53 protein-coding genes, 2 tRNA genes and 1 riboswitch (2 of these 56 only partly in view) are annotated in these 55881 nt (G+C 68.4%); of the genes, 32 read left to right on the top strand and 23 right to left on the bottom strand.

Translation table 11 applies throughout. The features are described 5' to 3' along the window. Both DIZ26_RS02320 and DIZ26_RS02315 read right to left on the bottom strand, forming a co-directional pair. A protein-coding gene (locus DIZ26_RS02320) for a sugar phosphate isomerase/epimerase family protein (RefSeq protein ID WP_198675840.1) crosses the window boundary here: on the bottom strand, positions 1-451 show its 5' portion. 344 nt of this gene lie to the left of the window's left edge; 451 of the gene's 795 nt are visible here — the first part of the coding sequence; its start codon is at positions 449-451; the stop codon falls past the left edge of the window. Next, a complete protein-coding gene (locus tag DIZ26_RS02315; protein WP_112237124.1) occupies positions 451-1470 on the bottom strand; it encodes a zinc-binding dehydrogenase in 1020 nt (339 codons plus the stop codon). Before DIZ26_RS02315 ends, DIZ26_RS02320 begins: the two co-directional genes overlap by 1 nt. A gap of 108 nt (positions 1471-1578) precedes the next feature. Here DIZ26_RS02315 and DIZ26_RS02310 point away from each other — a divergent pair, with 108 nt between their 5' ends. From DIZ26_RS02310 to DIZ26_RS02295, 4 genes are read left to right on the top strand one after another with little or no spacing between them, the layout of a single operon-like run. Further along, positions 1579-2970, top strand: coding sequence for an ABC transporter substrate-binding protein (locus DIZ26_RS02310; protein ID WP_112237122.1), 1392 nt, complete (start codon positions 1579-1581; stop codon positions 2968-2970). 16 nt (positions 2971-2986) lie between these two features. Continuing rightward, complete coding sequence (locus tag DIZ26_RS02305; protein ID WP_232828093.1) at positions 2987-3970, top strand: carbohydrate ABC transporter permease; 984 nt, start codon at positions 2987-2989, stop codon at positions 3968-3970. Further along, a complete protein-coding gene (locus DIZ26_RS02300; protein ID WP_198675839.1) occupies positions 3967-4833 on the top strand; it encodes a carbohydrate ABC transporter permease in 867 nt (288 codons plus the stop codon). Before DIZ26_RS02305 ends, DIZ26_RS02300 begins: the two co-directional genes overlap by 4 nt. Next, a complete protein-coding gene (locus tag DIZ26_RS02295; protein WP_112237118.1) occupies positions 4814-5980 on the top strand; it encodes an ROK family transcriptional regulator in 1167 nt (388 codons plus the stop codon). The genes DIZ26_RS02300 and DIZ26_RS02295 overlap by 20 nt, the downstream gene beginning before the upstream one ends. A 9-nt stretch (positions 5981-5989) precedes the next feature. Here DIZ26_RS02295 and DIZ26_RS02290 read toward each other — a convergent pair whose 3' ends face one another. The 3 genes from DIZ26_RS02290 to DIZ26_RS02280 form a co-directional block, all read right to left on the bottom strand. After that, the gene (locus tag DIZ26_RS02290) at positions 5990-7450 is read right to left on the bottom strand and encodes an outer membrane protein assembly factor BamB family protein (RefSeq protein ID WP_112237116.1); all 1461 of its coding nucleotides are present in this window, start codon (positions 7448-7450) and stop codon (positions 5990-5992) included. Between the two features lie 71 nt (positions 7451-7521). Continuing rightward, positions 7522-8577 carry a ribonucleotide-diphosphate reductase subunit beta gene (locus tag DIZ26_RS02285; RefSeq protein WP_198675838.1) on the bottom strand — a complete coding sequence of 352 codons (1056 nt, stop codon included), beginning with the start codon at positions 8575-8577 and terminating at the stop codon, positions 7522-7524. Further along, entirely contained in the window at positions 8574-11396 is a 2823-nt protein-coding gene (locus tag DIZ26_RS02280; RefSeq protein WP_112237112.1) for a ribonucleoside-diphosphate reductase subunit alpha, read from the bottom strand. The genes DIZ26_RS02285 and DIZ26_RS02280 overlap by 4 nt, the downstream gene beginning before the upstream one ends. A 134-nt stretch (positions 11397-11530) precedes the next feature. After that, positions 11531-11666, bottom strand: a riboswitch (cobalamin riboswitch). 139 nt (positions 11667-11805) lie between these two features. On the opposite strand from DIZ26_RS02280, the gene DIZ26_RS02275 reads away from it, so the two are divergent. Beyond that, positions 11806-12912, top strand: a complete 1107-nt coding sequence (locus DIZ26_RS02275; protein WP_112237110.1) for a serine hydrolase domain-containing protein — start codon at positions 11806-11808, stop codon at positions 12910-12912. A gap of 565 nt (positions 12913-13477) precedes the next feature. Here DIZ26_RS02275 and DIZ26_RS02270 read toward each other — a convergent pair. After that, positions 13478-14059, bottom strand: coding sequence for a DinB family protein (locus DIZ26_RS02270; protein WP_112237108.1), 582 nt, complete (start codon positions 14057-14059; stop codon positions 13478-13480). A 77-nt stretch (positions 14060-14136) separates the two neighbouring features. Further along, positions 14137-15417 (bottom strand): Fic family protein, encoded by a 1281-nt coding sequence (locus DIZ26_RS02265; RefSeq protein WP_232828092.1) that lies wholly within the window; start codon positions 15415-15417, stop codon positions 14137-14139. A gap of 112 nt (positions 15418-15529) precedes the next feature. Between DIZ26_RS02265 and DIZ26_RS02260 the strand changes: the two genes are divergently transcribed. Together DIZ26_RS02260 and DIZ26_RS02255 are read left to right on the top strand one after the other, a co-directional pair. Further along, a complete protein-coding gene (locus DIZ26_RS02260) occupies positions 15530-16732 on the top strand; it encodes a VOC family protein (RefSeq protein WP_112237222.1) in 1203 nt (400 codons plus the stop codon). A 92-nt stretch (positions 16733-16824) separates the two neighbouring features. After that, a complete protein-coding gene (locus DIZ26_RS02255) occupies positions 16825-17409 on the top strand; it encodes a DEAD/DEAH box helicase family protein (RefSeq protein ID WP_112237106.1) in 585 nt (194 codons plus the stop codon). Positions 17410-17519: 110 nt separating this feature from the next. Here the strand turns inward: DIZ26_RS02255 and DIZ26_RS02250 are convergent, their stop codons facing one another. Genes DIZ26_RS02250 through DIZ26_RS02240 form a run of 3 tightly spaced genes read right to left on the bottom strand, consistent with a single transcriptional unit; the run spans position 17520 to position 22131 of the window. Further along, a complete protein-coding gene (locus DIZ26_RS02250; RefSeq protein WP_112237104.1) occupies positions 17520-20744 on the bottom strand; it encodes a P-loop NTPase fold protein in 3225 nt (1074 codons plus the stop codon). A 2-nt stretch (positions 20745-20746) separates the two neighbouring features. Continuing rightward, positions 20747-21634, bottom strand: a complete 888-nt coding sequence (locus tag DIZ26_RS02245) for a 3-methyladenine DNA glycosylase (protein WP_232828091.1) — start codon at positions 21632-21634, stop codon at positions 20747-20749. Then, the gene (locus tag DIZ26_RS02240; protein WP_112237102.1) at positions 21631-22131 is read right to left on the bottom strand and encodes a GNAT family N-acetyltransferase; all 501 of its coding nucleotides are present in this window, start codon (positions 22129-22131) and stop codon (positions 21631-21633) included. Before DIZ26_RS02240 ends, DIZ26_RS02245 begins: the two co-directional genes overlap by 4 nt. A gap of 76 nt (positions 22132-22207) precedes the next feature. Here DIZ26_RS02240 and DIZ26_RS02235 point away from each other — a divergent pair, with 76 nt between their 5' ends. The 5 genes from DIZ26_RS02235 (at position 22208) to DIZ26_RS02215 (ending at position 25829) form a co-directional block, all read left to right on the top strand. Continuing rightward, positions 22208-22996, top strand: coding sequence for a fumarylacetoacetate hydrolase family protein (locus DIZ26_RS02235; RefSeq protein ID WP_112237100.1), 789 nt, complete (start codon positions 22208-22210; stop codon positions 22994-22996). Next, positions 22989-24527: a glutamate--tRNA ligase gene (gltX, locus tag DIZ26_RS02230; protein WP_112237098.1), complete on the top strand. Its 1539-nt coding sequence runs from the start codon at positions 22989-22991 to the stop codon at positions 24525-24527. Before DIZ26_RS02235 ends, gltX begins: the two co-directional genes overlap by 8 nt. Before the next feature lie 4 nt (positions 24528-24531). After that, complete coding sequence (locus DIZ26_RS02225) at positions 24532-25485, top strand: CPBP family intramembrane glutamic endopeptidase (RefSeq protein WP_112237096.1); 954 nt, start codon at positions 24532-24534, stop codon at positions 25483-25485. Between the two features lie 115 nt (positions 25486-25600). Next, a tRNA-Gln gene (locus tag DIZ26_RS02220) sits at positions 25601-25672 on the top strand. A gap of 81 nt (positions 25673-25753) precedes the next feature. After that, positions 25754-25829: transfer RNA gene (locus DIZ26_RS02215), tRNA-Glu, on the top strand. 148 nt (positions 25830-25977) lie between these two features. Here the strand turns inward: DIZ26_RS02215 and DIZ26_RS02210 are convergent. Next, complete coding sequence (locus DIZ26_RS02210) at positions 25978-26697, bottom strand: IclR family transcriptional regulator (RefSeq protein WP_012922430.1); 720 nt, start codon at positions 26695-26697, stop codon at positions 25978-25980. A gap of 110 nt (positions 26698-26807) precedes the next feature. On the opposite strand from DIZ26_RS02210, the gene leuC reads away from it, so the two are divergent. The 5 genes from leuC (at position 26808) to DIZ26_RS02185 (ending at position 31414) form a co-directional block, all read left to right on the top strand. Then, entirely contained in the window at positions 26808-28232 is a 1425-nt protein-coding gene (leuC, locus tag DIZ26_RS02205) for a 3-isopropylmalate dehydratase large subunit (protein WP_112237094.1), read from the top strand. Between the two features lie 13 nt (positions 28233-28245). Then, the gene (gene leuD, locus DIZ26_RS02200) at positions 28246-28845 is read left to right on the top strand and encodes a 3-isopropylmalate dehydratase small subunit (RefSeq protein WP_112237092.1); all 600 of its coding nucleotides are present in this window, start codon (positions 28246-28248) and stop codon (positions 28843-28845) included. Between the two features lie 367 nt (positions 28846-29212). Next, positions 29213-30373, top strand: a complete 1161-nt coding sequence (corA, locus tag DIZ26_RS02195) for a magnesium/cobalt transporter CorA (RefSeq protein ID WP_112237090.1) — start codon at positions 29213-29215, stop codon at positions 30371-30373. A 58-nt stretch (positions 30374-30431) separates the two neighbouring features. Next, a complete protein-coding gene (locus tag DIZ26_RS02190) occupies positions 30432-30617 on the top strand; it encodes a hypothetical protein (RefSeq protein WP_112237088.1) in 186 nt (61 codons plus the stop codon). Between the two features lie 224 nt (positions 30618-30841). Beyond that, entirely contained in the window at positions 30842-31414 is a 573-nt protein-coding gene (locus DIZ26_RS02185; RefSeq protein ID WP_112237086.1) for an HU family DNA-binding protein, read from the top strand. Between the two features lie 81 nt (positions 31415-31495). Here the strand turns inward: DIZ26_RS02185 and DIZ26_RS02180 are convergent, their stop codons facing one another. Continuing rightward, a complete protein-coding gene (locus DIZ26_RS02180) occupies positions 31496-31702 on the bottom strand; it encodes a hypothetical protein (RefSeq protein ID WP_112237084.1) in 207 nt (68 codons plus the stop codon). Positions 31703-31722: 20 nt separating this feature from the next. Continuing rightward, entirely contained in the window at positions 31723-32394 is a 672-nt protein-coding gene (cofC, locus tag DIZ26_RS02175; protein ID WP_112237082.1) for a 2-phospho-L-lactate guanylyltransferase, read from the bottom strand. A 16-nt stretch (positions 32395-32410) separates the two neighbouring features. Here cofC and DIZ26_RS02170 point away from each other — a divergent pair, with 16 nt between their 5' ends. Beyond that, a complete protein-coding gene (locus DIZ26_RS02170; RefSeq protein WP_112237080.1) occupies positions 32411-33196 on the top strand; it encodes a lysophospholipid acyltransferase family protein in 786 nt (261 codons plus the stop codon). Continuing rightward, the gene (locus DIZ26_RS02165) at positions 33193-34197 is read left to right on the top strand and encodes an NAD(P)H-dependent glycerol-3-phosphate dehydrogenase (RefSeq protein WP_112237078.1); all 1005 of its coding nucleotides are present in this window, start codon (positions 33193-33195) and stop codon (positions 34195-34197) included. The genes DIZ26_RS02170 and DIZ26_RS02165 overlap by 4 nt, the downstream gene beginning before the upstream one ends. Here DIZ26_RS02165 and DIZ26_RS02160 read toward each other — a convergent pair. Further along, positions 34194-35345, bottom strand: coding sequence for an ROK family transcriptional regulator (locus tag DIZ26_RS02160; RefSeq protein WP_232828090.1), 1152 nt, complete (start codon positions 35343-35345; stop codon positions 34194-34196). The two genes, DIZ26_RS02165 and DIZ26_RS02160, sit on opposite strands and share 4 nt — an antisense overlap. A 56-nt stretch (positions 35346-35401) precedes the next feature. Between DIZ26_RS02160 and DIZ26_RS02155 the strand changes: the two genes are divergently transcribed. The 4 genes from DIZ26_RS02155 (at position 35402) to DIZ26_RS02140 (ending at position 39420) form a co-directional block, all read left to right on the top strand. Continuing rightward, the gene (locus tag DIZ26_RS02155) at positions 35402-36499 is read left to right on the top strand and encodes a Gfo/Idh/MocA family protein (RefSeq protein ID WP_112237075.1); all 1098 of its coding nucleotides are present in this window, start codon (positions 35402-35404) and stop codon (positions 36497-36499) included. 9 nt (positions 36500-36508) lie between these two features. Continuing rightward, the gene (locus tag DIZ26_RS02150; RefSeq protein ID WP_112237073.1) at positions 36509-37516 is read left to right on the top strand and encodes a sugar phosphate isomerase/epimerase family protein; all 1008 of its coding nucleotides are present in this window, start codon (positions 36509-36511) and stop codon (positions 37514-37516) included. A 179-nt stretch (positions 37517-37695) separates the two neighbouring features. Next, complete coding sequence (locus DIZ26_RS02145; RefSeq protein WP_112237218.1) at positions 37696-38511, top strand: class I SAM-dependent methyltransferase; 816 nt, start codon at positions 37696-37698, stop codon at positions 38509-38511. Positions 38512-38592: 81 nt separating this feature from the next. Further along, a complete protein-coding gene (locus DIZ26_RS02140; protein ID WP_112237071.1) occupies positions 38593-39420 on the top strand; it encodes an SMP-30/gluconolactonase/LRE family protein in 828 nt (275 codons plus the stop codon). A 51-nt stretch (positions 39421-39471) separates the two neighbouring features. On the opposite strand, the gene DIZ26_RS02135 is transcribed toward DIZ26_RS02140, so the two are convergent. Next, positions 39472-40650, bottom strand: coding sequence for an MFS transporter (locus DIZ26_RS02135; protein WP_232828089.1), 1179 nt, complete (start codon positions 40648-40650; stop codon positions 39472-39474). A 108-nt stretch (positions 40651-40758) separates the two neighbouring features. Between DIZ26_RS02135 and DIZ26_RS02130 the strand changes: the two genes are divergently transcribed. After that, the gene (locus DIZ26_RS02130; RefSeq protein WP_112237069.1) at positions 40759-41583 is read left to right on the top strand and encodes a DeoR/GlpR family DNA-binding transcription regulator; all 825 of its coding nucleotides are present in this window, start codon (positions 40759-40761) and stop codon (positions 41581-41583) included. Continuing rightward, positions 41580-42803 (top strand): MFS transporter, encoded by a 1224-nt coding sequence (locus DIZ26_RS02125; protein ID WP_112237067.1) that lies wholly within the window; start codon positions 41580-41582, stop codon positions 42801-42803. The genes DIZ26_RS02130 and DIZ26_RS02125 overlap by 4 nt, the downstream gene beginning before the upstream one ends. On the opposite strand, the gene DIZ26_RS02120 is transcribed toward DIZ26_RS02125, so the two are convergent. From DIZ26_RS02120 to DIZ26_RS02110, 3 genes are read right to left on the bottom strand one after another with little or no spacing between them, the layout of a single operon-like run. Continuing rightward, a complete protein-coding gene (locus DIZ26_RS02120; RefSeq protein ID WP_112237065.1) occupies positions 42770-43369 on the bottom strand; it encodes a nucleoside deaminase in 600 nt (199 codons plus the stop codon). The two genes, DIZ26_RS02125 and DIZ26_RS02120, sit on opposite strands and share 34 nt — an antisense overlap. After that, the gene (locus DIZ26_RS02115; RefSeq protein ID WP_112237063.1) at positions 43366-44472 is read right to left on the bottom strand and encodes a trans-sulfuration enzyme family protein; all 1107 of its coding nucleotides are present in this window, start codon (positions 44470-44472) and stop codon (positions 43366-43368) included. Before DIZ26_RS02115 ends, DIZ26_RS02120 begins: the two co-directional genes overlap by 4 nt. A gap of 31 nt (positions 44473-44503) precedes the next feature. Further along, the gene (locus DIZ26_RS02110; protein ID WP_112237062.1) at positions 44504-45136 is read right to left on the bottom strand and encodes a TetR/AcrR family transcriptional regulator; all 633 of its coding nucleotides are present in this window, start codon (positions 45134-45136) and stop codon (positions 44504-44506) included. Between the two features lie 145 nt (positions 45137-45281). On the opposite strand from DIZ26_RS02110, the gene DIZ26_RS02105 reads away from it, so the two are divergent. Then, the gene (locus DIZ26_RS02105) at positions 45282-46487 is read left to right on the top strand and encodes a cytochrome P450 (protein ID WP_112237060.1); all 1206 of its coding nucleotides are present in this window, start codon (positions 45282-45284) and stop codon (positions 46485-46487) included. A gap of 45 nt (positions 46488-46532) precedes the next feature. Further along, positions 46533-47654, top strand: a complete 1122-nt coding sequence (locus tag DIZ26_RS02100; RefSeq protein WP_198675837.1) for a D-alanine--D-alanine ligase family protein — start codon at positions 46533-46535, stop codon at positions 47652-47654. Between the two features lies 1 nt (position 47655). Here the strand turns inward: DIZ26_RS02100 and DIZ26_RS02095 are convergent, their stop codons facing one another. The 4 genes from DIZ26_RS02095 to DIZ26_RS02080 all read right to left on the bottom strand — a co-directional run bounded on the left by DIZ26_RS02095 (position 47656) and on the right by DIZ26_RS02080 (position 50229). Further along, positions 47656-48996 (bottom strand): RNA polymerase sigma factor, encoded by a 1341-nt coding sequence (locus DIZ26_RS02095; protein ID WP_112237056.1) that lies wholly within the window; start codon positions 48994-48996, stop codon positions 47656-47658. After that, the gene (locus DIZ26_RS02090; RefSeq protein WP_112237054.1) at positions 48996-49412 is read right to left on the bottom strand and encodes a YciI family protein; all 417 of its coding nucleotides are present in this window, start codon (positions 49410-49412) and stop codon (positions 48996-48998) included. Before DIZ26_RS02090 ends, DIZ26_RS02095 begins: the two co-directional genes overlap by 1 nt. Positions 49413-49531: 119 nt before the next feature. After that, a complete protein-coding gene (locus DIZ26_RS02085) occupies positions 49532-50014 on the bottom strand; it encodes a DUF3515 domain-containing protein (RefSeq protein ID WP_112237052.1) in 483 nt (160 codons plus the stop codon). Then, complete coding sequence (locus DIZ26_RS02080) at positions 49993-50229, bottom strand: Lrp/AsnC family transcriptional regulator (RefSeq protein WP_026163142.1); 237 nt, start codon at positions 50227-50229, stop codon at positions 49993-49995. Before DIZ26_RS02080 ends, DIZ26_RS02085 begins: the two co-directional genes overlap by 22 nt. Before the next feature lie 274 nt (positions 50230-50503). On the opposite strand from DIZ26_RS02080, the gene DIZ26_RS02075 reads away from it, so the two are divergent. The 3 genes from DIZ26_RS02075 (at position 50504) to DIZ26_RS02065 (ending at position 53031) form a co-directional block, all read left to right on the top strand. Next, positions 50504-51484 (top strand): thiamine-phosphate kinase, encoded by a 981-nt coding sequence (locus tag DIZ26_RS02075; protein WP_408610200.1) that lies wholly within the window; start codon positions 50504-50506, stop codon positions 51482-51484. A 99-nt stretch (positions 51485-51583) separates the two neighbouring features. Next, entirely contained in the window at positions 51584-52390 is an 807-nt protein-coding gene (gene thiD, locus DIZ26_RS02070) for a bifunctional hydroxymethylpyrimidine kinase/phosphomethylpyrimidine kinase (RefSeq protein WP_112237050.1), read from the top strand. Continuing rightward, positions 52387-53031: a DinB family protein gene (locus DIZ26_RS02065; protein ID WP_112237048.1), complete on the top strand. Its 645-nt coding sequence runs from the start codon at positions 52387-52389 to the stop codon at positions 53029-53031. Before thiD ends, DIZ26_RS02065 begins: the two co-directional genes overlap by 4 nt. Positions 53032-53209: 178 nt before the next feature. On the opposite strand, the gene DIZ26_RS02060 is transcribed toward DIZ26_RS02065, so the two are convergent. After that, on the bottom strand, positions 53210-54385 hold the full coding sequence (locus tag DIZ26_RS02060; protein WP_112237046.1) for an ROK family transcriptional regulator: 1176 nt from the start codon (positions 54383-54385) through the stop codon (positions 53210-53212). A 48-nt stretch (positions 54386-54433) separates the two neighbouring features. On the opposite strand from DIZ26_RS02060, the gene DIZ26_RS02055 reads away from it, so the two are divergent. Then, a complete protein-coding gene (locus tag DIZ26_RS02055) occupies positions 54434-55054 on the top strand; it encodes an HAD-IA family hydrolase (protein WP_112237212.1) in 621 nt (206 codons plus the stop codon). Continuing rightward, positions 55047-55881: the 5' portion of an MFS transporter gene (locus tag DIZ26_RS02050; protein ID WP_112237044.1), read on the top strand. It continues 320 nt past the right edge of the window; the window shows 835 of its 1155 coding nt (coding positions 1-835); its start codon is at positions 55047-55049; its stop codon lies off the right edge, out of view. Before DIZ26_RS02055 ends, DIZ26_RS02050 begins: the two co-directional genes overlap by 8 nt.

The following is a 55881-nucleotide window of genomic DNA, read 5'->3' as shown; positions in this document are numbered from 1 at the left end:
TCAGCGGTTCCAGGAACAGCTCGACCCCCTCGGCCGCCGCGTGCTCGCCCAACTGCCGCAGGCCGTCCAGCAGCACTTCGCGATCGCCGGCCTCGTCCCGCGGCGGCTCGAACGGAGGCAGCCGCCGGGAGAACATCCCGTACGACGCCGGCGTCTGCGCGCCGAGTCCGCCGAGCTCGGCGATCACCGAGAGCTGGGACTTCATCTGCACCAGTGCGTCCGCGCGCTGCTCCGGATCGAAGGCCCCGAAGAAGTGCAGCATGTCGACGCAGACGGTCGGCATCACCACGCCGTCGGCCTGCGCCTTGCGCAGCTCGGGCAAGCGGTCGCGGAACGACAGGTCGCCCTTGCCGCGAAGCTCGATCGCCTCGTATCCGTTGGCGGTGGCGAAGGCCCACTTCTCCTGCAAGGTGGCGCCGGGCAACAGTTGCTCTTGGCATGCGATCTTCATCAGAACTCCAGCAGAACTTGCAGGGCGTCACCGGGACGCGTGTCGAGCAGGGTGTAGGCGTCGGCCGCGTCCTCGATCGGTACGCGGTGACTGATCAGCGGTTCGACCTCGACGGCGCCACTGCCGACCAGGTTCAGGAAGGTGGTCTGGAGCCGGTCGACGGACCAGCGGCCGGCCAGTTCGAGCGGTACGCCGCCGATCTGCGAGCTGACCAGTTCGACCCGGTTGTGGTGGAACTCCTCGCCGAGCCGAAGGCCGTTGCCGTCGCCCTGATAGAAGCCCGAGGCAACCACTCGCCCGGCCACGCCGACAGACCGGATCGCCTCGTGCAGGGCGGCGTACACCCCGCTGAGCTCGATCGCGGTATCGGCACCACCGGCAGCCCGGATCTTCTCGGCCGCAGTACCGGGGGCGAAGGAGTCGACGGCGCCGAAGCGAAGCGACTCGGTACGCCGGGAGTCGACGGCGTCGACGGTGAGCACGTGGGCTCCGCTCAGCGTCGCCAGCCGTGTCGCCAACAGGCCGATGACGCCTTGGCCGAAGACGGCGACGAGTTCGCCGAGGTTGATCCGGGCGGCGAGGATCGCGTTGAAGGCGATCGCGCCGACCCGGGCGAAGGCAGCGGCCGAGAGTGAGACGCCGGCTGGAAGTTGATGGCCGAGCAGCTTGGCGGCCGGGAGGACCGCCTCGCTCCGGTGGCCCCAGATGCCCCACACCTCGTCGCCGACCGCGAGCCCCTCGACACCTTCGCCGAGTTCGGTCACCACGCCGGTCTCGGAGTAGCCCCAGCCGACAACCGGGAAGGCGACCCCGGCCTCGGCGTCACGGAAGATCCGGGCGTCCGGGTCCCAGGTGCGGGTCAGGTACGGGTTGGTACCCCGGTAGGCGGTCAGCTCGGTGCCGGCGGAGATGCCGGAGAAGGCGGTCCGGACCCGGACATGGCCGGGCGGCAGCGCCTCGGGCTCGAATTCCACCACCTCGGCCTGACGCGGAGCGGTGAACTGGACGACGCGGGCCACGGAAACCTCCTGAACGGGGACTGGGTACCAGGAAAGATCAGAACTTAGGTCTTGTCAAAATACAATAGTCCTGATGTTATGCGTGATGTCAGTCCCTGAGGAGGATGCATGTCACGTTTGGTCAGGGCGCTCTCCGCGACGAGCGCGCTCCTGCTGACCGCCGGGCTGCTGGTGTCCTGCGGCAACGAATCCGAGGGCGGTAACCAGCGCAGCATCACCGTCTGGTCCCTCGAGAACGTCTCCGGCAGGCTGGAGACCACCCGCGCGATCCTGAAGAAGTTCACCGCCGACACCGGGATCCAGGCCAAGCTGGTCGGCGTCGACGAGCCGCAGCTTCCGCAATTGGTGATGGCGGCCGCGGCTGCCGGGAAGCTGCCCGACGTGATCGGCGGCGTACCGCTCGCGGCTGTCCAACAGATGTCCAGCAACGGCCTGCTCAATCCCGAGGCCGCCAAGAAGGTCGTCGACGAGCTGGGCGAGAAGACCTTCAACCCGCGGGCGCTCGAGCTGACCCGCAACGGCGATCAGCAGCTCGCCGTACCGTCCGACGGCTGGACCCAGTTGCTCTTCTACCGCAAGGACCTCTTCGCCGCGGCCGGCCTACCCGCGCCGACGACGTACGAGGCGATCGAGAAGGCAGCCCAGACTCTGAACAAAGGTGGCGTCGAGGGGATCTCGCTGGCGACGGATCCGTCCGACCCGTTCACCCAGCAGAGCTTCGAGCACCTCGCGCTGGCCAACGGGTGCGAGCTGGTCGATGCCCAGGGCAAGGTTGCGCTCGACAGTCCGGCCTGCAAGGACAGCTTCAAGTTCTACGGCGACCTGGCCACGAAGTACTCCGCGGCCGGGACCCAGACCGTCGACTCGACCCGTGCGACGTACTTCGCGGGCAAGTCCGCGATGGTGGTCTGGTCCTCGTTCCTGCTGGACGAGCTCGCCGGGTTGCGGGACGACGCGCTGCCGAGTTGCGAACAGTGCGCGAAGGACAAGGGCTGGCTGGCCCGCAATACAGGCGTTGTCACCGCCGTCCAGGGTCCGGACGGCAAGGCGCCCGCGCAGTTCGGTGAGGTGGGTAGCTGGACGGTGATGAAGACCGCGAAGGCCGACCCGACCGAGCGATTCGTCGAATACCTGATGGACCAGGGCTACGAGCAGTGGTTCGGGATGGCTGCCGAGGGCAAGTTCCCGGTCCGGCCCGGCACCGCGTCGGACCCGGACAAGTTCGAGCTGGCCTGGGACAAGGACGACATCGGGGTGGACACCCGCAAGCCGCTCGCGGCCATCTACCCCGCGCCGGTGATCGCCGAGTTGCGCGACGGGCTCGGCAAGATGCAGCGCTGGGGTATCACGCAGGGGCAGGGCGCGCTGGTGGGCGCCACCCTCGGTGAGCTGCCGGTGCCGAAGGCCATCAGTGCGCTGGCCAGTGGCCAGGTCGACGCCGACAAGGCCGCCGAACAGGCGACCGCCGACGTCGCCTCGATTCAGGATTCCCTCGGGTGAGGCGGAAATGACAACAATGACGCAACGACCCCCGGACACCGAGCCGGAGCCCACGCAGCGAGCAGCCAGGGCGAAGAGCACCCTGCGCGGACAGGAGAACCGGGCCGGACTGGTGCTGGTCTCGCCGACCTTCGTGATCGTGCTGGTAGTCGTCGTGCTGCCGATCCTCTGGACGATCGTGCTCGCCTTCCAGAACGTCCGGCTGGTCGACATCCAGAGCCAGGGCCTGTTCGGCCACTGGACACTGCACAACCTCCAGCGGGTCTTCAGCTCGCCCGGGTTCTGGTCCTCGCTGTGGACGACCGTCGTCTACACCGTCGGCTCCACGCTCGGCTCGATCGTGGTCGGGCTCATCGCCGCGCTGGCACTGCGCAAGCCGTTCCGCGGCCGCGCCCTGGTACGTGGCGCAATGCTGCTCCCGTACGTCGCGCCGGTGGTGGCCGTCGCCTTCGTCTGGCAGGTGCTGCTCAGCCCCGACCTCGGCGTGGTGAACCACTGGGGGATGAACGTGTTCGGCTGGGACCGCCCGATCGCGTTCCTGACCCAGCGCTCGTACGACGTGGCCGGCGTCCCGGTCCCGATGGCGCTGTTCACCGTGATCGCGTTCGAGACCTGGCGGTACTTCCCGTTCGCCTTCTTGTTCCTGCTGGCCCGGCTGCAAGCGGTACCCGCCGTACTGGAGGAAGCCGCAGTGGTCGACGGTACGACGCCGTGGCAGCGCTTCCGCTTCATCCTGCTGCCGCAGTTGCTGCCGGTGATCGCCTTGCTCACGGTGCTGCGCTTCATCATGACCTTCAACAAGTTCGACGACGTCTACCTGTTGACCGGGGGAGGGGCGGGGACGGACGTGGTCGCAGTACGGGTCTACCGGTTCCTGACCGCCCGCTTCGATGTCGGGCTCGCCTCGGCGCAGGCCGTCGTACTGGCCGTGGTGCTGATCGTGCTGCTCGGCCTCTACTTCAAGTTCTTCGGCCGTCGGGTGCAGGAGGAGCAGTCGTGACCAGGGCCGCGTTCCAGGACAAGTTCTTCGGCATCATGCGCTGGGTGGTGATCGCCGGCCTGGTGGTGGCGACGCTCTTCCCCTTCTATTACATGCTGCTGCTGTCGGTGAAGCCGATCGACGATCTGCTCCTCGACCCGGGCCGGATCTGGGTGTCGGCCAGCGAGTTCACCGTCGACTCCTACCGGTCGGTGCTGACCTCGGTCGAGAACGGCGGCCAAGGTTTCCTGCTGATGCTGCGCAACTCCGCGCTGGTCTCGATCGGTGCCGTGATCCTCACCTTGCTGGTGGCGATTCCGGGCGCGTACGCCGTCAGCCGGTTGCGGTTCACCGGGCAGCGGAAGGTCAGCGCGCTCTTCCTCGGGGTCTACCTGTTCCCGCCGACGCTGCTCGCGGTACCGCTGTTCGTGATGTTTGCGAAGGCAGGCCTGCAAGGGAGTCTGGTCGGGCTGATCATCGTCTATATCGCCCAGACGGTGCCGGTCGCGATCTACATGTTGCGCAGCTACTTCACCACGGTGCCGATCAGTATCGAGGAGGCTGCCGCGCTGGACGGCTGTTCGCGGTACCAGATCGTCCGGCGGGTGGTGCTGCCGCTGGCGGCGCCGTCGGTGATGGCGACCGGGCTGTACGTTTTCATGATCGCGTGGAACGAGTTCCTGTTCGCACTGCTCTTCCTGGCCGCGGAGCCGTCGCACTGGACGGTGTCGCTGGGACTGCAGCAACTGTCGAACGGGGTCGAGGTGCCGAAGACCGTGCTGATGGCAGGATCCGTGGTTCTGACGCTGCCAGTGGTACTCATGTTCTACGGCGCGGAGCGCATGCTGACGGAAGGATTGACGAGTGGGGCAGACAAGAGCTGACGGGGCGACCTCGGCCGGACAGTTGCTGCACCTCGTCCGGACCGGCGCCGCCGGCACCCGGGGCGAACTGCAGCAGCTGACCGGGCTGTCCCGTTCGACTCTGGGCCTGCGCCTGGAAGCGTTGTTGCGGAACGGCTGGCTGATCGAGGCGGGATCCACCGCCTCGACCGGCGGCCGACCCCCGACCGTACTGCGGTTCGCCGCCGACCACGCACTCGTTCTCGCGGCCGATCTGGACACCCGGCACGCGCGCGCGGCGGTGCTCGACCTGGCCGGCGAGGTACTCGCGGAGAAGTCCGGCGAACTCGTCGTGGCCGACGGGCCTGAGATCGTGCTGGACACGATCGCGGACTGGTTCACCGCGTTGCTCGATGAGGTGGGCCGTACGGCGGACGAGGTGGCCGGGATCGGTCTGTCGGTGCCCGGGCCGGTGGAGTTCGACACCGGGTTGGTGATCCGGCCGCCGATCATGCCCGGCTGGGACGAGTACCCGATCCGGGAGCGGCTCGGCCGGCGGTTCGACGTACCGGTGTTCGTCGACAACGATGCGAACGCGATGGCGCTCGGCGAGCAGGCGGCCGGGTATCCGGACTGCCCGGCCTTCGTGCTGGTCAAGGTCTCCACCGGGATCGGCGCCGGGGTGGTGATCGACGGCTCGGTGTTCCGCGGGATCGACGGGGGAGCAGGCGACATCGGGCACATCCGCGTCCGGGACGCGGGTGATGCGAAGTGTCAGTGTGGCTCGCTCGGTTGCCTGGCCGCGGTGGCGAGCGGTGGTGCGCTCGCCGGCGCCTTGTCGGATCTAGGGGTGACTGCCCGTTCCGGCACCGACGTTCGTGAACTGATCGCCGCTGGGCAGCCTGATGCCTTGCGACTGGCCCGCGAAGCCGGCCGGCGAGTCGGCGAGGTGCTGGCGACAGTGGTCAGCGTGCTGAACCCCGGCGTCCTGATGATCGCGGGCGACCTGGCCGACCACCACTTCGTCGCCGGGGTGCACGAGGTGCTCTACCAGACCACCCTGCCACGAGCGACCCGCCACCTCGACGTGGTGACGGGCCGGCTCGCGGATCGCGCCGCCTTGCAAGGCATCGGCCGCCTGGTAGTCGACGAGGTCTACTCCCCGGCCGGCGTCGACGCCCGGCTCTGAGGCTGTCCTTCAGTCGGTCGGAAGCGGGATGATGCGCTGGTTGACCTGGATCAGGTCGCCGGTGGTGTTGAAGTGTTCGTCGGCGGAGCCCGGGATGTCGTCGGGGAGTGTGGCGACGACTTCGGCTGTGCCGTCCTCGACCACTGTGTAGCGGTCGGCGTCGCCGCCCACCGCGTCGACGACGCTGGTGTGCAGGAAGGCCTTGTCTGCCTCGACCGCCGGCATCTCGAGGTCGGCTGGTCGGCCGTGTCCTGGGAGTTTCACGATGTCGCCGGTGGTCGTGTCGGTCACGCCCTGCGCGGTGACCTGGTGATCGGTATCGCGTTGTTCGACCACGGCGTACCGTCCGCCGATCCGGCCGGCGAACCAGGCGATCGACCAGTCGTCCTTGATCTGTACCTCCTGCACAGCGCCGGTTTCGGGCGTGATCAGGACGGTTCGGTCGCTGTACAAAGCGCGCGCCTTGCCGTCGACGACATCGAGTGTTTCCTGGACGGTCGCGCGACGGAACTTCACCGACCAGGGCTTCCCACCCGCCAGTGGGATTCCTTGTGCGGTGCGATTCTCCCGCTGGTCGTAGCCGAACTCGACGAACATCGAGCCGACGATGACGAAGTCGTTGCCAGCGGCATGTACTGCGGCCGCCGGCCGCCCGGTGCGAACGTCGAGCACGGCAGTGGGCACCCCTTTCGACTTCGGAGAGGTCACGGCGATCCAGTGCGACTGCGGCATCCAGCGCCGCGGTTCGTACGAACTCCGGCCGCCCGAGCCACCGGTCGCTCCACCCGGATACGACCAGAGCTTCGTGCCGGTTCGAAGATCGAGCCCGGTCGTCGTCGTGTCGCTCGCGAAGACGGCCACGTCGTCGGTGGCGGTGAACGGAGTCTGTTCCCCGACCTCCTGCTTCCAGATGGTCTTGCCATCAGCGATCGACACGACGGCCGCTCGGCCAGGCTGCCCGTCGTACTCGGAGTACACGAGCAGGGACGCTCCGAGCGGCTGCGTCGTCACGTTGCTGAGCCCGAACGATTCGCTCTTCCACACTTCGTCGCCGTTCGAGCGCTTGTGACCCTCCAGCCTGCCGGTGCTCGGATCGAGCGTGACCGCGACGTCGCCGGCCGCCGCGACCAGACGGATGCGCTCGCCGACCGTCCAGCCCGGCTGTGCGATCGGCGGGATCCGGACGAGCAGAACGCCGGCGGCAACCAGCGCCACGGCGGTAACCACGGCCGCGACGCGTTGGAGCCGCCCGAGGCGCAAGGACGCCACGACGAGCGCGATGGCAGCGAGCCCCAGGCTCAGCCTCCAGACGACCCACCCCAAGTCGAGCGCAACGGTCAGTACGCCGAGAACGACGGCAACCGCGAGGACGACGAGCGCCACGACGGTTCTGCGGCGTACTCGTTGGCGTCGTCCCTTGGCGATCTCCTCGTCCAGTTCGGTGTCGCGACCGGGGGCGGTGTCGGGCATCAGGGTTCCTCGGGTCGGCAGCCTGCTTGCGCAGAGCCCTGGACGGGGCCCTGCGCAAGCACTTTAAGGGATCAGTCCCAGCTGAGGGTGCCGCCGGACTGGTATTCGATCACGCGGGTCTCGAAGAAGTTCTTCTCCTTCTTGAGGTCCATCACCTCCGACATCCAGCCGAACGGGTTGCGTGTCTCGCCGAAGATCGGCGCCAGGCCGATCTGCTCGGCGCGGCGGTCGGTGACGAAGTGCATGTACTGCTCGCACAGTTCGGCGGTCAGGCCGAGCATGCCGTTCGGCATCGTCGCCTTGCCGTAGGCAACTTCCAGTTCGCACGCCTCGGTGAGCATCTGCCGCACCTCGGCCTGGAACTTCGCGGTCCACAGGTGCGGGTTCTCCAGTTTGATCTGGTTGATGCAGTCGATCCCGAAGTTCAGGTGGATCGACTCGTCACGCAGGATGTACTGGTACTGCTCGGCGATCCCGACCATCTTGTTCCGCCGGCCGAGCGACAGGATCTGCGCGAACCCGGTGTAGAACCACATCCCCTCGAAGACCACGTAGAACGCGATCAGGTCGCGGAGGAAGTCGGTGTCGGCTTCCGGCGTACCGGTCCTGAACTCGGGATCCTCCAGATGCTGGGTGTACTTCAGCGCCCAGGCGTCCTTGTCGGAGATCGACGGCACCTCGCGGTACATGTTGAACAGCTCGCCCTCGTCGAGACCGAGCGACGTGCAGATGTACTGGAAGGTGTGCGTGTGCACCGCCTCCTCGAACGCCTGGCGCAGCAGGTACTGGCGGCATTCGGGGTTGGTGAGCTGGCGGTAGACGGCAAGGACGATGTTGTTCGCGACCAGCGACTCGGCGGTCGCGAAGAAGCCGAGGTTGCGCTTCAGCATGAGGCGCTCGTCGTCGGTCAGGCCGTCGCGCGACTTCCACAACGCGATGTCGGCCTGCATCGAGACCTCGGTCGGCATCCAGTGGTTGTTGCACCCGGCAAGGTATTTGTCCCAGGCCCATTGGTACTTCAACGGCAGCAACTGGTTCACGTCCGCGCGGGCGTTGATCATCGCCTTGTCGGCGACCTCGACCCGAGCCGCGCCGAGGGTGATCTCACCCAGTCCGGTGGTGGTCACTGGCAGGCCTCGCAATCGGGGTCCTCGATGGAGCAGGCGGCACCGGTCGGCACGGGGAGCTGAAGGCCGGTGACCGGTACGGCGTTGAGCCGGCCGTCCGTGCCTTGCAGGGTGGACTTCTCAACGTGCGTGGCCGACTGTGATCGCAGGTAGTACGTCGTCTTCAGCCCGTAGCGCCAGGCGGAGCGGTAAAGCTCGTCGAGTGCCTTGCCGGACGGAGCCGACATGTAGAGGTTGAGCGACTGGGCCTGATCTAGCCACTTCTGCCGACGCGAGGCGGCCTTGATCAGCCACAGCGGGTCCAGCTCGAAGGCCGTCGCGTACAGCTCCCGCAGGTCGGCGGGGATCCGGTCGATCTGGGCGAGGATGCCGTCGTGGTACTTCAGGTCCGACACCATCACCTGGTCCCACAGCCCGCGCGCCTTGAGGTCGGCGACCAGGTACGGGTTGGCGACGGTGAATTCGCCCGACATGTTCGACTTGACGAACAGGTTGCGGTAGATCGGCTCGATCGACTGGCTCACGCCGCAGATGTTGGAGATCGTCGCGGTCGGTGCGATCGCCAGCACGTTGGAGTTGCGCATGCCGTCGCGGAGCACCTTCGCCCGGAGTACGTCCCAGTCGAGTTGCTTGCCGGTGTCAACGGTCAGGTCGCCGTTGCGTGCCTCGCGGAGCAGTTCGATCGAGTCGATCGGGAGGATGCCCTGGCTCCACAGCGATCCGTCGTACGTCTGGTACCGGCCGCGCTCCGCGGCGAGGTCGGTGGACGCCTCGATCGCGTGGTAGCTGATCTGCTCCATCGAACGGTCGGCGAACTCGACCGCGGCGTCCGAGCTGTAGGGGATGCGGAGCGCGAAGAGCGCGTCGGCGAACCCCATCAGGCCGAGGCCGACCGGGCGGTGCCGCTGGTTCGCGCGCTCGGATTCCGGCGTGGTGTAGAAGTTCACGTCGATCACGTTGTCGAGCATCCGGACGGCCGTCTTCACGGTGTCGCGGAGCAGGTCGGCGTCCAGCCCGGTGTCGGTCAGGTGCGCGACCAGGTTGACCGAGCCGAGGTTGCAGACCGCGGTCTCGTCGACGGTGGTGTTCAGCGTGATCTCGGTGCACAGGTTCGACGAATGGACCACGCCGTCGTGTTGCTGCGGTGACCGCAGGTTGCAGGCGTCCTTGAAGGTGATCCACGGGTGACCGGTCTCGAACAGAACGGTCAGCATCCGGCGCCAGAGATCGACCGCCTTGACGCGACGGAACACCCGGATCTCACCACGATCGGCCGCCTGCTCGTAGTTCTCGTACGCCGTGGCGAAGGCTGCGCCGTACAGATCATGCAGGTCCGGCACCTCGTCAGGGGAGAAGAGGGTCCAGTCGCCGCCGGCCTCGACCCGCTGCAGGAACAGGTCGGGCACCCAGTTCGCCGTATTCATGTCGTGCGTACGGCGGCGCTCGTCGCCGGTGTTCTTGCGGAGATCGAGGAACTCCTCGATGTCCATGTGCCACGTCTCGAGGTACGCGCAGACGGCGCCCTTGCGCTTACCGCCCTGGTTGACCGCGACCGCCGTGTCGTTGGCGATCTTCAGGAACGGTACGACGCCCTGCGACTCACCGTTGGTGCCGCGGATCTTGGCGCCGATCCCGCGCACCGGAGTCCAGTCGTTGCCGAGCCCGCCGGAGTACTTCGCGAGCAGCGCGTTGTTGCGGATGCCGGAAAAGATGCCGGCCAGGTCGTCCTCGACGGTGGTCAGGAAGCACGAGGACAGTTGCGGCCGCGTCGTACCGGAGTTGAACAGGGTGGGCGTGGACGACATGAACCGGAACGAGCTGAGCAGCTCGTAGAACTCGATCGCGCGGTCCTCGCGGTTGTCTTCCTTCAGCGCGATCCCCATCGCGACGCGGAGGAAGAACGCCTGGGGAAGTTCGAACCTCGTCTTGTCGATGTGCAGCAGGTAGCGGTCGTAGAGGGTCTGCAGGCCGAGGAACGCGAAGTCGAGGTCGCGCTCCGGCTTGATCGCCGCGGCCAGCCTGGTCAGGTCGAAGGTGGCCAGCTCCGGGTCGAGCAGGCCGGCGTCGATGCCCGTCCGGATGTAGAGCGGGAAGTAGTCGACGTACGCCGTGGCCATGTCGGCCTGACTCGCCTGCCGCGACTCACCGTGCACGCGGCCGAGCGTCTCCCGGCGGATCTGGTCGAGCAGCAGCCGAGCCGCGGCGAAGCTGTACTCCGGTTCGGTCTCCACGTAGCCACGGGCCGCCATCACGAGGGCGAGCTCGACCTCGTGCTGGGCAATGCCGTCGTAGCAGGACCCGAGCGTCTCGTTCAGGATCAGCTCGGCGTCGACCGACTCGAGCCCTGCCGCCGCCTCCGCGACGATCACGCGCAGGCGGTCGACATCGAGGGGCGTGGTGCTGCCGTCGGCGGCGCGCACGTTGATGACGGGCTGGGTGTTGATTTCTGCGGCAGTGTCCGGTGTGCGGGCCTTGGTGCGCTCCTCGCGGTAGAGCACGTAGGCGCGGGCGACCTGGTGCTCGCCGGCCCGCATCAGGGCCAGCTCGACCTGGTCCTGGATGTCCTCGACCTGCACGCTGCGCCGCGCGTCACCGCGGCTGGTCAAGGCGGCGACGACGCGGTCGGTCAGGTCGGCGACCAGGTCACGAACCCGATGGCTGCTGCCGGCCTCAGGGCCCTCGACGGCGAGGAAGGCCTTGCTCAGGGCGAACGAGATCTTGGTCGGGTCGAACGCGGCGCTGCTCCCGTCCCGCCGTACGACGGTGAGGTGGTGCGGTGCCTGTCCGGTGATTGGTTGAGATGACGAAACGATGGTCACAAGCGCTCTCTCCACGCGAGTCTCTTGACGACCGGGACCTGGGGAGTTGCGCGCACGACGAGACAGGGACCGCCACCGAAGCGGCTCCGTCACGCCCTGCGGCCCGCCCTCGAGGCCTCGGACAGCGCACACCGGCGGTGTACGCCCCGGCGACAGGTATTCGGGCTCACGGAACACGTTCCCCGCTTACCGCTGCGGGGCAGCTCCGGATTTCCACCGGATTCCCCTGTCGACCAGTAGGAAGACACTAACCCCGCAACCCCTACATCTAGTGTCACGACGCGCCGCGTGTCGCACATGTTGTGTTGCTGAATCTTCTGCTGGTCCGATGTCAAGCTGGACCCGACGGCTCCGACCCACTTCTGCGAGCCGCCGGCGCGGCGGTCGTCGCTGGTTGAGAGGAACCGGAATGAGCGATTTGCAGGAGCGGGTTCAGGCTGTCATCGACAGCCTGGTCGAGTCGGGAGCCGAGTACGGCGTACAGGCTGCGGTCTACCACCGCGGCGAGTTGGTCGTGGATGCAGTGGCCGGTGTCGCCGATGTCTCGACCGGTCGGCCCGTGGCGTCCGACACGTTGTTCTACGCCGCCTCTGCGGTGAAGGGGGTCGCCTCGACAGTTGTCCATGTGCTGGTCGAGGAGGGAGTCTTCGGTTACGACACCTTGGTGACCGAGTTGTGGCCCGAGTTCGGCGTCCACGGCAAGGAGGGGGCGACGGTGCGGCACGTGCTGACGCACTCGGCCGGGGTTCCGGCGTTGCCGATGGACCTGACGTTGGAGCAGCTGTGTGACTGGGACGGGATGTGCGCGCTGATCGCCGATTCCACCCCGTGGTGGATGCCCGGTGAGAGGGTTGGCTATCACGCTGTGACGTTCGGATTCATTCTCGGCGAGGTGGTCCGGCGGGCGACCGGCAAACCGATCTCGCAAGTGCTGGCCGAGGGGATCGGTGAGCGGCTGGAGGTCGCCGACGAGCTGTTCTTCGGGGTACCGGCCGAGGCCTTGGGCCGGGTCGCACGCTTCGAGGACGATCCGGCGGGGGCAGCGATGTTCGCTTCGCTGCCGGCCGATTTCCCGCTGTTCAAGTCCGGACCTCGGGAGCTGTTCCCGAATGCCGCCTATGCCAACAACGTCGAGCTGACCAGCTCTGACATTCCTTCCGGGGGAGTCGTGACCGCGCGGGCGATGGCGCGGATGTACGCCGCTCTCCTCGGCGAGGTGGACGGTGTTCGGTTGGTGAGCTCGTCGAGGTTGCGGGAGCTTGCGAGTCTGTCGACCAGTGGCACCGACGAACTGACGGGCGGACCCGCGCAGTACGGATTGGGCTACACGATCGGCCAGCTCGGGATGCGGCCGGTCGCGCCGAGCGTCTTCGGCATGGTCGGAATCGGTGGTGGCGCCGCGTACGCGGACACCGCCACCGGACTGGCCGTCGCGGTCACCAAGAACCGCTTCAACCCGGTCGAGATGAACGCCTTCGACCAGGTCTGGGATCTGGCCACCGAGTCGCTTTCCTGAGGCTGGTCGCGGCCGTGGGGTTCCCAGAGGCTGGTCGCGGCCGTGGGATTCCCTGAGGCTGTCGTCGCCGTGGGGAGTTCCTCAGGCTGGTCGTCGCTGTGGGAATGGTGGGAGCGGGCGGACCTGACCGCCGGGGCGTTCTCCGGGCGGTGGAGTGGAGCAGTCGCCCCAGCGGTCAGGCGTATCAGAGGTCGCCCGTGGGCGGCCGGCGCAAGCGAGCCCCGAACCTGGTCAAGGTCCGCACGGCGCAAGTAGGGCTCGGAGCTGGTCAAGGTCCGCACCGCGCAAGTAGGGCTCGGAGCTGGTCAAGGTCCGCACCGCGCAAGTAGGGCTCGGAGCTGGTCAAGGTCCGCACCGCGCAAGTAGGGCTCGGAGCTGGTCAAGGTCCGCACCGCGCAAGTAGGGCTCGGAGCTGGTCAAGGTCCGCACCGCGCAAGTAGGGCTCGGAGCTGGTCAAGGTCCGGACGACGCAAGCGAGGGCTCGGAGCTGGTCGAGGTTCGGAAGGTGCTGCAGTCGGCGTTGAAGACGGGCCAGCCGTCGGCGACGTACCCGGAGCGCCTTCGGTCAGGCGGCGAGGCTGTGGAGATCTTGCAGCGTCATGATTTCCGAGCCGTGGTGGATGAGTTCGCGGTTGAGCCGGAGGACGACGTGGCCGAAGGGCTCGGCGGCGTCGAGCTCGGTGGCCTGGGACAGGCCGACGGTCATCGCCTGGTCCTCGTCCAGCTCGGCGATCGAGTTGCTCCAGGCGTCCACCCAGTGCGCGAGCCAGGCGACCGCGTCCTGCGCGTTGCCGTGCAGGGTGATGTCGGCCCGGCCTTGTCTGCTCGCGCCGAAGGTCCACTCCCAGCGCTCGAAGAAGGTCTCGGTCAGATGGGCGATCAGCCAGGCGATGGTCCGCGGCCCGCGGTGATCCGGCTCGTCCGGCCACTGGGCGACCCACTCACCGGACCCCAGCGATCTGAACCGGCCGGCGTACTGCCGGCGGACGACGGTCAGCGCTTCGCTGCTGGGGCGCCAGAAGTACTCCTCGTCGGTCAGCGCCGCGAGCCGGCCCGACAACACCATCCAGCTGAAGCCGAGCTGCCCGCGCACCATCGCCATCGCCGATGGTCGCTGCAGGATGTCCCAGTCGAACGGCTCCGGCATCACAGATCCCCACACTCCCCGATTTGGTCCTGCTCTCGAACGTATGTTCGAATTGTTCATCGAGAAAGCGCGGAAAGTCAATCAGCTCGGTGTGTTGGTCGTGGCACCGACGGAACAGGTCTGCTAGGCGCCGCGATCAGGGTATCCGCGGCCGGGCTGGCGAACCGGCGTTCGAGGAGGGTGAAGGCATCGATCAGTTCAGGAGCTTCGTAGATCCTGTTGCGGCGGCCGTCGGTGATCTCGCGCAGGACGGCAGCCTCGGTCAGCCGGGTGAGAGCCTGATTGGCGGCCTGCTGAGACCTGTCGATCAGCTTGGCCGCTGCGGCAAGGGTCAGCACGGGCGCCGCCGGCAGTGTCTCGATCAGGAGATCGACAGCCGAGCCGGCGCGAACGGGCGCTGCTCGCGCGCGCCATTCGGTCTTGAGGTCGGCCGCGGTGCGCTCGAAGCGAGCCGCCTCGGCGGTCGCATGACTGCACGCCGTGGCGAACATGAGAAGCCACTGGTTCGCCGCGCTGCGAGCACGTGGACTCGTCGCCCTGCCGGTGTGCCGGAAGGCGGTGAGCGCTTCGACGTACTGCGTGGCGTGGGTGGCGAGCGACAACGAGACCGGCGGAACGCTGCGCTCGACGAGCCCATCCGCTCGCAGTACGAGGTGGATCAGGGCTCGACCGGTGCGGCCGTTGCCGTCGGCAAAGGGGTGGATGGTCTCGAACTGGGCGTGCGCGATGCCTGCTTTCGCCAGCACAGGCAGGCGCGACTCGCGGACGAAGGTCATCAGGTCGGCCAGCAGGTCGGGCACCAGTTGGGCAGGCGGCGGAACGTAGTACGCCTCGGCGGGAGAGCGGCCGCCGATCCAGTTCTGCAGGAAACGCACCTCCCCGCCGTACTCCGGGGTCGGCGAGTGCGCCATCAATCGCCGGTGTGCTTCGAGCAGGTGATCGACCTCGAGTTTGTCGCCGGTCCGGACGGACTCGGTCACCCAGGTCATCGCGTCCACCGCGCCGAGCACCTCGTCGGCGGTGACGTCGTGATGCCGCACGTCGTCCCTCAGCACCTCGGCCTTGAGCAACCGCCGTGCCCCGACCACCAGTCCCTCGATCTGCGACGACCCGACCGCCTCGGCCCGCAACAACAACCGGGCCAACGCCTCGCTGTTGGTCAGTACGGCGGCCGTCGCATCCAGCCGCGCGAGATCGCCGGCCGCATCCTCCAGCGCAGCCAGCACCTCGTCGTCGAGGTCGAACTCCCGTCCCACCAACGGATCCGGAAAGTACAACTCGTACGACCCGCCCAGCCGTTCGGCCCGGGTGAACCCATCCGGATGCCCCGGCCACCGATGCAGTTCCACCCGAGCCATATCCCGAGTGTGCCTTACTCAAGTTTATTCGACAACCTTGAACAAGCGGCCGGCCAAGACCTGAATGCCATCCGGAAGAGGATCGTCCGGAATGAGCTATACAGTGCGGAACATGGCGGAGATCGGAACGGACTGGCGGGTCGTCGATGGCGTGCTGACGGCATGGTTCGACACGCCTTCGCTGGTCGAGGGAGCTGCGCTGGCTGGGCGGATCGGAGAGCTGTCGGCGGACATCGCAGTCGACCTGCGCGCGACCGGCTTGCGGGTGCGCGTCGACTCAGGCGAGTACGCCGAGGCGGTGTCGGCGGCCGCACGGGATCTCGGGCTGGTCGCGGATCCTGCCGTGCTGCAGGCGCTGAACGTCGTGTTCGACTCCCCGAACCCGTCCGCGGTGAGGCAGTTCTGGCAGCGCGCGCTCGACTACGTGCCTACGGACGACGGCGGTTTGGTGGATCGGTTGCGGCGCGACCCCGCGGTACGGATCGGGCAGGCGACCGAGCCGCGACCGCTACGAAACCGCGTCCACCTGGATGTGGTGCGACCGTCCGCGGCCGTCGAGCAGGCGAATCTTGGTGAGGCGTCGGGACCGTTCGGGGTCCGTCACGCCGACCCGGACAGCAACGAGGTCGACCTGGTGCCGGGCGGCGCGCTCGGCGAGGGAACCGAGACAGCCGACTGGCAGGCGGTGTTCAGCGCGATGGCGTGCTATCGCACCCCCTCACCGGCACAGCAGCGTGAGCTGACCGCCGCAGCAGCGGCCCTGGCCGAGGACGCGGGCTTTCCGCTGCTGATCGACCTGCGCTCCGGGCTCGTGATCATCGACAGCGGTAAGGATCAGTGGGAGGGCGATGCCCACGGCCTTGAGCTCGACTTCGCCGACCTCGCCGAAAAGGTACAGAGCGTCGCCCGCAAGCTCGGGGCCGCTGCGGATCCGGGGCTGCCTCGCTTCGTTCAGCTCTTTCTCGACGCGGCCGACGTCGAGGCGGTACGCGCGTTCTGGGTCGCCGCACTGGGATACGCCCCTGACCGGCGAGCCGAGGCCAGCGACATCTACGATCCGCGGCGCCTGAACCCGGTGCTGGTGTTCCAAGAGCTCGATGCTTCGGAGGCGGAGCGGCGCCGGCAACGCAACCGCATCCACTTCGAGCTTGCCGTGCCGTCGGACCTCGCGCAGTCGCGCCTCGCCGCGATCGTCGCAGCCGGTGGCCGGATCCTCGACCAGTCGGCGGATCGCCGGCTGCTCGCCGACCCCGAAGGCAACGAACTGGTGCTCGTCACTGAACCAGGGGACGGCTCGACACCGGGCGACGCCTAACCGGCTCCGCAGCCGCCTCCCCGGCGCTGGTGGCGGTCCCGGCGGAGTAAAACCCCTTCGTGCGTACGGCGGTGGGCTGTCACGATGGGCGCATGGAGCTGGTGATCGTCTTCGGGCCGGCCGCGGTCGGGAAAATGACCGTGGGGCACGCGTTGTGCGAGCTGACCGGGTTCAAGTTGTTCCACAACCACACGACGATCGAGCCGGTGCTCGGGATCTTCCCGTTCGGCTCGGCGCCTTTCGTGCGGCTGGTCTCGGAGTTCCGGCGCCGGGTGATCGAGGAGGCCGCCGAGTCGGACCTGCCTGGCCTGGTGTTCACGTACGTGTGGGACCTGAACGACGCCGGCGAGACGGAGACAGTCGCGTCCTACCTCCGGATCGTCGAGCGTGCGGGCGGCCGGGGGCGGCTGGTCGAGTTGTACGCCGACCAGGCGGAGCGGCTCGACCGCAACGGCACCGAGTTCCGCCTTACCCAGAAGGCCAGCAAGCGTGATCTCGAGAACTCCCGGCGCAACCTGCTCGCGATGGACGCGGACTACACGCTGAACACCGGCGGCCCGCGCACCAAGGCCGAAGACCTGATCGAGCGGCACGATCATGTCCGCGTCGACAACACCTTCCTCACCCCACAACAGGCAGCCGAGCGAATCGTCGAAGCTTTCGATCTGCAGCACTGACCAATCGCGCCCATCGCACTGCCCCCCGAGTTGGGGAGACTGATTCTCCGGCGTGGGATGAGGAGGCGGTCTGTCGGCCAAGTCGCTGGCTGAGGCTCGCCGGATCGCTCTCAAAGCGACGATCTGAACAGTTTGCTCACCGCGCTGCCGGTGGGGAAGGACAACCGGCCGACCGGGATGACCCACTGAGCCCAGAGGTGGAGTTCCTGCGGGAGTGGCAGATCGTTGAGGTCGGCGCGGTGGCTGATCTCGGCGAGGGCGTCGAGCAGATCGTTCCATTGCTGGACCTGCTCAGGGGCCATCGTCGCGTCGAGACGGTTGCCGGTGTCGGTTGGGCGGAGCGCGGCGAGATAGTCGGTCCACGTGAGTCGCGGATCGCGGCGCGCTGTGGCGTGGAGGTCAGGAAAGAGATCGGGGCCGAGCATCGGAAAGCCGATCACGGCCGCGAGCAGCACCATGCCGGCGCGGTACGGCAGGGCCACGGAGCCGCCGCGATCCGGCACAGGCTGCAGGTCGGTTCGCTCGCCGGTCAAAGAACCCGTGGCGATCAACAGGCCGTAGCTGTTCGCGAGACGCTTCACCGACCGTGGCCCGGAGATCAGCGGCGGCCCGAGCAGATTGATGAGCTTGTACTCCTCGGGCGTCAGCGCGAGCGGATCCACCCGGTCGACGACCTGTGAACTCAGGTCGAGCGGCCGGTCAGGTTCCCATGACTGCGAGACCTCTGCGGTGGACACCGCCGGATCGTCGATGGCCTGGCCGGCCACGTTGGCCACGGAAGTGATCGGGGTTTCGTCGGCCGGAGCGCGTACCTCGACCAGATCGCTGATCATCCGCTGGTAACCGTCCTGCTCCATCGGGGGCAGCGTGAGCACGATCTGGAAGATCTTCTCCAGGTACTGCGCGGGCGTGGTCGCCCGAAGCTCGTCGTCGGCCTCCTCGAAGATCTCGCGGTAGTGACTCGCGAGCGAGCGCAGCAGCCAGCGCGGATCGACCGCCACCACGATCACGAACAACCGGACCGCGAGCAGCAGATGCACGGCCTCCAGTACGTCGATCACGCGGTCGGGCGGACACCGGTCGAGATCGTCGATATAGATGACGATCCGGTCGATCGCCGGAAGCTCGTCGCCGGCCGCATCCACCACCGGTACGTCGTTCGAGGCGGCCTCGTCGGGCCGCAGCAATTCGGCCATCCGCTCGAAGTCCTGCCGGATCTGCGTCATCAGACCGAGCCGCTCCCGGTACGACGCCGCGCCCGCACGCTCCTGGACAACTCCCGCGAGTTGCCCGGCCGAGGTGAGGTTCTGCACCCGCTTGCGCAGTTCCTCCACCTCGGCAGCCGCTACCGCCTCGGCCGTCTCCAACCGCTGCTTCTGCTCGTCGCGGATACGCCGTACGGTCTGCCACGCCGAATCGGCGAACTCTCGCACGGACTTGATCCGCGACCAACCTTCCCGGGCCGTCGCCAGCACCCCGACAAGCACCGGTACGGCGGCCAGCCACCGGATCAGACCCGGACCCCAGATCAGCAGAACCACCGCGGCGGCGAGCCCGGCTGCGGCCGTCAACCAGCCACGCCAAGAGATTGCCTTCAGCAACCTCTTCAGCGATCGGCCGGTGAGTCGGGTCGTCGACGAGGTGACGGCGCTTTCCTTGTAGAGCTTCTCGGCATCCGCTCCGAGCACGGCCTGCAGATCAAGGCGCGCGGCCGGAGACAGGCTCTGCCAATCCGTGCCCGCGTCGGCTTGCCGGAGTTCGGCCAACCGCTTCTCCGCCGCATCGAGTTGCTCCCGCAGCCCGCGGGCCTGTACCAACTCACTGGCCAACCGCGACCGCTGCCGCTGATCCCGGACCGGATCCGACCCGTCACTCAGCTGCGCGAAAAGCTCGGCGACCAGACTGGCCCACAAATCGGCTTCGGCGTAGTGCCAGGCGTTGAAGCGCACCTGCCGGATGTTGCCGTGCGCAATCGGGTCCGCGGTACCGGCTGTGCGAGCCCGCTCACTCACCTGCCCGTGCAACATCTCCAGGAACGTGCTCTTCCCGTCACCCCACTGCCCGAACAGTCCGACCGCCAGCGGCGGCCGCGCCGACCGCGCGGTGATCACGTCCGCCAAGGCCGCCGCGTCGTGCAGCCGGTTCAGCCGATCACCCGCACCGCCGGTGTCCGAGCTGTACCGCGGCACCCGAGGCACAGCTCGTTCCCAGACCAGATCCCAGAACTGCACCTGATCCGCCTCGTCAGCGGTAGCCAGGATCGGCCGGCCGTTGACGACCGACCAGACGCCCCAGGTCACCGCTCGGTTCAAGCTGGTACTGCGAGTGGTCCGGAGCACCGGATCGTAGAACCAGACCTCACCCGATCCGGCGCCGACGATCAGCACGCTCGTATCGCCGAGCCGAGCCCACTGGCCCCACGTCTTCCCACCGCTTCGCTGGCTCTGCTGAGCGGAACCGAGGTCCAGCGACGTCCGCTGAAGTGTTCGCTGGTTGAAGAGTTGAACGGCGCCGGTGATGTCTCCGGTGGCCAGCACCGATTGGCCACCGACCGTGCCCCACGTTCCCCACACCGTCTCCGGTCCGGTCAGGAGGTCCGGCAGCTGGGTCGCCGAGCTCGAATTCGCCTCTCGCAGTGCGTGCACCGGCCACCGCTGGACCCCGAACCGGCCGCCGGTCGCCAGCACCGGTTGACCGTTGTCCGATCCCCAAGCACCCCAGGTGGTCAAGCCGTCATTGACCTCGAACGCGGCGATCTCCGCGAGGTCCACCGCATCCCACAGATGAACCACGCCGCCCATACCGCCGGTGGCCAGCACGGCCCGGCCGTCCAGCTCACCCCAGGATCCCCACCACTGAACATCCAGCTCCGCGGTACCGAAAGGCCGGAAAGCGTCGTCTTCCGGTCTCCAGCCCCACAGCGCCGGGCGCTCGTCCCGGCCGGCCGCGCCGCCGGCGATGAGCCCGTGGGCCTCACTCCAGGTGGCCCAGTCCATCCGGCTCTGGAACGAATCCCGCTGCTGGTCAGCGCTCGAGGTGCTCGAACTGCTCTGACTGCCCGAACTGCCCGAACTGTCCGGACTGGCCGGGCTGCTCGGAGCGCTTGGGGCGGATCCGATCTGCAATGAGTTGGGGGAACCGAACGGCGCCGCGTCACGGAGTGCCAACCAGACAGTCGCCGTGCCCGCCCCGCCATTCGTGATGAGGGCCGGCCGACCTTGGAAACTTCCCCAGACACCCCACGCTCCGGCCGACGGTGACCCCGACTGTTCGATGTCGCGCTGGATCAGGCGGGGAGTCAGGTTCGGGTCGAACGGTACGGCGTCCTCCGGCATGCTCAGATGATGACAGTCGCCAGCAGTTCTGTGCAGAGTTCTGCGAGTTGGTGGCGGAGGGGACGGGCGCGGTCAGCGAAGGCGCGTTGCGCCGCGGCGTACGACGCTTTGCCGGTGGGGGTCTCGATCTCGATCGGGGTGTAGCCGAGCGCGGTGAAGTCGTAGGGGGAGGCGCGCATGTCGAGGGTGCGGATGTCGCGGGCGAGTTCGAAGCAGTCGAGGACCAAACTGCTGGGCGTGAAGGGCATCAGCTTCGTTGCCCACTTGTAGAGGTCCATGTTGGCGTGCAGGCAACCGCCCTGCTCCAACGCGGGCTGCAGCTCACGGGTGGGTTGCAGGACGTTCAACGGGCGCGCGGGCGTGGTGAAGAATCGGAACGCGTCGTAGTGCGAGCAGGCGATCTTGTGCGACTCGACGACGCGATCGGTGCCCTCAGCACCCAGACGGAGCGGCCAGGCGTCGTGACGGACCTCCTCGCCGCGGTAGACCATCGCCCATTCGTGCAGCCCGAAGCAGCCGAACTGAGGCTGCCGGCCGGCGGTTGCCGAGAGCAACTGACCGATCCAGCTGATCGAGTCCGCGCGACGAGCGATCTCCGCAGGATCCAGGCCGGCCGCCCCCTCGGCGTACCGGTAGCCCTTCCTGCCCTCGTACTGCGTGGCGCCGGCGAGCCGGATGCCCGGGCCGGGGTGCCAGAAGCGGAGTTGGTTCGGGCGGGTCGGGTAGTAGGTGAAGAGGAAGTCCTCCACCGGGTGCTTCTCGCGGCGTTGCCTGCGCGCCAGATGACCGGCGAGCAGGGCGTCGACCCGCTCGAAGTGGGCCGCCTGCAAGGGCTCCCACTCGGCGGGCTCGAGGGTGCGCGGCGCTGTCAGGCCGGGACTCGCGGTCACAGGTCCAGGGTGAAGGCGTACAGATCGACTCCGGGGCGGGGCGACCAGTCGCGTTCGGGGAGACGGGTGAAGCCGAGGCGTTCGTAGATCCGGTGGGCGGTCGTCATCGGCCGGGCGCTGCTCATCACCACGCGGGCGAAGCCCAGCTCGCGGGAGCGCTGGATGCAGTGCTCGGTCAGCGCGGTCCCGACGCCGCGGCCGCGGGCTGCGGGGGAGACGCCGAGCATCCGGAACTCCCCCTCGTCGTCGCGGCCGATCTCGCGGTAGACGGAGCCGACGGGACAGAACGTGACCGTTCCCAACAGTTCCGTGGCCGTAGCCGCGACCCAGAGTTCCGCCTTGGCGGCGCGGTCGGCGGCCGAGCGCAGGGTCCGGCCGTAGTCGGAGCCCGCCGGGATGAAGCCGTCGCTCTGGTAGGCCGAGGCGGTCAGCTCACCGACCGCGTCGTACTCGGTGGGCACGGCCAGGCGGATGGCGATAGGGGAGTCGGGCGTCACCGGATAACTGTCTCACCCCGGCCCGGCGGTAGGCTCGGGCCCAATCATTCCCGGAACACCGCGAAGGCTACAACCCGTGCGTATCGCCAGATTCTCCGTCGACGACGAGCCGAAGTACGGCGTCGTCGAGACCGACGACCCCGAGGGGCTCGTCGGCACTGTCGCCGTGCTCGACTCGGACCCGCTGTACCGGCCCGTCCAGTTCACCGGCGAACAACTGCAACTGGCGGACGTCCGGCTGCTGGCGCCGGTGATCCCGCGCAGCAAGGTGGTCTGCGTCGGGCGGAACTACGCAGCGCACGCCGCCGAACTCGGCAACGAGGTACCGAAGGAACCACTGATCTTTCTGAAGCCGAACACGAGTGTGATCGGCCCGCGGGACGGCATCGTCTATCCCGAGCAGACCAACGACCTGCACTTCGAGGGCGAGCTGGCGATCGTGATCGGCCGGATCTGCCGCGACCTGCCGAAGGAACGCGTCAACGAGGTCATCTTCGGCTACACCGTCGCCAACGACGTGACCGCGCGCGACCTGCAGAAGAGCGACGGCCAGTGGGCCCGCGCGAAGGGGTACGACACGTTCTGCCCGCTCGGGCCGTGGATCAGCACCGAGCTCGACGTGTCCGATCTGCAGGTGACCACGACGCTGAACGGTGAGCCCAAGCAGGACGGCCGGACCTCGCAGTTCATCTTCGACATCCCCGAGGTGCTGGCCTACATCACCTCTTTCACCACGTTGCTGCCCGGCGACGTGGTGCTCACCGGCACCCCCGCGGGCGTCGGCCCGATGCTGCCCGGCGACGAGGTCGCGGTCAGCATCGAAGGACTCGGAACTCTGACGAACAAGGTGATCGTGCGTGACTGACAAGCCTGCCCCGAACGACGACGACGTGCTCGGCGGCCTGGCACCCGAGCAGGTGCGCCTCCGCTTCGCGCCTTCACCGACAGGCCTGCTGCACGTCGGCAACATCCGTACCGCGCTGTTCGCGTGGGCGTTCGCCCGGCACTTCGGCGGCAAGCTCGTGCTGCGGATCGAGGACACCGACACCGCCCGGAACACCCCGGAGGGCATGCAGTTCACCCTCGACTCGCTGCGCTGGCTGAACATCGACTGGGACGAAGGCCCCGAGGTCGGCGGCGCCTACGGCCCGTACCGGCAGTCCGAGCGGATGGACATCTACGCGGATGTCGTGGCGAAGCTGCTCGCCGCCGGCAAGGCGTACCACTGTTACTGCTCCCAGGAGGAGCTCGACCAGCGCCGCGAGGCCGCTCGTTCCGCCGGCCAGCACAGCGGGTACGACGGTCACTGCCGCGCGCTGACCCCCGAGCAGGTCCAGGCCTACATCGACGAGGGCCGGCGTCCCGTCGTACGGCTGCGCATGCCGGACCGGCCGATCACGTTCGACGACCTGGTCCGTGGCGAGATCACCTTCCTGCCGGAGAACCTCGGCGACTACGTGCTGGTCCGGGCGAACGGCCACCCGCTCTACCCGCTGGTGAACCCGGTCGACGACGCGCTGATGGAGATCACGCACGTACTGCGTGGCGAGGACCTGCTGTCGTCGACGCCGCGGCAGATCGCGCTCTACGAGGCGCTGGCCGAGATCGGCATCGGCCCGGGCCGTACGCCGAGGTTCGGGCACCTGCCGTTCGTGATGGGCGAGGGCAACAAGAAGCTGTCCAAGCGCGACCCGAGCTCCAGCCTCGGCGAGTACATGGAGCGCGGCTTCCTGCCCGAGGGGCTGCTGAACTACCTGGCGCTGCTCGGCTGGTCGATCGGTGACGACCGCGACGTGTTCACCATGGACGAGATGATCAAGGCGTTCGACATCCGCCGGGTGAACGCCAACGCCGCCCGGTTCGACCCGAAGAAGTGCGAGGCGATCAACGCCTCCCACATGCGGCTGCTGGCGCCGGCCGAGTTCGCCGAGCGAGTCGTTCCGTACCTGGCCAAGGCCGGGGTGCTCCCGGCCGAGCCGAGTGCCGAGCAGCGCGCAGTACTGGATGCCGCGGTGCCGTTGGTGCAGGAGCGGATGAACACGCTGTCGGAGTCCGTCGACATGCTCAGCTTCCTGTTCGTGGACGAGTCGGCGTTCTCGATCGACCCGGACGCGGGCGCGAAGGTGCTGACCGGCGACGCCGGCGTAGTACTGGAGGCCACCTCGAAGGCGCTCGAGGAGGTGTCCGAGTGGTCCACCGAGGCGATCGAGCAGGCGCTGCGCGCGTCGCTGATCGACGGGCTCGGGCTGAAGCCGAAGAACGCGTTCGGCCCGGTGCGGGTGGCGATCTCCGGTCGCCGGATCTCACCGCCGCTGTTCGAATCGCTGGAGCTGCTCGGCCGGGACCGGTCGCTCAGCAGGATCGCGTCGGCCCGGGCGGCCGTCGCCACGGACTGACCTGATGCCGTACGACGCGACGCCGCGTCCCGGGGCGACCGCCGATGTCCGGGACGCGAGTCCGCTGCCGTACCACCGGCTGCTGCGCAACCAGGTCACCCAGTCGTGGACCGTGCTGCTCGGCGCGTTCACGGTGCTGGCCGGCTGGATGTTCGCTTCGCTGGTCATCCTCAGCATCCAGCAGTCGATCCGGAAGGACCCCGCGGGCACGGTCTCGTGGCTCGGGCTGCTCGCGACGAACCTGTCGCTGATCGTGCTGATCCCGCTCTGCATGCTGGTGGCGACCAAGCTGAACCGCCAGGCACCGGGGCTGCTGTCCTCGGTGGAAGGCCGGATCCGCTGGCGGCCGCTGATGTGGTTCGGGGCCGCCGCGGTCGCGCTGGAACTGGTCGCGCTCCTCGTCGTCGATCTCGGCGGCGTCGACGTCCTGGGATCGGGGCACGGCGGCGCCGCGAAGGACGCGGCCGGGGTGATCACGGTGGCGTTGCTGACGTCGTCGTTGCAGGCGGCGGGGGAGGAGTACTTCTTCCGTGGCTACCTGATGCAGACCGTCGGTGCACTGGCGCGGAGTCCGATCGTCGCCGTGCTGACGACCGCGGTGATCTTCACGATGGCGCACGGGATCTGGCCATGGGAGAGCCCGGCGTTGTTCCTCGACCGGTTCGCCTTCGGCGTGGTGGCCGGCCTGCTCGCCGTACGGACCGGCGGGCTGGAAGCGTCGATCGCGGCACACGCGGCGAACAACGTTGTGACGTTCATCTATGCGGCATTGACCGACACCGTCGGCGACAGCCTGGGAGCCAAGGACGCGCCCTGGTCGCTGGTCGTACTCGACGTGGTGAAGTTCGTCGCCTTCGGCGTCGTGGCCGTGCTGCTGGCCCGCCGCCAAAAGCTGGCAACCACCTGCGACCTCCCCCTCGTCTCACCCCCGATCGGACCGGGCACGAGGCTGGTGTGACGGGAGTGACAACCGCTGAGGCCGACCCCGTTTTGGTGTCTGGCGGCTTGCTCGGGTAGGCTCAGCGGGCCAGGTTGTGAGGGCGGAAACAAACTCTCAACCGGGTGAAATGCCTTGGGGTATGGGGTAATTGGCAGCCCGTCTGATTCTGGTTCAGTTAGTCTAGGTTCGAGTCCTAGTACCCCAGCGAGCGATTGGACCCGGCCGATGAAAATCGGTAGAGTCCTTCCTCGTTGCCCGGTCCGAAAAGACCGAGTGACAACCCTCTGGCCCCGTTGTGTAGCGGCCTAGCACGCCGCCCTCTCAAGGCGGTAGCGCGGGTTCGAATCCCGTCGGGGCTACCAGAGAAAGCGCCCTCCACCACCGGTGGAGGGCGCTGTTGTTTGTCCCCGGGTGTCTCGGCCTGGAAGCTCTTCGAGGCGGGGGATCTGCCGACGAACGACAAGAGCCCGTCGCGGAAGGTGCGGCGGGCTCTTGATCGGCGTACGGGCGTTACTCCGAGGCTCGGCGGAGGGCTTCGGAGAGGCGTTCGGCGGCGGCCATGACGGCGGGGGCGTGCATGCGGCCGGGCTGGCGGGAGAGGCGTTCGATCGGGCCGGAGACCGAGACGGCGGCGATCACCTTGCCGGAGGGGGACCGGACCGGGGCCGAGACGGAGGCGACGCCCTGCTCGCGTTCGCCGACCGAGTGGGCCCAGCCACGGCGCCGTACGCCGGCCAGCGCCGCCGCGTTGAAGGTCGCGTTGTGGAGGCCGCGGTGCATGCGCTCCGGGTCCTCCCAGGCAAGCAGTATTTGAGCGGCCGACCCGGCGGCCATCGTCAACTGGCTGCCGACCGGAACCGTGTCACGCAGACCGGACGGACGCTCGGCGGCCGCGACGCAGACCCGGTACTCGCCCTGGCGCCGGAACAGCTGGGCCGATTCGCCAGTGATGTCGCGCAGTCGCGCCAGCACCGGGCCGGCTGTCGCCAGCAGCCGGTCCTCACCGGCCGCGGAGGCCAACTCGCTCAGTCGCGGCCCGAGCACGAACCGTCCTTGCATGTCGCGCCCCACCAGCCGGTGGTGTTCGAGCGCGACCGCGAGCCGGTGAGCCGTGGGCCGGGCCAGTCCCGTGGCCGCCACGAGGCCGGCCAGGGTCGCCGGTCCGGACTCGAGGGCGGACAGAACGAGAGCTGCTTTGTCGAGAACGCCGACTCCGCTAGAGTTGTCCATGAGACGATATTGCCGTCTCGAATCGTGGAACGCAAGTCGCAAAACCGGCCATCGCCGGAGCACTGTGACAGTTGCGGCACACAACCAGCAAACCTCTAAGGAGAAGTCTGATGGGTAGGACGTTGTCGGAAAAGGTCTGGGATGCGCATGTCGTGCGCCATGCCGACGGAGAGCCCGACCTCCTCTACATCGATCTTCACCTGGTGCACGAGGTGACCAGCCCGCAGGCCTTCGACGGCCTCCGGCTGGCCGGCCGGCCGGTTCGCCGCCCGGACCTGACGATCGCCACCGAGGACCACAACGTCCCGACCTTCGACGTCGACAAGCCGATCGCCGACCCGGTCTCGCGGACGCAGGTGGACACCCTGCGCAAGAACGCCGAGGAGTTCGGGATCCGGATCCACACCCTCGGCGACCCCGACCAGGGCGTCGTCCACGTCATCGGCCCGCAGCTCGGCCTGACCCAGCCCGGGATGACGGTGGTCTGTGGTGACAGCCACACCTCCACCCACGGCGCGTTCGGTGCGATTGCCTTCGGCATCGGTACCAGCGAGGTCGAGCACGTGCTCGCCACCCAGACGCTGATGCAGGCGCGGCCGAAGACGATGGCGGTCACCGTCGACGGCGTACTGCCCGACGGCGTCTCCGCCAAGGACCTGGTGCTAGCGCTGATCGCGCAGGTCGGCACCGGCGGCGGCCAGGGCTACATCGTCGAGTACCGCGGCGAGGCTATCCGCGCGCTGACGATGGAAGCTCGGATGACGATCTGCAACATGTCGATCGAGTGGGGCGCCAAGGCCGGCATGATCGCGCCGGACGAGACGACGTTCGCCTACCTGAAGGACAAGCCGCACGCGCCGCAGGGCCTCGACTGGGAAGCCGCCGTCGATTACTGGAAGAGCCTGGCGACCGACGAGGACGCGACCTTCGACAAGGAGGTCGTACTGCGGGCCGAGGACATCGCCCCGTTCGTCACCTGGGGGACCAACCCGGGTCAGGGCGTGCCGCTGTCCGCGAACGTCCCGTCTCCGGACGTCTTCGACAACGAGAACGACCGGATCGCCGCCGAGCGCGCCCTGGAGTACATGGGCCTCACCGCCGGTACGCCGTTGCGCGAGGTCAAGGTGGACACCGTCTTCCTGGGCTCGTGCACGAACGGCCGGATCGAGGACCTGCGCGCGGCCGCCGGCGTACTGGCCGGCCGGAAGGTTGCCGAGGGCACCCGAATGCTCGTCGTACCGGGCTCGGGCCGGGTCCGCCTGCAGGCCGAGGCCGAAGGGCTGGACCGGATCTTCAAGGACGCCGGGGCCGAATGGCGTGGCGCGGGCTGCTCGATGTGCCTGGGCATGAACCCGGACCAGCTGGCGCCGGGCGAGCGCAGCGCCTCGACGTCGAACCGGAACTTCGAAGGACGCCAGGGCAAGGGCGGCCGGACGCACCTGGTCTCGCCGCTGGTTGCCGCCGCCACCGCCGTCACCGGAACGCTGGCCGCTCCCGCGGATCTGCAGCCGGTCGCCGTACCCGAGAACGTCTGAGGACAAAGGAATCATGGAAGCCTTCACCCAGCACATCGGCACCGCGGCCCCGCTGCGGCGCAGCAATGTCGACACCGACCAGATCATCCCCGCGGTGTACCTGAAGCGGGTCACCCGGACTGGGTTCGAGGACGGCCTGTTCGCTGCCTGGCGCAACGATCCTTCGTTCGTGCTGAACCAGCCGGAGTACGACGGGGTCTCGGTGCTTGTCGCCGGCCCCGACTTCGGGACCGGATCGTCGCGGGAGCACGCGGTCTGGGCGTTGATGGACTACGGGTTCCGCGTCGTCGTGTCGTCGCGCTTCGGCGACATCTTCCGCGGCAACTCGGGCAAGGCCGGGTTGCTCGCGGCCCTTGTCGAGCAGGATGTGGTCGAGCAGCTGTGGACCGCGATCGAGGCCGACCCGGGCACCAAGGTGACCGTCGACCTGGAGCACAAGACGATCTCGGCCGGTGAGGTGTCGGCGCCGTTCGAGATCGACGACTACACGCGCTACCGGTTGCTCAACGGACTCGACGACGTCGGCATCACCTTGTCCCACGAAGCCGACATCACGGCGTACGAAGCGACCCGGCCGGCCTTCAAGCCCGCAACGCTTCCTGCGAAGGCTTAACAACTAGTACTACGGGCAGCTGCGGCTGGGGAGAGTTCCTGGCTGCAGCTGCCTTTGGTTGTCGCGGACTACCCCCGCACGGCCGGCAGAAACCTCGGCGTAACGAATCGCACATGTGCACCGATAACTCCGGTGTTAGGCTGACGGGGTTGTCAGAACAAGGCTGGCGAGACTTTGGAGGTGGGGCGCCATGAGCAGCGAACCCTCCAGACATACCGATCTCGCTCGGCCTTGAGGAACTAGGTCCTCTTCCAGGTCAGTCACCCCGGCGCGATCGCCTGGGGTGTGCTGTGGTGCGCGGTGACAGCCGCGGAGGTCGGGCAGAAGACGCCCATGACTTCCGCATCTGCCTTTTCCTGGAGGACTCATGTCCGACCTGCGCATCCGTACCCTTCGCGCGTTCAGCCGCACCCCCTCGTTCCGCTCCGGCCGCCGGTACGCCGGTGACGCCGAGCCGGCCGCGCTGGAGCAGAAGACGGCCACCTCGCAGAACCCCAAGCCCAAGGGGCACAGCGTTGTGGACAGCGCGATTTACTGCAACGGCAGCCGGGTCGCATCGCCGCAGTCGTTGGCAGACACCTACCAGGAACTGCACCAGTCCCCGCACAGCCTGGCGTGGATCGGCCTGTACCGGCCGGACCGGCGCGAACTGAACTCGCTGGCCCAGGAGTTCGACCTGCATGAGTTGGCGATCGAGGACGCCATCCAGGCCCATCAGAGGCCGAAGCTGGAGCGGTACGGCGACACGTTGTTCGTCGTACTGAAGGCCGCCCGCTACCGGGACGCGACCGAGGAGGTCGAGTTCGGCGAGGTGCACCTGTTCGTCGGCCCGGACTTCGTGGTGACGGTCCGGCATGCCGAGGCGCCCAACCTGGCCGCGGTACGGCGACGCGTCGAGCGCGACCCGGAGTTGCTCCGCCGCGGTACCGAAGCCGTTCTCTACGCGATCATGGACAAGGTCGTCGACGGGTACGCGCCGGTGGTCGCCGGTCTCGAGAACGACATCGACGAGATCGAGACCGAGGTGTTCCGCGGCGATCCCAAGGTGTCGCGGCGCATCTACGAGTTGTCCCGTGAGGTGATCGAGTTCCAGCGCGCGACCCGGCCGCTGATCGGGATGCTGGACTCGCTGCGGGCCGGCTTCGACAAGTACAAGGTGGACGAGGAACTGCAGCGTTCCTTGCGTGACGTCGCCGACCACGTCACCCAGGTGGTGGAGCGGGTGGACGCCTTCCGCGAACTGCTGCGCGACATCCTGACGGTGAACGCGACGCTGGTCGCCCAGCAGCAGAACGAGGAGATGAAGTCCCTCACCGTCGCCAGCAACGCCCAGAACGAAGAGGTGAAGCGGATCTCCGCGTGGGCGGCGATCCTGTTCGCGCCGACCCTGATCGGCACCGTCTACGGGATGAACTTCGACAAGATGCCGGAGTTGCACTGGCAGTTCGGCTATCCGTTCGCCGTCGGGATGATGGCGTTGGTCTGTGGCGGTCTGCACCTGATCTTCAAGCGCCGCGGCTGGCTCTGAAGATCGTTTGCGGCTGGGGAACTGGTCTTCCGGCAACGATCCAAGGAGGCGGAAGACGATGTGGTTGTTCCTGCGGCGGCGACTGATCATGTGGGTGGTGCTGGCGATCGCAGTGCCCTTGCTGGACTGGTTGCTCGGCAAGGTGAGTGCGGAACTGCGGTCCCGTAAGGGCGATTCGGTCGTCACCAGAGGACTCGACACGGCCCGCTCGGGCATGCAAACCCTGCGCGGCAAACGGCGTTGAGGGCCCTTTCGGAGCCGATCGCGGACGTCACCGATGGTCGCCGGTTCGTTGCTCTCAAGGGAATCGAAGTGCCGTCAGAGGCCCGTTCGGGAAGAAATGTGCCCCAAATCGCCTGAAACAAGGCCGAATTGCCGCGTTGGTGTTTGTGCAGAGCGTGCAGAGTCCATAACGTTCACGGAAGATCGAGCGCTGTGCTCGACGCAGGAGTTCACGGAGGGAAGACAGTGAACAAGAGCCAGTTGGTCGAAGCGCTCGCAGTGCACTTCGACGGAAATCGCCGTTCGGCCCAGCACGCCCTGGAATCGGTGATCGACACCGTCCAGCGCGAGCTGACCAAGAAGGGCGGCAAGGTTGCCATCACCGGGTTCGGGGCCTTCGAGGCCATCGAGCGCGGCGCCCGGATGGTCCGCAACCCGCGGACCGGCGAGGTGAAGCGGGCCAAGAAGACGGTCGTGCCGAAGTTCCGCGCGGGTGCGGAGCTGAAGGCCGTCGTGTCCGGTGCCAAGAAGCTGCCGAAGCTGGTTGCGCCGAAGCCGGCCGCAGCCACCAAGGCTGCCGCACCGGCCAAGAAGGCCGCGCCGGTCAAGGCCGCCGCGACCAAGACCGCCGCCAAGAAGGCCCCGGCCAAGAAGGCCACCGCCACCAAGACGGTTGCCAAGAAGGCCCCGGCCAAGAAGGCTCCGGCCACCAAGGCCGTTGCCAAGAAGGCTCCGGCCAAGAAGGCCACCGCCACCAAGACGGTTGCCAAGAAGGCCCCCGCCAAGAAGGCACCGGCGAAGCGCGCAGCCGCACGCTGACCTTCGGTACCGCAGCTTCACCTGCGAAGGCCGGTCACCCCACTCCAGGGGCGACCGGCCTTCGCCGTTGTCCGGGTGGACTCAGTGAAGCGTGATGAAGTGCACCGCGGTGATCGCGAGATCCGCGCCCGAACCAGTCGTGTCGATGCGGACCCGCTGGCCGAGGCGGAGCAGGCGTACCGGCGTACGGGCCAGGGCTTGTGCTGTGAAGGACAGTTCGACGCCCGTATCGGTCAGCACCGTGCCGGCACCTGTCTCGACGTCGTAGCGGCTCACAGTGGCTTGCATGGGTTCACGGTAGAGCAGACTCAGCAGGCAAGTCCCTCAGACCCTGTCGCCGCACCGAGAACCAGTGACATCACATCTGCGGTCCACGGCCCGACACCAAGCTGTACTGCGTGGGCCAGGTCGGCTGCGGTGTCCACGTCACGGCGCAGCGAGTCGATGGACGTCAGCTCGATCGGCTGAGCGCCGGACGCCTGGTGGGCCAGCGCCGAACCGACACCGAAGCGGGGATCGAGCGGAATGCCCGGGCCGGCGGCAAGCATCGTCGTACCGGTTCCTGGGAGGTCGATGACGAAGTTGCGGTCCGCTGTCGAAGCGACGAGCGCAGCAGACAGCTCAGTGGGCCGGAGCGCCGGTAGGTCGGCGGACAGAGCCGCAACTCCAGAGCCCTGGTACTGCGTGGCTGCGACCGCTGCGCCATGCTCCAGCGCCTCGTTGAGCCCCACTCCAGGCAGGTCCGGTACTACGTGCGCTCCGACCGCGGTGACGTCGGCAGCGACCACCGGATCGTCCGTGACGACCAGGACGGCACGCACCAGCGGAGATTCGAGCGCAGCGGCAGTAGTGTCGAGAGCGAACGCACGCGCCAGCTCCGGACGGTGCTGAGGGTAGGCGGCAGCGAGCCGGCTCTTCGCGATCGCCGTACGCTTCACCGGGATCACGAGGACCCAGGACGCGACCTGTAGCTCTGACATCAGGCAGGATTCTTCCATGACCGACGGCTCGCACGACGACCAGGAGGCTGCAGTGAACGGGCAGCGCACTACCGGGGGACCGCGGCCACGCCGTGGATTCTGGTTCGGCCTGGTGGTCGCCATCGTCAAACCGTTCATGCTGCTGTGGACCAAACAGGATTTCCGCGGCATGGAGAACATTCCCCGCACCGGCGGGATGGTGTTCGTGACGAACCACATCTCGCACTTCGACCCGTTCGTCATCGGCTTCTACCTGTGGGAATGCCGGCGCATCCCGCGGTTGCTCGGCAAGGCGTCGCTGTTCAAGCTGCCGATCGCCGGGCGGATCATCACCAGTGCCGGGCAGATCCCCGTGTACCGCGACTCGGCCGAGGCCGCGGATGCGTTCCGCGCCGCGGTCGCCGCGGTGGAGAAGGGGGAATGCGTCGGCGTCTATCCCGAGGGCACGATCACGCGTGACCCGGACCTGTGGCCGATGACCGGCAAGACCGGTGCCGCCCGGATCGCGTTGATGACCGGCTGCCCGGTGATCCCGATCGCGAACTGGGGCGCGCAGGAGGTCTTCGCGTCGTACGGCAGCCTGCGGGTCCATCTGCTGCCCCGCAAGACGATGCGGGTGACCGCCGGCGAGCCGGTCGACCTGAGCGCGTTCGAAGGCCGGCCGATCACGAACGAGCTGTTGCACGAGGCAACCGAGGTGATCATGCAGCGGGTCGCCGCCGAACTCGGCGTCCTGCGTGGCCAGACGCCACCCAAGGAGTTGTTCGACCCACGGAAAAGTGAGGATGGGGAGACTCGATGACCAAAGTTGCGGTGTTCGGTGCCGGTTCCTGGGGGACCGCCTTCGCCACGGTGCTCGCGAACGCCGGGAACCAGGTGTCCCTGTGGGGCCGGCGTGAGTCGCTCTGCGAAGCGATCAACAGCCGGCACGAGAACCCGGACTACCTGCCCGGGCTCCGGCTCCCCGACGCCGTCACCGCAACGCACGACCCGGCGCTGGCTGCCGAAGGATCCGAGGCGATCGTGCTCGCCGTACCGAGCCAGTCGCTGCGGGACAACCTGAAGGACTGGGCCGATGTCCTGCCGGCCGCCGTACCGCTGGTCAGCCTGATGAAGGGTGTCGAGGTCGGTACGACGAAGCGGATGAGTGAGGTGATCGCCGAACTCACCGGCGCCGGGCCGGAGAGGATCGCGGTGGTGTCAGGGCCGAACCTGGCGCGCGAGATCGCCGAAGGCCAGCCTGCCGCCGCCGTGGTCGCCTGTGCTGACGAAGGAACAGCCGCGCGGCTGCAGAAGCTGTGCCACTCGCCGACGTTCCGCCCCTACACGAACAACGACGTGATCGGCTGCGAGCTCGGCGGCGCGACGAAGAACGTGATCGCGCTGGCGGTCGGGATGGCCGTCGGCCTCGGCTTCGGTGACAACGCACGCGCATCGGTGATCACCCGCGGCCTGGTCGAGACAGCACGCCTCGGTACTGCGCTGGGCGCCGACGAGCACACCTTCTCAGGGCTGGCCGGTCTCGGCGACCTGGTGGCGACCTGCTCGTCGCCGCTGTCCCGCAACCGCACCTTCGGCGAGAAACTCGGCCAGGGGATGACGGTGGCCGAGATCGCGGGTGCCACCCGACAGGTGGCCGAGGGCGTCAAGTCCTGCTCGTCCATCACCGAACTGGCCCACCACCACGACGTCGAGATGCCGATCGCCGAACACGTCACCAAGGTGGTCGCGGGCGAAATGACTCCGAAGGACATGCTCTTCAGCCTGGTGTCCCGCTCGGCCAAGTCGGAGCGTTGGGGCTAGCTGTCCAGCGTGTGCTGCAGAACCATCGCGGCCGCGCCCCGGACGGCGGCCTGCTGTCCGGTCCGGGAGGCGGCCACCGTCAGCTCGGTGGTGGCCAGAGGCAACGATCTGGCGTAGATCGCTTCGCGGATGCCGGCCAGCAAGCAGTCGCCGGCTTGGGACAACGACCCGCCGATGACGATCACCGACGGGTTCAGCAGGCTGACGCAGGCCGCGAGGACGGTACCGATCTCGCGGCCTGCTTGCCGGACCGCCTTGGTCGCGGCGGTGTTGCCGGAGCGCACGAGTTCGACGACGTCCAGACTGCTGCGCGGTTCGAGGCCGGTGCTGCGGAGCTGGGCGGCGATGGCTGAGGCCGAGGCGACTGCTTCCAAGCAGCCGTGGTTGCCGCAGCGGCACAGCTCGGTATGGCCGGGTGCCTGGATGTGGCCGATGTCGCCGGCCGCTCCCTGAGCACCCCGGTGCAGCCGGCCGCCGCTGATCACACCGGCACCGATGCCGGTGGCAACTTTCACGAACAGCAGATGCTCCACTCCGGCGTACTGCGTGGTGTGCTCGCCGAGCGCCATGATGTTCACGTCGTTGTCGACCAGCACCGGGCCGGGGAACTCCGCGGCGATCCGGCTGACGACGTCGTACGAGTCCCAGCCCGGCATGATCGGTGGGTGGTTCGGACGACCGGTGCTGTGCTCGACCGGGCCGGGCAAACCGATGCCGGTGCCGGCCAGCTTGTCCGTGCCGTGGCCGGTCCTGCTGAGCAGGGCGCGGGCATGGTCGGCGAACGCGGTGAGGACGGCTTCGGGGCCGTCGTCGATTGTCTGCACGACGGTGATTGTGTCGACGATCTCGCCGGTCAGGTCGGCGAGGGCGACGGTCAGGTGGGTCGCGCCGACGTCACCCGCGAGGACCAGTCGGGCAGTCGGGTTGAAGCGGAACCGAGCCGGCGGCCGTCCACCGCTCGAAGCGGCTTCACCGGACGGTACGACGAAGCCGGCCGCGAGCAGTTCCTCGAGCCGGCCCGTGACCGTCGATCGGGCCAGGCCGGTCAGGTCGATCAGCTCGGCGCGGGTCCGTGGCCGTCCGTCCAGCAACAGGCGCAGGACGCCGTGCGCGGAACCGGGATCGGGCATCGGCAGCACTTTCGTCACGGGGCCGGGAGGCTTTTGCTTGACAACGCGCAAAAGTGTCCCATAGCGTCCGGAGGGTGTCCACCACTGCGCGCAAGCTCCGGGTCGGGATCGTCGGCGGCGGATTCATGGGCCAGGTGCACGGCCGCTCCGCCTTGGTGGCCGGGGCCGAGGTCGTGGGTGCTGTCGGTTCGAGCCCCGAGCGAGCGGAAGCCGCGGCCGGAGCTACCGGTGCCGCGCGGGGTTTCGCAACCTTGGACGAACTGCTTGCCGCCGACATCGACGTAGTACACGTCTGCACGCCGAACAACACGCATCTGCCGGTGACCCTGCAAGCTCTCGAAGCCGGCAAGCACGTGATCTGCGAGAAGCCGCTGGCCACGTCTGCCAAGGATGCGAGCGGGTTGCTCGCGGCGGCGACGGAGTCCGGGCTGGTCGCGACGGTGCCCTTCGTCTACCGGTACCACCCGATGGTCCGCGAACTGCGCACCCGGATCGCTGAGGGCGAGGCCGGGCAGGTCACCAGCCTGCACGGGAGTTACCTGCAGGACTGGCTCGCGGGCGAGAACGATCAGAACTGGCGGGTCGACGACGAGGCCGGTGGGCCGTCGCGGGCCTTCGCCGACATCGGTTCGCATTGGTGTGATCTGACCGAGTTCGTCACCGGCGACCGAATCGCCGAGATCAGCGCGCAACTGCGGACGATCCGGGCCAGCCGCGGCGGCACCGTAGTACGGACTGAGGATCTTGCGTCTGCGCAGTTCCGGACGGCTGCCGGGGTGATCGGCACTGTGGTCGTCAGCCAGGTCGCGGCCGGGCGGAAGAACCGCTTGTATCTGGAGGTTTCCGGGACGGAGTCGAGCTTCGGCTTCGACCAGGAGGACCCGGACCGGTTGTGGGTCGGGCGGCGCGCCGCGAGCCAGTTGCTGACCCGTGATCCCGAGACGTTGAGCCCGCCCGCCGCGCGGGTGAATCGCCTGCCGGCCGGACACGCCCAGGGTTACCAGGACGCCTTCGATTCCTTCGTCGCCGACACCTACGCGGCAGTGCGGGACGACGATCACCCGGACGGCCTGCCCGACTTCGCCGCCGGCGCCCGTTCCGCCCGCCTCGTCGACGCCGTACTGCGGTCCGCTGCCGCGGACGGCGCCTGGACCACCGTCGAGAACCACTAGGAGCTCCGCATGCCACGCCCGATCACCCTGTTCACCGGCCAGTGGGCCGACCTGCCGTTCGAGGAGGTCTGCGGTCTGGCCGCCTCCTGGGGCTACGACGGGATCGAGATCGCCTGCTCGGGCGACCACTTCGACGTCCAGCAGGCCATCGACGACGAGAACTACATCGCCGGCCGGCACGAGATCCTCGAACGCCACGGCCTGAAGGTGTTCGCCATCTCGAACCACCTGGTCGGGCAGGCGATCTGCGACGACCCGATCGACTTCCGGCACCAGGCGATCCTGCCGTCGCGGGTCTGGGGCGACGGCGATCCCGAGGGGGTGCGGCAGCGTGCGGCCGAGGACATGAAGAACACCGCGCGGGCGGCGGCGAAGCTCGGCGTGAAGACCGTGATCGGCTTCACGGGGTCGTCGATCTGGCAGTACGTCGCGATGTTCCCGCCGGTGCCGGCCGAGCGGATCGAGGCGGGGTACAAGGACTTTGCCGATCGGTGGAACCCGATCCTGGATGTTTTCGACGAGGTCGGGGTCCGGTTCGCGCACGAGGTGCACCCGTCGGAGATCGCCTACGACTACTGGACCACGACGCTGACGCTGGAGGCGATCGGTCACCGGGAGGCGTTCGGGCTGAACTGGGACCCGAGCCACATGGTCTGGCAGGACATCGACCCGGCCGCGTTCCTGTGGGACTTCAAGGACCGGATCTACCACGTCGACTGCAAGGACACCCGGATGCGGGTCGGTGGCGGACGCAACGGGCGGCTCGGCTCGCACCTGCCGTGGGGCGACCCGCGCCGCGGCTGGGACTTCTACTCGACCGGTCACGGTGACGTGAACTGGGAGGACTGCTTCCGGGTCCTCAACTCGATCGGCTACGAAGGCCCCATCTCGGTCGAATGGGAAGACGCCGGCATGGAACGGAAGGTCGGCGCCGCCGAAGCCGTCAACACCATCCGAGCCCTGGCCTTCGACAAACCCGAGGGCTCCTTCGACGACGCCTTCGCCACCGACAAGTAGCCCACGTCGGCTTTCGTACTCCGTTCGACAGCCCTCATCGGCTCGGCGAAAGTGGGGTTCACTCCTCTCCGAGGGGTTGCCCCACTGTTAGAGCAGTGGGGTAACCCCTTGAGCGGGAGTTGTCCCCGCTTTCGGGGTCTGGGGGGATGATGGGCATCCGGGTGACGGAGGGGTGGAGCGTGGAGATCGACTGGGGTGTCGGGAGTTATGAGCCGACGGGGGAGTTGCTGGCGCCGGTGTCCGAGGCGGTGGTTGAGCTGGCGGGGCCGTTGGCGGGGCGGACGGTGCTCGACGTCGGGTGTGGGACGGGGAACGCGGCGCTGGCGGCTGCTGCTCGGGGTGCGGTGGTGACCGGAGTGGATCCGGCGAGCAGGTTGCTGGCGGTGGCTCGGGAAAGGGCCGCCGCACAGAAGCTCACCGTCGACTTCCTCGCCGGGGATGCTGCGAGCCTTCCGGTCGCGGATCAGTCGGTCGACGTGGTGTTGTCGGTGTTCGCGGTGATCTTCGCGCCCGACGCCGCGGCTGCGATTGGCGAGCTGACCAGAGTCGTCGCGCCCGACGGCCGGATCGTCGTCACCGCGTGGCCGCCCGGCGGAAGCATGAGCGTCGTGAACGCTGCTGCCGAGAAATTCATGAGCGAGGTCTTCGGTCGACCGCACACGTCAGCATCCGAATCAGCCGGAACGCCGAAACCGCTTGCCTGGCACGATCCCGAGGCATTGGGGGCGGCGTTCGCGCCGTACGGGTTCGCTGTCGAGGTGATCCGTAAGAGTCTGGTCTTCGAGAGCGCCTCCGCCGAGCAGTATCTGGAGCGCTCGGCGACCCACCCGATGGCGGTCAGCGCGGACAGAGCGCTTTCGCAGCGCCCGGACGCCGACGAGCTCCGCGCCGAACTCTGGTCCCGCCTGCTCGCCGCGGCCAAGTCGGTCAACGAAGACCCGGACGGCTATCGCTTCACCGCCGACTACACGATCGCCACCGCATACCGCAGTTGAAGCGATGTCGAAATACCGGTGACGGTTTCGTACAAGGGGTGACGGTGACCAGAGCGGACGCCGCGACCCAAGGAGTTTCTGATGGCGGAGCTGTTGCTGGACGGGTTGGCAATCGGGGAGTCGCCACGGTGGCATGACGGCCGGCTGTGGTTCTCGAACTGGGGAACCGGCGAAGTACTGGCCGCCGGCGCCGACGGCAAGAGTGAGCTGATGGCGAGCGTTCCGCCCGAGACGCTGCCGTTCTCGATCGACTGGCTTCCGGACGGGCGGCTGCTGATCATCGCCGGCGTGCGCCTACTACGCCAGGAGAACGACGGCACCCTGGTCGAGCATGCCGATCTGAGCCAGGTCGCCGACCTCTGCAACGAGATCGTCGTCGACCGGCGCGGGAACGTCTTCGTCAACGGCGGCTCGTTCGACTTCAGCAAGCCGAGCATCGTCGCGGTGGTGACACCCGATGGCCAGGTCCGTCAGGTTGCCGACGGCATCTTGTTCGCGAACGGCATGGCGGTGACCGAGGATGGCACGACGCTGATCGTGGCGGAGTCGCACGGCTGCCGGCTGAGCGCCTTCGACATCGGCGAAGGCGGCGAATTGTCGAACCGGCGCGTCTGGGCGGACCTCAGCGAGGGCAACCACCCGGACGGTATCTGCCTGGATGCTGAGGGAGCCGTCTGGTACGCCGATGTGCCCAACCAGCACTGCGTGCGGGTGCAGGAGGGCGGCGAGGTACTACAAACCGTCAAGGTCGATCGTGGCGCCTTCGCCTGCATGCTGGGCGGTGACGACGGCCGCACCCTCTACATCCTCGCGGCCGAATGGGCCGGCTTCGAGAACATGTTCAGCCCGGTCCGCACCGGCCAACTTCTGACCCATCCCGCTCCAGCGCCCCACGCCGGCCGCCCCTAGCCGTTCGCCGCGATGGCTGCACCAAGCTGGCCGCAGCGCTGCCGGGCTGCCCTAGCCGTTCGAGGCAGTACGCGGACGCAGGACTGGGGCGAACGCGGCCAGGCCCAGGGTGAGGGCGGTGACGACGATGAACGAGATCGTGAGGTCGGTGGCCTGGGCGATGCCGCCGATGATGGAGGGCGCGACCAGGCCGGACGCGTACGTGACGGTGGCGACGCCGGCGATGGCCTGGCTCTTGTTCGGCCCGGCATGGCCGGCGGCAGCGAAAGCCAGCGGTACGACGACCGCGATGCCCAGCCCGAGCAGGCCGAAGCCGGCCATCGCGACCACCGGATGCGGCGCGACCACGACCAGGATGCCGCCCAGAGTCGCGACGGCCCCGCTGACCCGCACAGTCAGGACCGGACCCCACCGGTTGACGACCGCGTCGCCGGCAATCCGCGCGATCGCCATCGTCAGCGCGAAGCCCGTCGTCGCACCCGCGGCGACGGCGGCCGACGTGGTCAGGACGTCGCGCAGGTAGACCGCCGACCAGTCCAGGCTGGCCCCCTCGGCGAAGACAGCACAGAACCCGACGGCACCGATCAGCAGCGCCGACTTCGGCGGGAACGCGAACCGCGGCGGAGCCACCTCGTCCTCAGCCGGATAGATGTTCAGCACGTACTGCGAAGCGACCACGCCGAGCACCGTCAGCGTCAGCGCAGCCACCAGGTGATGCAGTTGGGCGTTGATGTCGAGGTGGGCCGCAAGCGTTCCGAGTCCCGAGCCGATCAGGGTTCCGACGCTCCACATCCCGTGCAGTCCGGACATGATCGATCTGCCGAGCCGATGCTCGATCTCCACGCCCAGCGCGTTCATTGCGACGTCGGCCATGCCCGCGGTCGCGCCGTACACAAACAAGGCGCCGCACAAGGTCACCAGATTGGTGGCGAGCGACGGGAGGATCAGCGCGAGAGTCCACAGGGCGATCAGGAAGCGCTGAGCCGCGCGGGTGCCGAACCGGTGGCTGATCCGGGCCGCCAGCGGCATCGACAGCGAAGCCCCGATCGCCGGGAAGGCGAGCGCGAGCCCCAACTGTCCGGCGCTCACGGAGGCGTGTTCCTGAATCCACGGCACGCGGGTCGCGAAGGATCCGGTCACCGACCCGTGCACACAGAAGATCGCCGCCACGGCGATCCGGGACCGGCGGACGAGCTGGCCCTCGCGGACCGCCTGCAAGTCATCGACCACGACTGAAGACCCCTCACTGACCCGGCGCGGCTGTGCGAATCACCACATCGGATGAACATATGAACAGAAAGTTTGTTTGATCAATCAGAGCGATGTTAGTTTTTCACAGTGCGAAGCTCCGAACGGCAACGGGTCATCGTCGAGCGTCTCCAGGGTTCCGGCCGGGTCGCGGTCGGCGAGCTGGTGGCTGCCACCGGCGCCTCCGACATGACCGTACGACGTGATCTCGACTACCTCGCCGCGCAGGGCGTGCTCAAGCGCGTCCACGGTGGCGCGGTGCCTGCGATGCCGTCCGGGATCGAGCCGCCGTTCGCCGCCCGGTCCACGGCCGCGACCGAGGCGAAGCAGGCGATCGCGGCGGCTGCCGTCGCCCAGATCCGGGACGGCGAAACCGTAGTACTGGACAGCGGTACGACGGCGTTGGAGGTGGCCCGGCTGCTCAGGGATCGCGTGGTCACGGTGATGCCGCTGTCGCTCCATGTCGCACAGGAGTTGATCGGCGCACCCGGCGTACGGCTGCTGATGCCGGGTGGTGAGCCACGGCCGGGGGAGTTGTCGATGGTCGGGCCGCTCACCCTTGCTTCGTTGCGGTCGCTGCGATTCGACGTCGCCGTGCTGAGTCCGTGTGCGTTCAGTCTGGAGGCCGGGCTGACCGCGTTCGACCTCGGTGACGCCGAGGTCAAGGTGCAGGCGCTGGCCGTCTCCACGCGATCGATGGTGCTGGTGGACGGCGCCAAGTGGGATCGCGCAGCCCTCGCCTACATCTGCCCGGCCGACCGGCCCGATCTGATCATCACCGACGCCACCGCCCCCGAAGCGGACCGCGCCGTACTGGCCCAACGCGGCGTCCTGGTTAAGGTCGCCGACCCCGCCGCCGCACGGGCCGACCACGCCGGCAGCCACGCCGACGAGCTTCAGGAGTCTCTGTCTTGACCAGCGCGCCCGCCACCGCCGCGAACGCAGCCGCCACCTCCCGGCCACCACGTGCCGCCCGGATCGCCACCTGGATCTACTTCGGCCTCAACGGCTTCGCCGTCGGCATGTGGGTCGTCCACATCCCGAACGTCGAACGCGCCACGAACATCTCGCACAGCACCCTCGGCCTCCTCCTGCTCGTCCTCGGCGGCGCAGCCTTCCTCGGCATGCAGATCGCGGGACCGCTGGCCGACCGGATCGGCCAGCGACGCCTGGTGCCGGCCGCCGGGATCTTCCTCGGCCTGTCGCTGTTCGGCCCCGGCCTGGCCGGCAACTGGTGGACGCTCGGCCTCACGCTGGCGCTGTTCGGCTTCGGCAACGGCTCGCTCGACGTCGCGATGAACTCGCATGCCGTCGTCGTCGAGCGCGCCTACCCGCGACCGATCATGGCCGCGTTCCATGCGATGTGGTCGATCGGCGGGGCCTTCGCGGCCTTGATCGGCGCCGCGGCACTCCGGGCAGGCGTCGATACCGCGATCACCCTCAGCGCCTGTGGCGTGATCTGCATCGTCGTTTCCCTGCTCACGGCCCGCTTCCTGATCGAGGCCGCCGACGAGGAGCCCGCCGAGGAGCAGAGCCAGGGGCCGGCCCAGAAGCCGTCGGCGCGATTGGTCTGGCAGCTCGGCGCTCTCGCCTTCGGCCTGATGCTCGCCGAAGGTGTCGCCAACGACTGGGCCGCGCTGCAGTTCCGCGACGTCCTCAACACTTCGACCAGTACGGCCGCCTACGCGTACGGCGCCTTCGCGATCGCCATGACGGTCGGCCGGTTCGCCACCGACCGGGTCGCCGCGGTGATCGGCCCGGCGGCAATCGTCCGGTACGGCGCGGCGCTCGCTGCCCTCGGTCTCACCACGGTCATCTTCGTGCCGTGGGTCCCCGTCGGTCTGGTCGGCTGGGCGTTGTTCGGCCTCGGCCTGTCCGGCGGCGTACCGCAGCTCTTCACCGCCGCCGGGAACCTCGACCGCCGAGCATCGGGCGCCCTGATGGCGAAGGTGGTCGGCCTCGGGTACGTCGGACTGCTCGCCGGCCCGGCCATCATCGGCGGCCTGACCCACTGGATGCCGCTCAACGCCGCCTTCGCACTCCCCGTCGTCCTCTGCGTCCTCACCGTCGCGGCCGCCGACGTCCTCAAACCGAAAACCGGTCAGTCCGAGGCCGACAAGGAAGCCGCGAGCTGATACGCCTCGGCCGCCGACCCGCACTCCAGTACGCCGCCGGCCACGCACCTCCGCGCGCGCTCAATCGTTGCCCACGGCATCAAGTCTGACGGCTCCGCCACCGCATCGGGTTTGTAGGCGACCATCCACATCGCCGGCAACAACGAGCCCCAGCTGCCGGCGAACCCGTCGGCCGGACCGGTACGCCGGGGCCACCGCCCGGCGATCAGCTCCGGCAGCACCGCCGGCACCTCGTCCGTCGCGTTCCGCAAGGGATCCGCGCCGGCGTGGACGACCTGGTTGATGCCGACCAGCCGCAGCGCGGTCGAGCACATCAAGCAGGGCTGGAGCGAGCTGTAAAGGGTGTACCCGTCGTACTCGTCCTGCGGCAACTGGCCGAGTACGTCGAACTCGGCGTGCGCGATCGTCGTACCGAAGAGCCGGCCGGGTGGCGCGGATTTCTCGGCGGCGCGATTGCGTCCGGAGTGGGTGATCTCTCCGGCTGGGTCGACGAGCGCCGCGCCGACCGGATAGCTCTTGGCCTGCAGGGATTCCCAGGCGAGTTCGAACACCTTGTCCCAGATCATGCCTCGAGGGCCCCGGCGAGGTCGTTCCAGAGGTCGTCGGGGTGCTCGATGCCGACGGAGAGGCGGATCAGGTCGTCGGGGATGGTCGGTACTTCGATCGCCCAGCGGCGGCGGCGTTCCAGCATCGACTCGACGCCACCGAGGCTGGTCGCGTGGACCCAGAGCGCAGTGTTCTCGCAGGTGCGCTGAGCGCGTTCGGCATCGCCGCCCAGTTCGATGGACAGGATCGCGCCGAAGCCCGACATCTGGGCCGCCGCCCGAGCGTGGCCGGGGTCGCCCGGCAGGCCGGGGTACCGGACTCGGCTGATCCGCGGATGGTCGAGCAGTTTGGCGGCGAGGTAGGCGGCGTTCGACTGGGCGCGGTCGAGGCGAAGGGCGAGCGTTCGGAGTCCGCGCAGCGCCAGCCAGGCCTCCATCGGGCCGGGGATCGCGCCGAGGCTGCGGCGCCGGAGTTCCAAGGCGGTCCAGAGCGAGTCGTCGGCGGTGATCACGGCACCGAGCAGAACGTCCGAGTGACCCGCGATGAACTTGGTGGCCGAATGCATCACGATGTCCGCGCCCAGGCCGAGCGGTTGCTGCAGCAGGGGAGTAGCGAAGGTGTTGTCGACGACGGTGGTGGCGCCTGCCGCGCGGCCGGCGGCGCAGATTGCGGGCAGGTCGGCGACCTCCATCGCCGGGTTGGTCGGCGACTCGATCCACAACATGTCCGCACCCGCGACCGCGGCGGCGACGGCCTCGCTGTCGGCGATGTTCACCCGGTCGACCTTTAGGCGCCCGGTCGCGGCCTGCTGATCGAGCAGAGCCAGTACTCCGCTGTAGGCGTGCGCGGGCGCCACGACGCGACCGCCTACCGGGACCAGGTCCATGACTGCCGCGGCGGCCGCCATCCCAGAGGCGAAGGTCAAGCCGCGGCCGCCCTCCAGCTGACCCAGCGTCGTCTCGAGCGCGGCCCACGCGTCGTTGTCGAACCGGCCGTAGCCGCGATCCCCGCCGGCGATGTAGGTCGAGCTGAACACGGGCGACTCACCGAGCGGCGCATCCGGAACACGGGCGGGCCGGCCGGCATGCACGACAACGGTCGAGGGATCCAGTTCAGGGCTCATGCCTGGATTCTCCCCAACCGCGCCGCCGGCCCTAGAGCTGGGTGGGATCGGCTGTGGGAAGTGGGATGCCGCCGCCGCGGAGGAGGCACATCGCCTCGCGGGCCAGTTCCTTGGCGTCGGTGCCGGCCGGGTTGTCGACCCAGGTCTGCACAGTCACCTCGATGACGTTCATGGTGATGCCGGCCGCGAGCGCCGCGGTGAAGGGGACGGACGCGCCGGCCAGCGGCTGGTCCGAGGAGTCGGCGGTCAGGCGGGTGGTCAGCTCGGCGGTCAGTTCGTCGCGCCAGCGCCAGATGACGTCGGCCAGATGCGCGCTCACCGACGGCGTCTGCCCGGCCAGCTCGTACACCGTGCGCACCCGGTCCGGATTGCTCTCCATCTGGTCCAGCACCCGCTCCACCACGCCTTGCAGACCGTCCGGCAGACTCAGCTGAGGCTGCTCACGGAACCAGTCGAGCGCCTCGAAGAGACTGCCCTCGACGAACTCCAGTACGAGCCGCTCCTTGGTCGGGTAGTACCGGTAGAGCGTGCTGGGCCCGACCTCGGCGGCTGCCGCGATCTGCTCGACCGTCGTCCGGCCGAAGCCGCGATCGGTGAACAGCTCGAACGCCTTGTCCGCGATCAGCTGGCGGGTCCGCTCCCGCTTCACTTCGCGCAGCCCCATCCGAACCCCCAAGCTCCTCGAGCGTGCCGGGCAGCCTACACGGCACCGACGCGCCCGCAGCAGAGGTCAATCCGACTCATACCGTCATATGGTAGTCACTTCCATAATCGCTGATCGTCAGCAGCTGACTCCTGGGGGTTCCGCCATGCCCGACTTCCCCGTAGTACGGCCGACCGGTTGCCCGTTCGAGCCGCCCGCCGAGTACGCCGGCTTCCGTGTCCAGGAGGGACTCGCCAAGGTCTCCACCCCGGCCGGTGTCGACGCCTGGGTCGTCAGCCGGTACGACGAGGTGCGCAAGGTACTCGGCGATTCCCGGTTGAGTTCGCGCTCGGCCCCGTCGTCGCACGTCGTGCCAGGAGCGGACCTGGAGTGGGAGGTCGAGTCCGGCTCGATCCTGCAGAACGACGGCGAGCAGCACGCGTATCTGCGCCGCCTGCTTACCAGCGAGTTCGCGGTCCGGCGCGTGCGCGCTCTGCGGCCAAGGATCCAGGAGTTGGTCGAGGAGCACATCGACGCGATGCTCGCCGCCGACGGTCCGGTCGATCTCGTCGAGGCATTCGCGCTGCCGATCCCCTCCTTGGTGATCTGTGAGCTGCTCGGGGTGCCTTATGCCGACCGTGCGGAGTTCCAGCAGCGCAGCGCCGTACTGGTTTCGGTCGATCGGCCGGAGGAGGAGGTACTGCGGGTCAGCGACGAACTCAACCAGTACATGGCCGGTCTCGTGCAGGCCAAGCAGGCCGTGCGCGAGGACGATCTGCTCTCCCGGCTGATCACCCGGGCCGAAGAGCAGGGCCGGCCGTTGTCGCTGGAGGAACTGGTGACGATCGGGATCACGCTGCTGATCGCCGGCCACGAGACGACAGCGAACATGATCGCGCTGAGCACCCTCGCGCTACTCCGCGCGCCGGACCAGTTGGATGCCTTGCGCAACGATCCCGACCTGGCGCCGAGGGCCGTCGAGGAACTGCTGCGGTACCTTTCGGTCGTTCAGTTCGGCCTGTTCCGGCACGTGACGGAAGACCTCCCGCTCGGAGACGAGACGATCAAGGCCGGTGAGTACTTGATCGCCGCGCTGTCCTCGGGCAACCGGGACGTACGCGCCTTCCCGGACCCCGATCAGCTGGACCTCTCCCGGAAGGCATCCACGCATCTCGCCTTCGGCTTCGGGCCACATCAGTGCCTCGGACAGCAACTCGCCCGCGTGGAACTGCAGGAGGTCTACACCCGCCTGTATCGCAGGATCCCGACACTGCGGCTCGCTGTCCCGTTCGAAGAGATCCGGTTCAAGCACAACACCTTGGTGTACGGCGTTACCGCGCTGCCGGTGACCTGGGACCGGGAGGAAGCGTGACGGCCCGGCCGCTGGTGCTGAGCGGCTAGCGCTATCGTCGGCTCGGTGAGCGAAGAACCCAGGAAGCCCCGAGTCGCCGTCGTCTTCGGCGGACGTTCCAGCGAGCACGCCGTCTCCTGCATCACCGCGGCGAACGTTCTGAAGGTGATCGACCGGGACAAGTACGACGTGGTCCCGATCGGTATCGACACCAGCGGCCACTGGGTGCTGGAGAGCGGCGACCCGGAGCGGCTGTCGATCACCAACGGCAAGCTGCCGGAGGTGGACGTCACGGCTCTGCCGGTGCTGTTCGGCGCCGGCCGCGAGCTGGTCGTGCACGCGCCCGACCAGGTGCCGAGCACGCTGGGCGAGGTCGACGTGGTCTTCCCGCTGCTGCACGGCCCGTTCGGCGAGGACGGCACACTGCAGGGTTTGTTGGAGATGTCGGACATCCGGTACGTCGGATCGGGCGTGCTCGCGAGTGCGGTCGGGATGGACAAGCACTACATGAAGGTGGTGCTGGCAGCGGCCGGCCTCGAGGTCACGCCGTACGTCGTGATCCGCGAGCGCGACTGGTCGCGGCACCCGCAGGCCTGCCGGGAGGCGGTCGACCGGCTCGGCTACCCGGTGTTCGTGAAGCCGTCGCGTGGTGGTTCGAGTCTCGGTATCAGCAAGGTGAACTCGCGCGAGGAACTGGACGACGCGCTTGCCGAAGCTCGCGCGCACGACCCCAAGGTGCTCGTCGAGGCGGCCGCGAAGAACCCGCGCGAGATCGAGGTCGGGATTCTCGGCGGGCTCGACGGTGCCGATCCGGCGGCCAGCGTCTGCGGTGAGATCACGCTGACCGGCGGGGGCCACGACTTCTACGACTTCGAGGCGAAGTACCTGCCGGAGGAGGTCGACTACGCCGCGCTGAGCGTGCCGGCCGAGCTGCCGGAGGAGGTTGCGGCGGAGATCCGGGCGCAGGCCCTGACCGCGTTCGAGGCGATCGAGGGCGAAGGGCTGGCGCGGGTCGACTTCTTCCTCACCGAGGACGGACGAATCGTCATCAACGAGATCAACACGATGCCCGGCTTCACGCCGTACAGCATGTTCCCTCGGCTGTGGGCTGCCAGCGGCATCGACTACGGCGATCTCGTCGACCGTCTGCTCGCCCTTGCGCTGACTCGTCCGACCGGGCTCCGCTGACTCAGGCCACGATGGCGGCGGCCTTGGCGTTGAGGTAGCGCTGCTGCGGCAGACTCGTCGTCCGCGCCGCCGCCTCGACGTACGCCGCCCGCGCCCCGGCCAGATCGCCGGTCAGCTCCAGCAGATGAGCCCGTACTGCGAACAGCCGGTGGTCCGCCGCGATCCGCTCGTCGCCCTCGATCCGCTCGAGCAGCTGCAGCCCTTCGGCCGGGCCGCGAGCCATCGCGACGGCCACTGCGTGGTTCAGGGCGACCATCGGGTTGTCGGTGAGGCCGAGCAGCAGTTCGTACAAGGCGACGATCTGCGGCCAGTCAGTCTCCTCGGCTGACGCTGCTTCGTCGTGCACGGCAGCGATCGCCGCCTGGAGTTGATAGGGCCCGACCTGTCCGCGGGGGAGCGCCTTGGTGATCAGCTCGACGCCCTCGGCGATCTCCGCCGTGAGCCAGCGGCTGCGATCCTGCTCGGCCATCGGGATCAGCTCCCCACCCGGTCCGGTCCGCGCTGGACGCCGGGCGTCGGTGAGCAGCATCAGGGCAAGCAGCCCGGCCACCTCGCTGTCCTCGGGAAGCAGCCGGTGCAGGATCCGCGCAAGCCGGATGGCTTCGGTCGCCAACTCGACCCGCTGCAGGCTCGGCCCCGTCGTACTGGCGTAGCCCTCGGTGAAGATCAGGTAGATCACCTTCAGTACTGCGTCCAGTCGTTCGACGCGGTTCGAGGGCAGTGAGAACCGGGCGCCGCTGTCGCGCACGCTCTGCTTGGCCCGCGTGATCCGGCGCGTCATCGTTGCCTCCGGCACCATAAATCCGCGGGCGATCTCGGCCGTGGTGAGACCGCCCACAGCTCGCAAGGTGAGCGCGATCTGGGAAGCCGCCGACAGCGCCGGATGACAGCACAGGAAGAGCAGGATGAGGGTGTCGTCCGAATCGGCAACCGGCTCGGCCGGGATCACCGTCCACTGGGCGACCGTGTCCTCGCGACGACGCCGAGCCTGCTCGCTGCGGAGCAGATCGGTCAGCCGGCGCGAGGCCACGGTGATCAGCCAAGCCCGCGGGTTGTCGGGACGGCCTTCGCTGGGCCACTGCTGAGTCGCAGCGACCAACGCTTCCTGCACTGCATCCTCGGCCGTGTCGAAATGACCATACCGCCGGACCAACGCCCCAAGAACCTGCGGCGCCAACTCCCGCAACAGCTCCTCCGAAGCCGGCGCCAGCTCCCGCGGCTGGTCCTCCGAGGGCCGCGCCGGTCCTCGCAGCTGGTGCTCCGAGGGCGGCCTGTCCCGCAGCAGGTCCTCCGCAGGCGGCGCTAGCTCCTGCGGCTGGTCCTCCGGGGGTGGTTCGGGCATCAGCCGACCAGGTCCTCCTGGCCTTCCACGATCGGCCGGATGTCGGCGTACGCGGTGGCCCGGACGGATTCCGGAACGGGGGTATCGGCGAGTCGGCCGGCGATCTCGGTGGCGCGGTCGAAGCTGTCGCACTCGACGATCCAGTACCCGGCGAGCACCTCCTGCGTCTCGGCGTACGGGCCGTCCGTCACCACCGACGCACCGTCCTTCGAGCCGAGCCGCCTGGTCAGCACCGGTGCGGCCAGCGCCCGGGTCTCGACGAGCTCACCGGACTCGGCGAGGTCGTCGTTGAACTTCTGCATGAAGGCGCCCATCGCGGCGAAGTCCTCCGCGCTCCACGCGGGTTTGCCGGTGTCCTTCCCCGCCATCCCGTCGTAGTCGGCCTGCGAGGCGTAGGTGAGGATCATGTACTTCATCTGCTGCTCCCGTCGTCAGAGCACCACTCTGGTGCCTCTCACCCGGAACGTCGATGACCCCACCCGGAACCGGACATGCACCGAGCGGGAACTTTCAAAGCATCAGGTGCAGGAAGGCATCAGGTGCAGGGAGTTATCAGGGTGTTGTGTGCTTTGACGGCGTCCGAGACGTCGGTGAGGGCGTTGGCCTCGGGCTTGTACTTCGCCGGGACGGCGATCTCGAGGTAGACCTTGCGGCCGATGGTGGTGAAGATGACGCCGTTGCTGACCTCCTTGGCGAACCAGCCGACGCCGTTCACCTCGAAGCACTGCGACTGCGCCTGCGCCATCCCGGCCGGCGGCGCGACCCCACACGTCACCTCGATCGGCGGATCCCCGTACGCCGTGGTCAGCGCGCTCGGCGGCTCCGTCTTGCGCCGCTTCCCGTCGAGCACCTTGGCAGGCATCCCCTTGATCAAGGCGTCGCACACCTGAGCCACCTCGGGCGCGGGTTCGGGCACGGCGATCCGCACCGGGTCCGGACTGCAGGCAGTCAGCAGCAGGAGACCGGCGACGACGGCGAGAACGCGGTTGATCGGGGTCAGATGTGGACGACGGGGCACGTCAGCGTGCGGGTGATGCCGGGGACGTTCTGCACCTTCGCCACCACGAGTTTGCCGAGCTCGTCGACGTTGCGGGCCTCGGCGCGCACGATCACGTCGTACGGGCCGGTGACGTCCTCGGCCAGGGTGACGCCCTGGACCTCGGCGATCTGCGCTGCGACATCGGCAGCCTTGCCGACCTCGGTCTGGATCAGGATGTAGGCCTGGACCACCACGTCGTTCTCCACTCAGTCGTCCTCAGCTGGATCCGGCCACGGTACTGCAGAGCGGCCCGGCGTACTCTTCGTTGCCCGGTCACCGTACCGCCTAGTGTCCTGAGCCGGTAGTCACGCCAGTGCCAGCGGTGTCCAGGTGCGTGCATCGCAAGGCGGAGGGGAAGGCTCGATGCGGAGCATCGTGACTTTCCCGACAACGCAGCGAGGTGCGTGCCTGGGCGCCGCTGGTGCGGCGTGAGGACCGGCTCAGGACACTTAGACTCCGGTGAGCGATATGGGAGGTCTTGCTGACGTGACAGAGACGTTGGGTGGAACGGGTGAGTTCGGCTTGATCGAAGCCGTCACCAAAGGGCTGCCCCGGGGTGAGGACGTCCTGGTCGGGCCGGGCGACGACGCGGCCGTGGTGGCGGTGCCGGACGGCCGGATGGTGATCACCACCGACCTGCTGATCGAAGGCCGGCATTTCCGCCAGGACTGGTCGTCGGCGTACGACGTGGGCCGCAAGGCCGCCGCGCAGAACCTGGCCGACATCGTCGCGATGGGCGCGAGGCCGACCTCGCTGGTGACCGGCTTCGGCGCGCCGCCCGACCTGCCGACGACCTGGGCCCTCGAACTGAACCAGGGCATCGCCGACGAGGCCGAGCTGCTCGGCGTCAGCATCGTCGGCGGCGATGTCGTGCAGTCCGACAAGGTCGTCGTCTCGGTCACCGCCTTCGGCTCCCTCGACGGCCGAGCCCCGGTACTGCGGTCCGGCGCGCGCCCCGGCGACGAGGTGGCCTTCGTCGGCCGGCTCGGTTGGGCCGAAGCGGGCGTCGCCGTGCTGAACCGTGGCTTCCGTTCGCCCCGGACCGTTGTGGACGCACACCGCCGCCCACAACCGCCGTACGCCGAGGGTCCGCGTGCCGCGATCTCCGGCGCCTCCTCGATGTGCGATGTGAGCGACGGCCTGATCGCCGACCTGCGCCACATCGCGGCGGCCAGCGAGGTCGTGATCGACATCCGCTCGCAGGCACTGGCGATTCCCGAGCCGCTGCAGGCCGTCGCGGCCGCGACCGGGGTTGAGGCGCTGACCTTCGTGCTCGGCGGTGGTGACGACCACGCGCTCGTCGCCACCTTCGAGCCGGCCGACGTGCCGGACGGCTGGACCGTCATCGGTTCAGTTGCTGAGGGCAACGAAAACCTGTCGCCCGGAACGGTCACGGTCGACGGTACGGCGTACGCCGGCGCCGCCGGGCACGCTCACTTCGGGCAGTGAGACCGGAAGATCCGGCCGAGCCGAGGAGCCGCCGGTGAGCGGTCCGGCGCGGTGTGAGGAACTAAGGGTGAGTGGATCCGCCCGAGTTGAGGAGCTGACATGAACGCCGCGCCGCCCAGGGTGCTGACGATCGCCGGATCGGATTCCGGTGGCGGAGCCGGGATCCAGGCCGACCTGAAGTCGATGCTGGCCAACGGCGTGCACGGGATGAGCGTGCTGACCGCGATCACCGCGCAGAACAGCATCGGCGTCCAGGGTGCCTGGGAACTGCCCGAGGAGCAGGTGCGCGCGCAGTTCCGCAGTGTGGTCGACGACATCGGTGTCGACGCGGTGAAGACGGGCATGCTCGCGTCCGCCTCGATGGTCCGGGTGGTCGCGTCGCTGCTGCGGACGCTGCCACCCGGCGTACCGGTCGTCGTCGACCCGGTCTCGGTCTCCAAGCACGGCGACGCGTTGCTGGCCGCGGATGCGATGGAGGCCGTGCGGGAGGAGATCGTGCCGTTGGCGACTGTGCTGACACCGAACCTCACCGAGCTCGGTCCCGTCGCGGGAACGAACGGCGAAGATCGCGAGCTGGCCGCGAAGATCCTGCTCGACGCCGGTGCCGACTGGGTACTGGTGAAGGGCGGCCACGACGACGGCGCGGTGGCGATCGACGTACTGCACGCGCCCGGCGTACGGCGGGAGTACGGCGCGCCGCGGGCCGACAACCGGCACACGCACGGCACCGGATGCACGCTGGCCAGTGCGATCGCGGCGTATCTTGCGCGCGGGTACGACGTACCGGCTGCTGTCGGTGCTGCGAAGGACTACATCAGCGGAGCGGTCGCCGCCGGGTTCGCGCTCGGCGGGGGGATCGGACCGGTGGACCACGGATGGCGATTTCGGACCAGGAGTGACCAGTGAACACGAGCCGGCCGCCGGTCGACGGGCTGTGCCAGGAGTGCGGCTTCAACTACGACACGGGTGATCTGCAGGGCACGGTGACAACGCTGATCCGGCAGTCCGCGGAGAGCAGCATGGCGCTGACGAAGGCGGCCGCCGGGCCGGACGTGAACGTGGTCCGGCTGCGGCCGGAACCCGAGGTGTGGTCGGCGATCGAGTACGCCTGCCATGTCCGCGACGTCCTCGAGGTGCAGCGCGCCCGGATCGCGCAGTGCCTGGCCGAGGACCGCCCGGTTTATGCGCCGATGGATCGCACTGGGCGGCTGAAGGAGCTCAAGTACGAACAGCAGGACCCGATGGTGGTCGCCGCCGCGCTGATGAAGAACGCCCGCGACTTCGGCGCTGCCGCCCGCGTCCTCAAACCGGCCGAACTCGGCAAACTCGGCCTCTACAACTACCCGGTCCGAGCCCCCCGCACCCTCGGCTGGCTGATCCGCCACACCGCCCACGAGATCCAGCACCACCGGATGGACATCATCACCATCCTCGCCAAACTGGAACCCCCCATCATCCCCGCCCCCAAGGCCGCGCCGACCGAAGACGCAGACCCCGAAACAGCCGAGCCCACACCCACCGCAGACGAGCCACCGACCGAGAGCTGACCGGCCGAGACGAGTGCTGTCCACAGCGCACTCGAAACCAACGCCCCACTGCGCACCCGCCCGCGGATGATCAACCGGTGGTGCTCTGCGACGTTCGCTTTGAGCCGCGACGGCGGAGCGGCGAGCTGGGGTGGGCGGGGCGAGCGCCGACGGAGGAGGCGCGATGCGGGCGTAGTACCTAGGTCGGTTCTGCCCAGGCGGCGATGGCTGGTTCGGTGGTGATGCGGTCCAGCGCGACGGCGGCCGCGCCCCGGAGGGCGCCGTCGGTGGAGTGGGTGGAGTCGAGGACCGGCGGGGGAGTGGCTCGGCGGAAGCGCATCAGACCGGACCGGTACGCCGCGTCGAAGGCGCCCGGTGCGCGCTGGCGGAGCGGGACGGCCAGGCCGCCGAGGGTGACGACGTCGGGATCGTGCGCGTTCACCAGGCCGGCGATTCCCGAGCCGAGCGATGTCGCCGAGAGCTCGATGGCAGCCGACGCCGCCGCGTCGGTGCGTTGCAACACCGCCTCGGCATAGCTGAGCGGATCGTCGGGCTCGGCATCGCCGAGCCGCCGGGCGAGAGCGCGACCGTCGATCTCCAGATCCCAGCAACCGCTCGCCCCGCACGGGCACCGCAACGATCGATCGCCGAAGGGAATGTGCCCGTATTCGCCACCGGCTCCGGTCGCCCCACTCGCAGGATGTCCGTCCAGAATCAGAGTCCCACCCAAGCCGACTTCGACGATCAGATGCAGCGCTGTCCCCGCCCCCGCCGCAGCGCCGGTCCGCGATTCGGCCACCCCGCTGAGCGTCGCGTCGTTCCCCGCTAGCAGCGTCAGCCCGGTGTCCCCGACCACGGGGCTCAGATCGACCTCGCCCCACCCCAAGGTCGACGCCTGCATCAGTTGGTTGTCGCGGATCGTCCCCGCCACCGCAAGGCTCACCACCCGCAACCGATCGCCGTACTGCGCCTTGCTCGCCTCCACTGCCTCGCGAAGCCTCGCCAGCACCGCCTCCGGTCGCCTGCTCCGGTGTGGCGTCGTCACTTGATCATGGAGCGTCCCGTCGAGGGAGACGATCGCAGTGCGCCAAGTGCCCTGCCGTAGGTTCACCGCCAGAACCAGCGGCCCTTCCGGATGCGGCAGCAGCACACTCGTCGGCCGACCTCGACCACGACTAGGTGCGGGCGCCTCCGTGAGCAACTGCAGCTCCCGCAACCGCGCAGTCACCTCAGTCGCCGAGCTGGTGCTCAGTCCCAGCTCCCGGGCCACTGCAGCCCGCGTGATGCCCGGCTGCCGACCAACTAGGCTCAGCACCTCCGCGGCCGTCTGCCACCGGCCGCGGCGCGAAGAAGTGGTGCCGACTCTTGCCGTCATGGGGACCTTCTCCCTTATGCTCGGAGAACGAGTTTAATGGAGGAGTCGATGGACCTGCAGCAGGTGCGCGCCGTGTTGTTCGACATGGACGGCACGCTGGTCACTTCCGATGCGGCGGTCGAGCGGGCCTGGACGACCTGGGCCCGTGAGTACGGCGTCGACGCGTCGGCGGTCCTCGCGATCGCCCACGGCAGCCCCGCCGACTCCACCGTCGCGCGAATGCTCCCCGCCCTCGACGAGACGGCCCGCCTCCGAGCCGCGAACCGCCAGCTGCAACTCCAGTACGACGACCTCTCGGACGTCTCGGCTGCTCCCGGCGCCGCCCGGGTGCTCGCCACGATCAAGCGACTAGGGCTCCCGTGGGCCGTCGTCACGAGCGCCGACCGTCAGCTCGCCAAGGCCCGCCTCGGCGCCGCCGGCATCGACGCACCCGTCCTGGTGACCTTCGAGGACATCACCAACGGCAAGCCCGACCCCGAGGGCTACCTCCGTGCGGCCGAGGTACTCGAGACGCCGCCCAGTTCCTGCCTGGTCGTGGAGGACGCCGAAGTGGGCCTGCAGGCCGGCCGCGCCGCCGGTGCGATGACCGCGGCGCTGAAGGGCTTATCCGGTGACCTGAACCTCGCCGACCTCCACCAACTCGCCGACCTGCTCGAGCATCGTGAGTGAGAGCGCCCGCCGGGTCGACCTGGAAGTAGGCCTCGCTCTAGCGGCGCTGGGCTTCCTGCTGGGCGGACTGGGCGCCTGCGTCGCAGTACTGGCTCGTGACCTCGACGAGCCGGCCAGCCGTCTTGCGTTGCTGCCGTCCGCCTTCGCTCTCGGACTGCTCATCGTCGCCTTCGTAGGTCCCGTCCTGCTGCGCACCGGCAGGATCACCGCCGTACTGCGAGGTGGTGCGCTTGTCTGTGCGCTCGGAGCTGTCCTGGTCGCCGTGGCGCCCAGCTTCATCAGTGCGGTCAGCGGGGGACTGCTGATCGGCATCGGTGGAGCCCTGCTGGTGCTCCTGGCGCCACTGCTGCTCAGTGGCCCAACTGCGGCCGCCCGGCTCACCAAGGTCAACGCTGTCGGCAGTGCGACCGGCATCCTGGCGCCCTTGGCGATCGGCGGGCTCGACTCGCTCGGTCCGACTGGGCGCCTGGCGATGCTGGTCGCAGTACCGCCGTTCCTTGTTCTGATCGTCATCGCGGCTCCCGCGAGAGCCGGAGAGAGCCTTGATCCGACGCCGGCCGGTGAAGGCTCACCTTGGCTAAGTGCATTCCGCGGATGGTCGCGGGTCGTGCTGGCCGTCGCGGTGGAGTTCTGCTTCGTGGTGTGGGCCGTGGCGCGGCTGGTGGAGGCCGGACTGCCGATCGCGATCGCGGCCCTGCTGGGCAGTGCGTTCCCGATCGGAATGGCTGTCGGCCGGTCGATCGGGCCGATCCACGTGAGCGGCTGGTCGCCACTGGTACCGGCCGGGCTGCTGGCCGTCAGCGGGAGCCTGTTGGTGAGCTTGGTCG

This window comes from Kribbella monticola, assembly GCF_003261635.1.
In the GTDB taxonomy this organism is placed as follows: Bacteria; Actinomycetota; Actinomycetes; order Propionibacteriales; family Kribbellaceae; genus Kribbella; species Kribbella monticola.
The sequence above is the reverse complement of the archived record's forward strand: the minus strand, read 5'-3'. Positions and strand labels throughout refer to the sequence as shown.

Bases quoted from the DNA above. Each gene is read 5' to 3' on its own strand.
- DIZ26_RS02310 (WP_112237122.1), top strand. From the start codon at position 1,579: ATGTCACGTTTGGTCAGGGCGCTCTCCGCGACGAGCGCGCTCCTGCTG.
- DIZ26_RS02305 (WP_232828093.1), top strand. From the start codon at position 2,987: ATGACGCAACGACCCCCGGACACCGAGCCGGAGCCCACGCAGCGAGCA.
- DIZ26_RS02290 (WP_112237116.1), bottom strand. From the start codon at position 7,450: ATGCCCGACACCGCCCCCGGTCGCGACACCGAACTGGACGAGGAGATC.
- DIZ26_RS02275 (WP_112237110.1), top strand. From the start codon at position 11,806: ATGAGCGATTTGCAGGAGCGGGTTCAGGCTGTCATCGACAGCCTGGTC.
- DIZ26_RS02270 (WP_112237108.1), bottom strand. From the start codon at position 14,059: ATGCCGGAGCCGTTCGACTGGGACATCCTGCAGCGACCATCGGCGATG.
- DIZ26_RS02265 (WP_232828092.1), bottom strand. From the start codon at position 15,417: ATGGCTCGGGTGGAACTGCATCGGTGGCCGGGGCATCCGGATGGGTTC.
- DIZ26_RS02260 (WP_112237222.1), top strand. From the start codon at position 15,530: ATGGCGGAGATCGGAACGGACTGGCGGGTCGTCGATGGCGTGCTGACG.
- DIZ26_RS02255 (WP_112237106.1), top strand. From the start codon at position 16,825: ATGGAGCTGGTGATCGTCTTCGGGCCGGCCGCGGTCGGGAAAATGACC.
- DIZ26_RS02250 (WP_112237104.1), bottom strand. From the start codon at position 20,744: ATGCCGGAGGACGCCGTACCGTTCGACCCGAACCTGACTCCCCGCCTG.
- DIZ26_RS02225 (WP_112237096.1), top strand. From the start codon at position 24,532: ATGCCGTACGACGCGACGCCGCGTCCCGGGGCGACCGCCGATGTCCGG.
- DIZ26_RS02210 (WP_012922430.1), bottom strand. From the start codon at position 26,697: ATGGACAACTCTAGCGGAGTCGGCGTTCTCGACAAAGCAGCTCTCGTT.
- leuC (WP_112237094.1), top strand. From the start codon at position 26,808: ATGGGTAGGACGTTGTCGGAAAAGGTCTGGGATGCGCATGTCGTGCGC.
- leuD (WP_112237092.1), top strand. From the start codon at position 28,246: ATGGAAGCCTTCACCCAGCACATCGGCACCGCGGCCCCGCTGCGGCGC.
- corA (WP_112237090.1), top strand. From the start codon at position 29,213: ATGTCCGACCTGCGCATCCGTACCCTTCGCGCGTTCAGCCGCACCCCC.
- DIZ26_RS02190 (WP_112237088.1), top strand. From the start codon at position 30,432: ATGTGGTTGTTCCTGCGGCGGCGACTGATCATGTGGGTGGTGCTGGCG.
- DIZ26_RS02180 (WP_112237084.1), bottom strand. From the start codon at position 31,702: ATGCAAGCCACTGTGAGCCGCTACGACGTCGAGACAGGTGCCGGCACG.
- cofC (WP_112237082.1), bottom strand. From the start codon at position 32,394: ATGTCAGAGCTACAGGTCGCGTCCTGGGTCCTCGTGATCCCGGTGAAG.
- DIZ26_RS02170 (WP_112237080.1), top strand. From the start codon at position 32,411: ATGACCGACGGCTCGCACGACGACCAGGAGGCTGCAGTGAACGGGCAG.
- DIZ26_RS02165 (WP_112237078.1), top strand. From the start codon at position 33,193: ATGACCAAAGTTGCGGTGTTCGGTGCCGGTTCCTGGGGGACCGCCTTC.
- DIZ26_RS02150 (WP_112237073.1), top strand. From the start codon at position 36,509: ATGCCACGCCCGATCACCCTGTTCACCGGCCAGTGGGCCGACCTGCCG.
- DIZ26_RS02140 (WP_112237071.1), top strand. From the start codon at position 38,593: ATGGCGGAGCTGTTGCTGGACGGGTTGGCAATCGGGGAGTCGCCACGG.
- DIZ26_RS02120 (WP_112237065.1), bottom strand. From the start codon at position 43,369: ATGATCTGGGACAAGGTGTTCGAACTCGCCTGGGAATCCCTGCAGGCC.
- DIZ26_RS02115 (WP_112237063.1), bottom strand. From the start codon at position 44,472: ATGAGCCCTGAACTGGATCCCTCGACCGTTGTCGTGCATGCCGGCCGG.
- DIZ26_RS02110 (WP_112237062.1), bottom strand. From the start codon at position 45,136: ATGGGGCTGCGCGAAGTGAAGCGGGAGCGGACCCGCCAGCTGATCGCG.
- DIZ26_RS02105 (WP_112237060.1), top strand. From the start codon at position 45,282: ATGCCCGACTTCCCCGTAGTACGGCCGACCGGTTGCCCGTTCGAGCCG.
- DIZ26_RS02095 (WP_112237056.1), bottom strand. From the start codon at position 48,996: ATGCCCGAACCACCCCCGGAGGACCAGCCGCAGGAGCTAGCGCCGCCT.
- DIZ26_RS02090 (WP_112237054.1), bottom strand. From the start codon at position 49,412: ATGAAGTACATGATCCTCACCTACGCCTCGCAGGCCGACTACGACGGG.
- DIZ26_RS02075 (WP_408610200.1), top strand. From the start codon at position 50,504: ATGGGAGGTCTTGCTGACGTGACAGAGACGTTGGGTGGAACGGGTGAG.
- thiD (WP_112237050.1), top strand. From the start codon at position 51,584: ATGAACGCCGCGCCGCCCAGGGTGCTGACGATCGCCGGATCGGATTCC.
- DIZ26_RS02060 (WP_112237046.1), bottom strand. From the start codon at position 54,385: ATGACGGCAAGAGTCGGCACCACTTCTTCGCGCCGCGGCCGGTGGCAG.
- DIZ26_RS02055 (WP_112237212.1), top strand. From the start codon at position 54,434: ATGGACCTGCAGCAGGTGCGCGCCGTGTTGTTCGACATGGACGGCACG.